This is a genomic window from Yersinia frederiksenii ATCC 33641 (assembly GCF_000754805.1).
Lineage (GTDB): Bacteria > Pseudomonadota > Gammaproteobacteria > Enterobacterales > Enterobacteriaceae > Yersinia > Yersinia frederiksenii.
Map to the genome: position 1 here is coordinate 1 of NZ_KN150732.1, position 41,687 is coordinate 41,687.

Here is a 41,687-nt window from a genome sequence, read left to right on the forward strand (position 1 = left end):
GGTATAGGAGACCGCTGTTGTTATATTGCTCATTTTCATAGTCTCCCCCTCCCGGACGGGCTGGGCGTGTAGTGGAAATAAAAAAGGCCACCATCCGGCAGCTCTACTTGTTCCCTCCCGGTTTTGGATATGGGAGAGGTTTAAACAGCTTCGTGTTGAGCCGTTTTCTTGCCCGCTTATTGAGAAACTTGATATAGCGGAACTGGGTAAATTTATGTGCTGTTGCACGGTGAAAATTAGCTTGAAGATGCAAGCCCCGCGCACCTGCTTTACTGGCCTTGGTTGTTAAAGCAATTTTGTGGTACCACTCGCCGTCTAATTCGTAGAACGTGCTTTGATGGCTACCCACATAATCAAAGTTGCTAGCCTGATACACCACCCCGAAGCGACCGCACCGCTCATCAGCAAATGTCTGCACCCACTCAACACCGGGGTGAAGCAATTTGATAGTTTTGAGTGCGTAACTGATCGCCCGTGATTCCGTATTCGTCAGCATGTCGTCGTGTACCCAGAGTCGGTTTAACTCCATGTATTGCCTGTTACCTGTTCCCTCAACGACTCGCCCTCCGCTGCTGGGGTTCATTGCGTAACCCCATTGCATAACGCCAACTAGATCGCGCCCGGAGAAAATACCGAGGTGCAAATATGAGTTGTTCACTATGCGCTTGCTGTAATGAAAGTGGATAATAACGAGGCGAGCCAACCAGACGGGGATTGTGGCAACGTGCAGGTCTGAACATCCGTACCCCACGGTTACGCCGTCATAAACTACCGGAGCAGGCTTACCCACGGCGCGGGATGCGTTTTTGTAACTTAACTTTTTCATGGTCATATATACAGTATTCCGTTAGGATACCACCGCTGACGTTAGCAGGGTGGGCCTTGGTTATACTCATGACCGGAAACATGGGTGTAATGGCCTCTGCATGGTGCAAACATGCCGGGGTCGCCCATTTCTAACGAGTGATAGATGATAGCCGCTTGACTCAAAAGGTCAGGCGGTTTTTTGTTGAGAGGCAGAAATAGAAAAACCCGCACAGATGGCGGGTTTCTTTTAATTTCGTCGCTTGCGTGTACAGCTCCGCGAGCTTATGTCTAAATCATATATTTTTTGTTCAAATAGTCAAAGTTTTTTTCTCAAATCTTTTTATGTCTTTATCAAAGGCATCACTCATCGGGCGATAAAGCATATATTCGGCAGTGCTAATCCAGGCATCAATACGGCGGCGACACGTTGAAATGGAAAGCTCTGGGTGTGCCTCCTGCATTTCCTCCGCCATCGTGTAACGTTTCTTTTTATAAATGTAATGCTGCTGCAGTATCCCAATTAACCCAGGGGTCGATTGTAGAACCAGGCCAACAACCGAATCCATTAATAGCCCCTCATCATCCGTACAATAGATTAGATTACTATGGGCCTTGGGGTTGTTAAGGTCGCCAAATATCTCGAACAATTCCTCTTTTGATAAGCCTGATTTTCTCAGTTGGCTAATAGCGGCTTTTAATGCGGCTTTAGTTATTTGTTGTTTTGCCAATAATCGAGAAAATACCCCCTGAGCCCCTCCTGATTTCGCTATACGTGACCAGCGCCCCCACATCTTCAACTTACCCTTGAGCCAAATAAGCTCTAACGTATTTAAGTGTAACTCGTTGCCATCAGCCTTACCGCACGTTGTCGGATAAATCATAATTTCCCCTCCTTTCTCAATATATTCTGTGTGCGCATAACGCCCTCTGCGTGATATAGCCGCGCCGTGTCGCCATCAATTAAACGAGTGCGCCGATCACATTCGTCATGACATGCACTACATCCCCATGCGGCCTGTTCATCAGAGGGTTTAATTCCGGTACCGCAGGTTCCTGCCAGTCGGTAATGAGTGAGCACCACGGTTTCAGGGTTGCCATTGCATACACCCGGAATACGGATCTGGCACTCGCGGCCCCTTGCCTCTTTGCGTAAATTAGCCATGATTGCCCCTAAGCCGCATAACTCATTAATTGACTGGCGGCGTTCTCTGCCTCGGATGGATGACTGAATGATTTACTGAGAATGAAAGTCCATAGAACATTCAGCACTGCTTTGTATAAATCGTTGAATTCCAACTCGTCCATTTTCGAGAATGAAATAGAGCGAGGTTCGCGCAGCGTTGAGCCGTCCGGTAGTTCGTATAGGTCATAATGTCCCGACTCAACGGTTACCCAACGACGGAAAGCGTGGAATGATTTTGCAGTGGATAAATTCGCAGTCCGTTTACCGGCCACCAGCGCCAGATAATCATCAGCTATTTCATGAAGTACGCCCTCATTCCCCACATAGGAAATAAGTTGGCTTACATAACCGCGCAGGAATTTAAGTTCGAATGGTGATATCGCCCCGCCCCTTGGCTCCCAATATTCAAAACCAAGGTTGAGCAGCGAGAAGAATTTACGATGAAACGGCGCATTACGCACACGTTTAAATTCGCCAGTGACAATAGTCCCCAGCTTGGTGTTTTTGACAAAATCCTCAGCATCCGGCGTGGCCGGTACCAAGATCCCACCTGTTGATTTGGTAAAACTATACTGTGCCATTTCCGCCCCCGGATATATGGCACAGCAGCACGATATTTAGGTTATCGGGTGTTCAATCCGACACTTATATAATAACAGAATCAATCGAATTATTTTCAATAAGTTTTAACTGACATCAATACCAGTAAGATCTTTAATTTTCTTCTTAGCAAACCCTTCCGCAAGAGATTTAGTCACTGACATTAATGTTGATAATCCCTCATCTTTAAAGCCAGTCTTGATTGTCTGCCAAACTTCTTTCTGTCTTAAGTCAGCAATGAAATCATGGCCCCTAGCTGTTAGCCGAAGAGGAAGTAATACCCAGTCATATCCTTCATCATCAGAATTAGAATAAACGATACCAAAGCCTTGTCCACCATCAATACGGCAGATTAACCCTTGGTCGTCGAGTAATCTCATATGAAAAACGAAATCTTCATCACACTTAAAACCTTTTAACTCTAACTCTTCAATATTAGTTTCAGGCTTTTCCGATGACTCAAAGGCATCAAGTAAATTACGCAAATACTCGTGATTAATTTTCATTAAATTGCTCCTGTGACATGTCATATCACTATATATTTAATTTAGTCTCATGCCAGCCAAGAGTTTGCCAGCATTCACTTTCACCGATAAATGCGCAACCAAGACTATCACCCGGTAGAGCATCACCACACTTACCACACCTGCGCCCCGCTTGCTGTTTGAGCAGCGCCTGCAGCTCGGCGTTATCTTTTCGGATCAGCATAGTGATGTATTCGTCCATGTCGTACGGTTCACGCTGTGGGCGGCGTAGGGCACAGTTCTGCTGTAACATTTCTTTCTCTTGCTGGTCTATCGTCGCTATTAATTTATAGCTGCCACTATCACGCTCTTTCTGACGCTGTAGGCGTTTACGGGCCGCAGCCCGCTCTTTGGTATCAGTCATGCGGATGCTCCCGTTTATCAATGTTAGGGCTGAACCATAGGCATTCTATTTTGGTGACCGTGCCGCCCATACCAGCGCTGGCCTGTGCTGATTTTGTTTCTTTGCACCACCCGGCCAGCATGTCGTTATACAGTTCGCTGTCATAACCGGAAATGATCGACATACCTTTCAATTTTCTGACCGGCTCGAGTAATTCAATATGGTCTTGCTCGGTCATTTCATGGCGATATGAATAACCAGTTGGTTTCCAACGTTGGCGCGTTTCCGGCAAATATGGCGCATCAATGTAATTCAAAGTGCTGTCAGTATCATGATCCAGTAACACCTGAACGGCTGGGCGGTTCTCTATCAATACGCCAAGTAAACGCGAACCAATGGCGGCTAAATTATCAGGATAAGACGCCCATAACTGCTGGGCTGTCGAATATTCTCGTTTGGTATCAGTCCTAAACCCTGATTTATTGGCTGTGGCCGATGCTGAACTAAATCCCATTGTGGCCTTAATTACCGTCCTGCGGGCCTGTTCCAATTCATCATCAATAGGCTCATAGGCAAAGTTAAACTCTTCACGGCTATATGGTGTCAGCACACATAAATCACGTAAACGTATGTTCATTACTGGATCTTGCAGCACTCGGAATAGGTTCACAATTTCGCCATCAAGATCATTATAAACCTCAGCGTGGGAGCGGGCCTTTCTCAGTAGAACTGATGCCGCCCCCCCGAACGGCTCAACATAGCAACGGTGAGCAGGGAAAAAACTGGTTATCCATTTCGCTAATCGGAATTTTCCGCCGTGATATCTGATGACCGGATGTTTTATCTCTGTCATGCCGCCACCCTCCAGATACACAGCTCTGGCATATTCGCCCTTACCAGTGCCTCGGCAAAGGGAGGCGGTACTGCATTACCACACCTTGCCACCTGCTCAGATTTAGGCCAGATTGTGCCGTCAATATCCCGGTCAATAATGTAATCTGGCGGGAACCCGCTGGCGTTGTACAGCTCGCGGGCAATCAACATGCGCATGCATATATCAACGATGATGTATTCGCCCACAGATAGATATTGTGGTCGTGGCGCGGGGAATAAATGCCAGTCGTCCGGTAAATCGCTGAAATGATCCACCAGTCGTGCGCAGTTCCATGCGTTGTAGCGCTGCTTGTCGGTCAGTGGTTCGGCATCAAGATTGCTTTCTACCAAGCCAAAACGTTCTTTGGTTGTCACAGCATGTATCGGCTCTGATAAATCCACCGCGCCGCCAGTGCCGTAATACTTGGTCAGAAATGCGTTTACCAGTCCGACATGATTACCGCCCGCGGTTAAAGTCGGTACCGGTTCGGTGATGGGTTTACCATCGCGACATGTACCACGCAGTTGTACCAGGTGAGATGTACAAAGCGCATGGTGATCAACCGTGGTGATGGTGTGTAATGGCTCGTTAATATCGATGCCTGCACCGGTATAATTGCCGCCATAATGTTTTACCAGATGAGCGGCCACCATTCCCATTGCATGACCATTACCACCGGGGCGAATCGATGTACCGGCCGTGATAGTCGATAATGGCTCATCACATTGTTGGCCTATAGCGCCGGTCCTAAATTTGGTTATATGCGGTGCCAGTATTGCACTGGCTAACTGGCTTTTACCGCCCCCACCCGCCGTAACGGTACCCAGTGGAGTATTGATATCATTTGCCGTGCTGTTGCCGAACTGACGCACAACCACCGGCGCAGCGATAGCAAAACCATGTGTTCTAGTGATTGTTTGTAACGGGTCACGCAATGATTGCCCACGGAAACAATCATATTTGGTTTTAGTGCTGGTGTGGTTGCACTTCACTGCATACGGCTCCAGCAACAAATGCTCAGCCTTGCTGGTGATAGTGGTTAGCGGCTGATCTAGCGGATACTGCAGACGGTCGCCACCGAAACCGGTTTGGCCCAACCTCACAATAAATGGATCAGGGTTATCGATAACAAAGCGTTGCAGCCCTTTGACGATGCGCCGCAAGGTATTATCAGCCAAATCCTTTTTGCGACCGAAAATAGAGCGTGTTGGCTGGCTCCAGTCGATACACTCGGCCGCCGTGCGCCAAGGTTGCAACATGCCAGAAAGCACATCTGCAGAGTTTGGTGCGCCGTGGCTTGGCTCTGGCCATACAACCGACTCGCCGTCACAACGCCCAACCACAAACAACCGCTTTCTGATAGTGGGTGTACCGTAATCACAGGCTTTTAGCTCCCGGTGATCCACGTTATACCCCAACCCCGAAACCAGTTTCACCGCCTCAGGACTATTGATATCTATCTTCAAGAATTCACATACTTCTGCTAGTGCCGGGTGATTGCCATCAATACCGGTACCTAGCATGCCAATAAACGCCTTGAACGTTTCACCTTTACGGGCTGGATCAGGTCGGTGATTACCCTCACTATCCGTTAACAATGGCCCCCAGCCGCGAAACTCTTCGACATTTTCCAGCATCAGAAAACGTGGGCGAACTGCCAGCGCCCAGCGTAATACCACCCAGGCTAAACCACGAATTTCTTTCTTAACTGGCGTGCCACCCTTAGCTTTGGAGAAATGGCGGCAATCAGGACTGAACCAGCCAAGCAATACCGGCAGACCGCCGGTAGATATCAGCGGGTCGACACTGAAAATATCCTCAGGATAATGCAACGTTCGCGGGTGATTAATGGCATGCATCGCCATGGCTACCGGATTATGGTTCATCGCGATGTGTGGTTCATAGCCTAATGCTTGCTTGATTCCCTCGCAGCTCCCACCGCCACCAGCGAACCCAACGACAACCAGACCATCCTGCAAATCAGGTCGTGCAACTGTAATTTCTTTGCGCCGCGCCCATGCATGAGCCGCCTTTTGAATGTTGCGCGGATCTTCCCGCGTCAAAAACATTTCGTTCATCTTGGCCAGTAGCTGCTGTTGCTCTGACTCACTCATTGGGTGAACAGGAATGACTGACGAGGCGCATTGCTGAACTTCAGTAGGCCAGATCATTGCGCCCCCTCACGTAGTCTTGCTGCGAAATCAAGAATATTGGAAATCTCGCCTGTATCTGCCATTACACCAACGTCAAAAGCTTGTACGTGACGGTGCTGCGCAAATTTTTCAACACCCCCCGCCTCCACATCATTAAGAGCCAGAATGGTTGCAGGGACACTAATTACTTCGTATAGCGCCTCAAATGCATCTTCTTCATAGTCGCCACATGAAGAGATGCCATCTACCGTATTCAGATGCCCCCTGTTGTAACCGGCGTTATATACATGGACGCAGGCTTGTTGGAGTGCTGCGTTCTCGGCAACAATCACATTATATTTCCCCTGCCACTCCAAACACTCCCGCTCGTAGTGCTTTGCTGTGCGCCGGTTCTTATTAGCTGATGCCACCAACTCCGCTATACGGTCAGCGATGCCGTTTAACACCTCACTTTCACGTGGTTCCACTCTTTCCGCTGCTGAACGAATTGCAGCAATCATGCCATCGGTTGATATATTCATTTGGTCTCGCCTCTGTGGTCTCTGCGGTCACGCCAGTAATTTAAGCGCTCTTTAAAAAACTCTCGGTAATGCACCGGTACCCGTTCAATCGCTTCAAGTACATGAGCGCGGTTGGTCCTGCGCTCGTACAGGTTTTTGATTAAGCCGCTGGCTCTCAAATCAAGATTTAGCTTTTCTTGGTATTCCTGAGGCCAGAGGCAAATGTTGTACGGGAGTCCGGGCGGGAGATAATCCGATTGCCCGGTCATGGTATTAACTCCCCATGCCTACCGTGCTCATCAGTTGATTTATCCGAGATACTCGCAAGCAGTACGCCAGCTCCTTGTCATCAAATGGCATTCTGGCGGGCTTGGTTCGGGGTTCGCTTTTGTTGCGTTTTACTTGCGTGTCAGAGAATCGGAAAAAATCCTCTGAGATACTGTTGAGGGTGTATTGAGTCTTTCGACCATTGCGGCGGGTAATGTCTGCGTGGGGTGATCGAACCATACCCTGTACTCGGTAGCGCAAAACGCTAATCGGCATTTCAGCATTAGGAAATTTTAAAGTAATAGCCTCGATAATCTGGCTGTAGTTCATGCTTTGGCCCAGCATAACCGCTGCCAATTCACGGGTAGTTAGTTCACGTTTTTTCATGGTCTTGCCTCTTTTTTGGTTACTTAAACGCTGGTCAGGCGCGGTTAAAATTTTGGTGTTGAATAGTGTTTTTCTTTGGCCGGTGGCCTTGATGCCTCTTTTGCCATTCGGCTGGCTTCTTTTGCCACCAGTTGATCCACCGGTAGAAAGTGGCCGTTTTTAAATTCCTGATAAACGGTACCAGGCTCGCCAAATCGGTTTTTGGTTACTATGGCCTCAGCAAATCTTGCTGCCGGACTATCTGCGTTATAAACCGCTTCTCGATACAGCATGATGATGCTGTCGGCGTCCTGCTCGATTGAACCTGAGTCCCTGAGGTCGGAACTGATTGGCCTGCGGCTACCTGGTGGCCGTTCATCCACTTTTCGCGACAACTGGCTTAGTGCAAAAATCGGGGTGTTTATCCGACCGGCCAGCGTTTTTAATCCGCGTGAAATTATTCCGATCGACAGGTCATTACGCTCCGCCTTTGGTTTCGTAATCAGGCCAAGGTAATCAACCATCACCATTCTCAGTTTCGGGTACCGGCGCTTGTGCGTTTCTGCGATAGCCCGTATCTGATCGATGGTTAGCTCACTGGCATCAACGATCCAAATATCACGACCATTCAATGCCTGTAGCGCGGAGTTAATACGCGCCCAGTCCTCATCACATAACGTTTTAGGGTCGCGTAATTTAGACACTGGCAAGTTACCAGCACCGGCAACGGAACGCTCAACCATCTGTAGGGAGGCCATTTCCATACTGAATATCAGCGCACCACCGCCGTTCTGTGTAGCACCCTCAACAATCTTTAATGCAAACTCAGTCTTACCCATCCCCGGACGCCCAGCGATGACAACCAAGTCCTGAGGGTTAAAACCGCCCGTTATTGCATCCAGCTCGACAATGCCGCTTTGCAGGTTCATCGACTCAATCTCACCATTCATGCGCTTATCGAGCATATCCATGTAGTTGGGTAACAAATCGTTCAGATGTACGGGGATGATGCCGCCGCTGTCTGCCGTCATATCGATCAGTTGTGTTACCGCACCCTGTATTACCTGATCGCGCTGTTCCTGATTGTTAGCCCCTCGGATGCCGTCAGCAGCGGTCTGGAATAATGCGGTCATGGTTCGGCTATACCAGGTCTTACGGGCATGTGCGGCATATCCTTTCAGATTCGCTACGTTTCCCGGCATACGGACGATTTCAGACAGAGTGGCCAGACTACTGCCGCCCAATGCCTCACTGACAAACAGGACATCGATCAACCCTTTAGTCAGTGCCTGCTTTTTAATTTCCGCATACGCAGAACGGTATATTCTTATGCTGAATGCTTCCTCTGGCAGTGTGGCAATCACCTCCAGTGCATCGGGGGTAGAACCGCCATAAAGCAGACCAGATAAAATTGCTGCTTCCAATTCTTGAGGCTTCATAGCGCACCATCACGGGTTTTTCTTAAGACTTCCGGTTTCATCAGATAATCAAAGTTTGCCCGCCAGCCTGCCCCATCATCACCACCGAAATAAAACACGGTTGCCTGTCCGCGAAAGGCTTCGAAGTAGCTCTGGAACGCTTCAAGGTCTTTGGTTTTGAGGTATTGGAGTAATTCGCGGATGGCGTGTTTACGGTCCTGATCGATTTCAGCCGGTGGCAAAACATCGCTGAATACAAGGTTATACGCAGTAATGACCTCATCGCAATCAATCCGCCCAGCAGACTCAGACCATGCACGGGCATCAGCCAGATAACCATCGAACCGGTTTACACGGCAGATATTCGCAGGTTTGGCATACTTGCCGTTGCGGGGTTTCCAGGTATTTACTACCCAGAGGGCCACTAATTTCAAATCAGCCAGCGCGTAGGCTTTGCGTGATTTCGTTGCCGTCAGCAAGGTTTCGAATGGGCTAGAATCTTCACACCGGGTATGGGTGAGTTCGTTGTAATACGCCAAAGCCCTTTCAGCGTCAGCGAGAGTATTTTCGGTTTCCCCTTGAGGGGTAAGGGGTGTTTTATTCTTTGTAGTATTCTTTGTAGTATTCTCTTGTAACATTTGGTCATTCTGACTAGATGTGATCTTGTCATTCTGACCTGCTCCCAATTGGTCATTTTGACCAGATGCATTTGTAGAATTAAGCAACTCCAATTGGTCATAATTTATCGAATACCACTTAGTGCGGTTATAGGGATCACTGAGCAACACTTTATGTAACTGACCAACTGAAATTAGTTTCATTTCCAGCAGGTTTGCCAACGTGCGTTTAATCGTACTATCAGACCAAAAGCCTAATTCATCGGCCCATTCAGCCGCCGATTTATAAAACCACTTCCGGCCTTCATGACGGTGATCCGACCGACATAGCCAATAATGAATTTGCTGAACGAGTATGGCTTCATTGAGGCCAATCTCTTTTGCAAGCGAGGGTAGTACTTGCAGCGGAGGTTCATTAATTAACAGCTTGGCGCTATTCATCTTCAAACCCCCAGCGCTTCCGCTATTTGCCGACAGGCAGACTGATAATCGTCAGCTGATAGGTTCATCAGGCGCAGGTCTGCTTTCTTCTGCTCGTACTGTTCCCACACGCTATATGCGGCAACCTGACGCCCTGCAAAAATTGGCTCTATGTCAGCTATGCTTGCCGGTTGCCCGTTCAGCCGGAACCCGTTGCAGTAGGTAATTTTATCGATAGATGTAAGCATTGGTCTTGCCTCTGTTTTATACGGTGGTCAGCCGGTGGTGTTGTGGTCTGATTGCGTGAAGTGCCGCAACAGCGCCCGATATTCTTTGTGACATGTCACAGCCATCTAATAGAACAGCGCTAATTGCTGCGGCAAACTCTCTGCTGGCAATCGAAACCAAATAATTAACGGTCTCGCCATTTACTCTGGCCCGCCGTTCTGCTGGGAGCGCCGCTTTAAGTACCGGTGATAATTCCAAGACCTTTCGCATTGATGCTTTTGAATCCCCGCGCAACCAACGGAATAACTGCTGCCGGTTGTTGTTGATAGACTTCCAATCAGCGTTGCCCTCCTCGTCTTCAATGGGAGTGAGGCGTACTGAATCCGTACTGATATTAAGCAAGAAAAACATTCTGCTGATCTCGATAGCTACATGCTCCTGCCCCCGTTCTGCTGCCCACGCCTGTACTTCAGCTTTAAGGGCGTTAACTTGTTGTTCCACGTTGCGTCTCCTGTCGCAGGAAATTGATTATTGATAATCAGATTTTAAAAGTGGGTTTGGTTAAGCTGCGCTCTGATACATCGATGGGTCATATTTCAATTCGCCATGAGTAATGCGTTCAATCTTCATTGCTTGTTTCTCAGGGATAATTTCCCCCCAGCGACAAACTGCCGGGTGTTTTATTCCTAAGGCCATCGCGGTATTTACTACACCGCCAAAAAACTTGACTACCTCTTTCTTGTTCATAGGGACTCCTCTTTGATCATAAAGCGAAGGTAACAAAAGGTACATAACAATGCAAACACTTTTCACCACACTATCGCGTAACATTGGTTACATGAAAACTGAAATGAATGACCGCATCCGTATTCGCAGACTGCAACTGGATCTCACTCAAGTCCAATTAGCCAAGGCTATTGGAGTGAGTCGAGTATCAGTTACGAAATGGGAGTCAGGGATAACCAAACCAGATGGAGAGAATCTTCACCGACTGGCGCAAGTACTTTCATGTACGCCAGAATGGTTACTCTATGGTACCGGGGATTTACGCCAGGTTGATGATACAAAAATCAAGCCTCTCACCGCCGTGCCTAATGCCATACCTGTTATTTCATCAGTTCAAGCAGGCACTTGGACTGATACATATTCAGCGGCCCGAATTTCTGATGTTCTTAGATGGTGTACTACCACAGTGAAGGTTTCTGAAAACGCTTTTGCCTTAGATGTTCGTGGTGAGTCGATGACAAACCCCAATGGGTCACCTTCTATACCTGAAGGTTCTACAGTCATCGTCGAGCCTAACTATGGTTCTATTGAAGATTTATACGGCAAGATAGTGGTGGCCATTATTGATGGTAGTTCCGAGGCCACAATTAAAAAGCTAGTCGTCGATGGACCTAATAAATATCTCATGCCATTAAACCCTAACTTTAGACCGATCGAAATCAACGGCAATTGCCGTATTCTCGGTAGAGTAGTACAGGTCACCCAAGACCTGTAATCAATAGCCCATCACCTCGGTGGGTTTTCTTACGCCCTTAAATGTAACTTATGGAACATCTATCTATTGACATGGTAGGTAACTATAGGTACATTCACGATATCAACACGGCACAGCAGCCGATAAGCAGTTTAGGTTTAGTACGTTCTGGCAGCCGGGAAGACGGCAAAAGAGGAAGGTTATGAAAGCAACTAAAAAGAAAACGAGTAAATTCCAGATCCAATATCGCTACTGTGGAATGTGGGCTAACGGAAATACTTACTCAACGCGCAAAGAAGCTGATGATTACGCACGTAATACTGGCCGTGATTATCAAGTAGTCAAAGTACGGTAACAACAGAATTTGGGTTGTTGCATTGGAGGAGAACCCCGCGCCAAGGCTCGGCATGATTACCACAGTGCAGCAGCCCAAACCAATAACGTAGCCACGACGGGAAAGTGTGGTGAGGCAAGACCAAAGATCTGACCCGCTGGCCCGGCGTAATGGGCACCAAATTACAGACGTAAAAAAACCCACCTAAGTGGGCTTCTTTACCCCGGGTCACCGACCAAAGTTAACCGGGAAGCTAACGGGGACCAACCCGTTAACAGAGGCAAGACCAACGGCTTACGCCATCAATCTTAAAAACAGTATATCAGGAGTTGCTATGACAGCACTACAGATAACCACCCAGCTATACATCCATGTAAATCCGCATTCAACAATGAAAGCTAACCGCTTTATTGTGAGTACCTGTGACATGTCACAATCAACACCAGCATATGCGTTACTTGAAACCCGCGAAATCACTATCGCTTTCGACGAACCCGATCCATTTGAAATCATCAGTAAGCAGGTTGATTCACTACGCGCTCAAAAAGAGCGGCTGGCGGCTGAATCATATCGGCATCAGTTGCTAATTGATGATCAGATTCAGGCATTGCTATGCATCGAGCACAGTACTCCATCGAACGTATCTGATGATACCGAAATTCCTTTTTAATTAGTCATACATCAAAGACCAAGATCCGTTTAAAAACCAAAGAGGCAAGACCAACATGACTGTATTTATTTGTTTATTCGAGCCGAAAAAAGCGGCTCTCAAAAATGGGGCTATACCACTGGTTATAGCTCTGGAAGCCATAAATAAGAAAATGGCATCCGCACTGGCCATCGGGAAATTATGGGAAGCCTACCCCGCTGCCGGTGATAACTTTGCTGATCCGAAAATCTGTGAGGATACTGTCGGGCAACCGCGCCCTGCTGTGGGTGATTTCGATGAGCAGTTCGCACAGGATAATACCTTTGATGGCAAAGTATGGACGCCAAATACCGTGGCATCGCCAGAGGATGAGGATGATAACGACGGCGACGAACAAGGCGATGATTCTGGCTTGGTGAACTACGCCAAGTTGGGCATTGATGTCAAAGTTGGCAAGATCCTAATGTATGGCTTGCGTGACATTGGTACACACGAACTATCACTAGTGTATGACCTGATTAACGACGACGAGGGTGATGCTGGGCTGCGTTCAATTATAACGGCGTTGGCTGGTATACCGGCTGTAGGCGCAATGTATCAGGAGTCGGTCAAAGAACTGGTCGACGCCATTAATGTGAAGTTTCCTAAGACCCCTCAATTTCCTGAAGTACAGAAGTTTGCCCAAAAATGGGTTGATGAACCCAATAAGCGGGACGAGTTAACTGGAACGAAGAAAGTTACCCGTATAAACACACCCACGCCTGATGCGCCAATTAAACGCGGCTTTGACCACACCTATAAAACGCTTGATCTCGAAGTCGCCCTCGCCTTGGTACCCACTGTTTTGAACTGTTGGGAAATCTACTCAGCAGAAATGAGGCAGGCAAAAGAGCTGATGGATAGCAATGATGATGCCTGGCGCAAGTGGTCTACCGAATTGCGCGTTCGCAGCGATGCGTTGTCTATTCCGCGTGAAACCATCTTTGAGATGATCCGCGCGGGTAAAGAAAAACCTATCTTCCTAACCGATGCCGCAGCCAGGAAAGAATTTATCTCACAATATTTAGCCGTTAAAGGCCCACAGCCCGCAGTTAAAAATCTAGGCGACGGCAAGTTCTCTATTGATGGTCTGGTCGGTGGTGAACAGCCAGCGGCAAACAGTGAAACAAAACTGGCATTGGTTGCCAATTCTGGGCCAGAAACTGAAACAAAACCGCCAATTGTTGCAACAGAACAGGAAAACCCTTCACAGGAACCTATCTCCGATAATGCCGCTCAACAGGCTAAAGAGACATTGGATAAGTTGGGTTACAGCGTTTATGCCTCAACTGATGAGAAGCCAGCAGAGATAATTGAGACGGCACAGCAAAATGACGTTGCTACCGTAGCGGTTACGGCTGATGAGTTCCAACACCGCGCCGGGTTGATTGAGCAAGAGATTGCGCAGAAATCCCCTGCGGAGCAAGAAAACCTGCATATCTGGAAATCAGTACAACGCACAGATCCACGCTTTACCAAACCTGTAGAGGGTGCGGGATATGTAGCTACAAGCATTAACGCTGAATATATGTTTATGCGAGCCACCGAAGTATTCGGCCCAGTTGGTGAGGGTTGGGGCTATACCATTCTTGAAGAAAAGATGCTTTCAGGCGCGCCAATGTCCGAGGCTATTTACGACGATAACAAGAAATATGTTGGTAACCGGCTTATTCGTGATGCCGATGGCACATTGATATGCGAACAAAATCACTCGATCAAAATTCAATTCTGGTACTCAGTCGAGGGTGATGTGCGTGGCGAGATCGAAAGTTACGGAGCCACCCCTTACATGTATAAAACCAATAAAGGAATTAAGGCAGATAGCGAGGTAATCAAAAAGAGCCTCACTGACGCCATTAAGAAAGCATTATCTATGCTGGGCTTTAGCGCCGACGTATGGCTCGGCATGCACGATAACCCCGAGTATAAAGCAGAAAATGACATTGAGTTTGCTATCAAGAACGCCAGTGAAAAAGCTGGTGACTCAGTTCGTCTGCGCAAAGAACTGGATGAGAAGTTAACCAAAGTAGGCAATACCATTACGAGCGCCGTCACCACCAACGAAGTGAACAAGGTTTATAGCACCATTGCGCGTGAAGTTGATGTACATCGCAAAGATGCCGAAGCCAAAGCCGATCACGAACACGCCAATTACCTCAAAACCCGCCTGCTTGCGTTACACCGCTTAACTGAAAAACGGGTTGCTGAACTTACCGCACAGGAGCCGACATTATGAGCAATACAGCAATCGCATTAGCCGCAGACCTTTTCAAACTGCAACAGTTGGTTGAGTCCTCAGAGGAACTCACGCCAGAAATGATCGCCGATACGCTTGAGGGGTTAGAGGGTGCCCTGGGGGATAAGCTGGATGCAACCTACGTCTTTGTTCGCAATCTTGAAGGGCAAGCAAAGACCTGTGATGAAGAAGCGAAGCGCCTAGCTGATCGTAAGCGATCGTTCGAGAACCGGGCAAAGTCGATCAAGCAGTATGTGCTTAGCTGTTTACTGGCTGCTGATATGAACACATTGAAAACGCCGTATAACACATTCACCGCTCGTAAAGGTGTGGCTAATGTGGTCATCGATAACGAGGATTTGTTGCCAAGTGAACTGGTAACGGTACAGACCATCGTAGCGCCGGATAAAAAGGCCATCAAAGAAGCCATAGAAAATGGCGTTGATGTTAAAGGTGCGCATATCGAAATAGGTAGTCGTAGCCTGCAAGTTCGATAATTTATCCAGCCCCGGACCAACGGGGCATTATTGAGGCAAGACCAATGCTAAGAAAGACACAAAAGCGGCACGAACTGGCCTATATAACACTCCCAGACGGAAGAACGGGAACCATCCACACCGATCGCCGCTGTGATGTTCACTATGATTTTCCAACTGATGTGCGCATTAGTAGCACACCACCGCAGCCAACCGCTGAAAAGGAGGCCAGGCAATGATCCGTTCTCAACTGGCCGTGTTCTTTATCACAGCAGGAGCAGCCTTAACTCTAATTTATGGGGCTGAGGTCAGCGCTGTAGCCGCGTTTTCATTTGGTACCGGTTTGGCTGTGGGGTGCTGGAGGCGTAGAAAAGTACCAACCAAAAGTTGATTTTGCTTAATCAGAAATAATCAAGCTGCCGCGCTAGCATGATGGTAAACCAACACCAGGGAAAACCATCATGCAGCAATGGCAACCAGGCAAGCGTCTATTGACCGACTTCGATATTAAGATCGGTAAATTATCAGCCAGCGTACGAAAGCAGCAACTCACCGACCAAGATATACAGCGGGCCTGTTCTGCGACCGACAGAGCAATAACCCAAATGATACAGGGGCAAGACCATGAAAAACGACCACGACATAATCACCAAAGAGGAGATGATTGAGCTGACCGGGTATCATATCCCTTCAAAGCAATGTGAAGCACTTAAAAATGCTGGGATATTTTTTATAATCCGTAGAGATGGCCGTCCGCAAACTACATGGGGCCATTTTCAAGATCCCCTATCTCTTCGTCATACCCCCAAAGCAGCGACTGAAATATCTGTTGAGCCTAACTTCGGAGCATTAGATTAATGGGGAGAAAACGCAGTAACCCACAAGACAACTGGATGCCTCCACGAACATGCAGGGGGCGTTCTGCATTTGAATTTAAGCCTAAGCTCGGGGGAACGATAAGGCTCTGCGGATTCGATGCCAGTCCGGCCCAAGTATGGGCAGCGTATGAGGCGTTAATAAATGATAAACAGAATGAAAATGTCTTTAATTGGCTTGTTAGTCGATTCTTTCTATCTGCCGATTTTATAGAGCTAGCTGTTGAGACACAGAAAGATTATCGGAAATATGCGGTAAAAGTATTATCTGTTTTCGGCGAGGTCCATCCAGATGCAATAAAACCTGAGCATATTCGCAAGTATATGGATAAGCGTGGCGTAAAAAGTCGCACTCAGGCTAATAGGGAAAAAGCCTTTACATCCCGTGTCTTTCGATGGGCCTATGAGAGAGGGATGGTGAAAATGAACCCATGCAAAGGCGTGAAGCAATTTAAAGAAACCAGCCGTACACGTTATATAACCAATAAAGAATACGATGCGCTTTATCAAGTTTCCCCGCCAGTAGTTCAGGTCGCAATGGAACTGGCATATTTATGCTGTGCACGACAAGCCGATATTTTAGGCATGAAGAAGAACCAACTAATTGATGATGGGATCTTAATACAACAAAGTAAAACGGGTATTTCTCAAATCAAAGCATGGGGACCGCGTTTAACCGCAGTTATAAAGCTCGCCAGTCAACTACCGTTAAACAGAGGAATGAGCAGCATCTTTGTTATCCACCAACAATCCGGTGCCAGATATACAAGAGATGGTTTTAATAGCCGATGGCTGAAAGCCAAAGCGGAGGCAAAAGAGAAGTATCCAGAATTAGAGTTTAATTTCACTTTTCACGATTTGAAGGCAAAAGGAATCTCTGATTTAAGCGGATCGCTTTACGAAAAACAGGCGATATCAGGACACAAGAATGCAGCTCAAACAGCACGATATGATCGTAAAATTGCGATAGTGCCAGCGGTAGGAGACCAGTAAAGCAGAAATAATATTATGAAGGGATATTATGAAAGGTGATTTCAGGCACAAAAAAACCGCCTCTCGGCGGTTAACGACATACTCATACTACTTTGTTTTACTTAGATTTGTTTCCATGGTGCCCGGGGCGGGACTTGAACCCGCACAGCCATAAGCCGAGGGATTTTAAATTGCCATTGGTTTTAAGTTAAAACAATGAGTTAGATATGATATTCATAATATATTAACTTTTTTATGATCTTTATAATCAGCGGGTTATGTCAGACGGTAGCCCGCTATTATGAATCCCTATTGATAATCACCACCACTTTACTGTATAAAAACACAGTTACTTAATGAGGTGTGAAATCATGAAAGTTGAACTGGTTTACGATAAGCGAAACGTGAAAGAGATTCCGGGTGCCAACGAGCTGATCCTGGCTGAACTAACCAAGCGTGTGCGCCGTGTCTTCCCTAAAGCTGAGGTCAAGGTTAAGCCCATGCAAGCGAATGGCATCAATACCGACGCCAGCAAAGGTGATAAGGCCATCCTCAGCCGACTGGTTGAGGAAATGTTTGATGAAGCAGATCAGTGGCTAGTTATCGATATTTAATTGAGGGGGATTTATGCTGCGTGTCGAAGTGACGATAGATAAGCTGAATGCGAAGAGCTTTCCGGTTGGCTACACTAATGCTCTGACAGAAGAGTTAACAAATCGCCTCAGTCGGAAATTTAGCGATTTTGACGTGAAAGTAAGATTTGCGGGCGCGGATGGATTAACCGTTCTAGGTGGGATGCCTGATGACAAAGAAGTGATTCAGGAGATTTTGAAGGAGACGTGGGAAAGTGCAGATGATTGGTTTCAGGCGTGAACTGTCAGTTAATAAAGTAGATGAATAGACCGGGCCATTAAGCCCGGTATTGTATTTATTATACTGGCATCCCTGCCATATCAGTTATGGATAGATAGGCGTAGGTAAACTCACTTGAACATAGTCCGGCATCTTTTCATAAAACACTATGTAGCGGGGGTCATCCACCTCAACTTCTCCCAAGAACGAATAATAAATTGGATCTTGCTGGCAGCAGAAATAACTAATAATGACTGCCTCAGTAGCGTCTGCAAATTGAACATACATAGCATTTCCTCTCTTAGAACGTGTACCCGTTTATATCAATAACGAATAGAGACACCGTACCGTTTGAGGCCGCCTTATAATAAACCGCCTGCGGGGTAATGATGGGGATTTCAGGTAGAGATGCGTTTAATGTTGTTATCTGGGCCGACTGAATCAAATGCTCATAAATCCCTGACGCTGATGACGCGACAAAAATCTGATTATTTGCCGGGCCCGTTGTCGTTATCCCTACCCAACCATTAACCGATTTAGCATTAATAGGAACAGTAGCAGCAAGACCGAGGGCCACATAATTTGCAGGCAAACTAGTCGATGTTGTTACTGGCACAACTGGCGTAATTATTTTCCTATCCGCCTGGTACCCAATAACAAACTGACTACTCGCTATTCTCCATACACTAACTAATGCCGAGGCTGTATATCCTGACGGCATAATCCCCGCGCAAACCTCCGGAGCTAACACCGATGTTGTATTAACAGCCAACAATGCAGAGGCTTGAGTGGATGGGTTGTAAATCGCATACAGCGCGACAAATCCCGTAACCGGAACTGCGCCAGTGTCCATACCGCCAGCGCCAGTGGTCGCCAAGTTAATCGTTTTGTTGAAGCCAGTTAGCTTGTACTGAAGCCCACCTAACGCCGTTTGCACGATTAATTCATCTGCCGTGAAAGTGGCTGTTGTCGAAGTTGCCGGAATGTACATTCGCGCATTGCGTGAAGTTCCCACCACGCCAGTTAATTGCGGCAAATGTGCGACGTCGCTTAAACCAAGGTTGGTGAGAGTGGTATTGACCGCCCCCAGGCCAGCCGCTGCAATCTCAGCCAGGTTGCTCGATATTTTTAAGGTGGCATCACTTACTGTTTTAATGGCTTTTGGTGTTGCAGCTAATGCTTCACTGTTGCTGGTTATGGAACTACTTAGCTGTGCAATACCTGCGATAGATGTTGATGCTGCTGGCAGGCTGGCGTTAGCATATGTCTTAATAGCCAGTTCCAGATTTGTTAGCAGCGTTGCTGTATCACCATCATCCAGTACATCATGCGCTGAACGGTTCGCAATGAATTGAGCCAGTACGGACGCCACAAATGCGGATTGACGCCAAATTTTATTTAGCTGCTCAGACTTAGCGACTCCCGATGAGAAACCACCAGAACGCGCCGCCAGCGCCTCATATTGCTCTTGCGTCATTACATTCGATTCAACGCCAAGTCCGAACGGGAGAATTTCATTAGTCATTTGCTGCCCTTAATGGTGAACCCCAGGATGCACTATCGAACCCTCGGGAATATTCGTTATCTAAATCGAAGCCGAATAACGCACCGGCCTCAGTTGAAATGATGTAATTAGTGACGCCTACGCCTGCCGGTTTAACGTCTAAATATCCTTGTGCAATAACCGCCCGCATCACCGATGAGATTTGCTCGCCAGCAATGTAAATAGTCATGGTCATGTCGAAGTTATCGACAGCGAAAATCTTGGTTCGCCCATCAGGGAAAATACTCTGGTAAATATCACCGAGGGTTTCCACTGTGCCATCCCAGTGATTGGCCTGGATCTTTGCCCGAAGTATCGTGCGGTAAGTCTCATCGTCCAATCGAGTGAAGCCTGTTAACGAGTCATATGGCCCTTTCCAACTCCCCAGATCAAATCCAAGCCCCTCGGTATCCAGTGAGAAATACACATCGGTGATTGGCGTTCTGATGTTTCGCCCAATACCTACCCATAGCCCGACCGCATCCTCTTGATTGCCTATTGAGCTATCGAGATCAAAGTCGTTTGTGAGTTGATTTGTCGTCTGCTGGATACCGAGGAACGGTGCGGTGATTAGGGATATATGATCGTAAAACTTAGGCTTCTTTTTATGATATGGCGTGATGAGACGTTGATATTTAGTCTCATTCATTAGGTCACCACTAAGGTTATATTCTCCGGCACACAAGCTGCTGCGTTGTTAAATGCTATCTCAATGTTGTTTTCAGATAACGCCACAGGATAAATGCCGATTTCCAACAAAGTAATATCGTAAGTCAGCCGTTCAATGCTGCCATTTAATTGCGCAGGTAGATCAAGTCGCTTAATACGTACCGGATCGCCAATTTCTATTTCATTAATATATTCCGCTATTGAGTTTTTAATAGCGGTACCGATTGATGAGGTATAGCCCTGTAGCGCCTTAATTTCTAATCTGACATAAATCTGTACGGTACCTTTGCGGAAGAAATTAATCGGGTGAACAATCCCATACTTATCCGTAATCGGGATCGTGGTGGTGCCATATGTCCCCGAGCCTGGGCCTTTTTTCAATGCAATGGATTGGGCGATCTCTGTCGCATCACCGCCATCAACTACGATAGAGATCGAGTGACTGGGTATTCCGTTGCCATCGGTAATGCTAGTGTCGTTCTCATAGCCGCGATACCGCTCAACGCCACTGATGCCCGCAATAGCCCCTAAGATACCATCCAGCACCGTACGTGACGGTAGCGCCACTGATACTGCCTGCCTGACACGCAACTCCGCATCTACTTCTACCGGTTTACCCAGAGTAGCGCCTGTTGGGTTATTGACGGTTAACCAGCCTCGCGTCGGTGTCGCTATCTCTTTTACGGTATTGGCCAGTGCGACAATTGCGCCCGGTACCGAGCAAATCGCCGTAGCAGTTGCCGTGCCATCTAGACCAATAATCACGCTGGCCGGTAAATCCCACCGAACACCATCAGCATCACGCGCTGCGCCGTTGGTAATCTCTAACCCGACATTGCCGGTGATCAGCACATCAACAGTTGAATTGGTCTCCTTGTCCCGCTTAATGCCGTTAATTTTTACATTACTGGAAAGCCCATTTCCGACTGCGGTTGCCGGAGAAAACGAGTTATATACCGCAATGGCGCTATTGTTAGCATCGTGGATTCCCAGCGCATACAGAGTGACCATCTGCCCGTCTTTACTGTCAGCATCCAGATAGCTGTCACCGCCGTAAATCTCTTGGAAATAACTGACAAGGGTGCTGCGGATGGTCTCAAAATCGGGCGCAGTTATCCCCGTAGCGCTGACAATTGCATTCAGCCCTAACGTATCAAGGTTTAACATTTATGCCTCGCTGGTAACGGTGGTGGTGCCGTAAATAGTGTCTATTGTTGCGGTGAAAGTGACACGACGATTTTCGCCGGTATAGCTGGCTTCAAATTCCAGAATTGCGCTAACGCCCTGCGTATCAAGAATACGCTCACGGATAGCCAGGATATAAACATCAGACCGTTGCTTACCGAGTACTGACTGAATATAGGGCGTACCCTCAGTTAAATCTAAAAACCACTGGCCTCGCCATAATTCAAAGCGGGTTTTTACCGCCTGAGCGACCGCCTCCGGTGAGTTAATAAGGAAGGTGTTATCACCCTGACCGAATGTGTAATCGCCGTTCTCGTCCTCTCTGCGATAGCGCATATCAATTTACCTCGCCTGAGTTACCGGTTCCTGGCTGCACGTCTTTGTGGGTGTGAGTATCGTCAATCGTCTTGCCGTTAGAGGTCAGGGTGCCGACAAACTCGATAGCGCCAGTGATTTTCGCAGAAACGCCCGCCGCCGCACTCCCCACCAGCCCGCCAAGGAATGTAAACAAGCCATTAACCAGAACCTCAGCGGAGAATTCCGCTTTAGGTGTCACCACATCGAGGCCACCAGGTGCCACGATTTTAATTTTCTTGGTCGTCGGATTTATTTCAAAGTAGGTTGATCCATCGTCACTACGGAACTGCGCGGCGCTGGTACTGATGCCACTAATTTTCTTTGCCTGTGACTGGGGGCCAATGATGGCGAACGCATCCGATAAATCATGCTGACGCTCATCAACAGTTTCCTGTATGTCGCCTGACTGGTGCCAGAAATCAATACACCGATCACCAAAAACCAATAAGCACTCATCCCCAGCCTTAATGGGGAATGTCATGGTGACACCACCACCGCGCGGGAATACAACCGGAACGCTAGTTAGCACCGAGAGGTTTGTTGATTCCCCGCCTGATTCGCCTTTAATGCCGATCTGAATGTCGCAAGTCACGCTGTCAGCATCAAAGGACTGAACAATCCCCGGCATCGATACGCGCAATTGAGACGATACTGATGATTGTAATGTTCGCAGTGTTTCGGCTAATTCTCCCGAACGGGAGTCTGTTGATACCGTCATGGAAAAACTCCAATAAAAAACCCGCTCAGTGGCGGGTTCGAGAATTAAATTCAGGCAACTTTATTTAATAACTGAACATGTTTTATTTATTGCATCACCGCGAGGACGATTATCTGCATCTAGTAGCTGTACTACTTGTTTGATTGATTTTGAATCTTTCGGGAATATCGTCGTGTAATGATTGTGCATTCCACCGTTAGCCCCCCACACATCAAACGTAATAACAAATGCATCACCTAGATCACCGTATGAATACTCATCAACAGTTACATTCTCGGTGAGTTCATTGTTAATAAGCACGGCATGTTTGGTTTCCGATGCATTCACATGTATTGAAAAAATATTATTTCCGCACTTGAACTGCATGGGTTGATTAGCGAAAGAACTAATCGGGAAAAGAATTAATATGCAAAGCAACAGTTTCTTCATTGACATTACCCTTAATCTGGCAATTTCTTACATGGGAACGAACCGATTATCTTTATAGCATCCATATTATTTTGTAGTAGTTGAACGTTGAGCCATGATTTACCATCACGCTTGATAAACTGGAAGCCGTACATGTTGCCATCACGGGCAGGCATGATAGCCATATCCATTTTCATCTGCGTATCATCGCCTTTAGCACCAAGGTACGTGACTTTTTGTGAGGTAACAGTTTCACCATTAATAACTGTCATGCCATCACCAGTCAGGCGATAACCACCACACTGAATAGCAGCTGAGGCCGGCAAAACGATGAATAACATTAGTGCCCACAAAAACTTCATTACAGTCCCCTTTCTCTCGATGCATTAGTTACCAAATCCTTAGCCCCCCGCGCTTCACACATCATGTCCATATAAAACGGGTTCCCGCGCGTATCGCCAGTATAGCTAATCCCCCTGACGATATACACACCATCGGTCGCAATGCTGGCCGGTGGGTTAACAAGGCCGTTTACGGTCACGTTGCCATTATCGTTTTGATCTTCAAGCCTGCCGCCTGACATTTGAACATCGCGGCTGGAGAGCGTCGCACGATATACTGACTCTTGGTTTAGTTGAATGAGGCCATTTAAGCGAATGTTAGGGTTGATCAGGCAACGAACGTTAACACCAGATCCAATGGTTTGTTGTGGCATGCCAATCAAGCCGGTATTGCTATTCAGTACAATGGCCTCATGCACATACTTATCGTTCGGTACCATATCAACTTTGCCGTTCACAAACTGCCAAGTGGCTTTGCATTGCTTGGCGACGTTATCCAGATAATCCCGCGTCATGCCGTACATAGTTTTACCGCGTGGGAATACCGTGGGTGGCATTTCCGGCATGATCCCCTGAGTTATACCGAACGGGGCAAGGTTACGCATAAGCAGATTGTTAATATCGGCCACGGTATAACCCGCTGCTACAGTCTGGTTTATTGTGGCGTTAATAAATGCGTTATGACCATCAATAGCCTGAATCAAAATAAAAGTATCCGTGGGGTTATCTCTGCCGGTAATGGTATAGCGGATATCACCCGAGAAAATCTCACCGAAGTTAGCATCTTCCTTTTGGCCGTCTGGTGAGGTTGAACCATCGTAACCGGCTATCAATCGTAACTTTGAGAACTCGGTACCGGTGATCCGGTTCACGGTATTTTGTGACAGGTTATAAATCTTGAAGATGGCAGTTCGAGGGAATGAAGTGTTGTACCACTCAATATTAAACGTCACTTTAAAATCAGTGAAATTAATCCCCTTACCTTCATTATCCAATAGCATCAATTCAAAGTGGCGTATCCAATTCTTACTCATGAAAACCTCATAAAAAAACCCGCTCAGTGGCGGGTTAAATTGCGTGGATTGATTTAGCTATTCTGCACAAAATATAAATGGCTACCGGTGCCAAGGTTGGTTTTTGTCGGGTATTCCTCCCGGCTATCATCACTGAGCACAGCAAAAACACCATTGATACCCAGATCAGGATATTGCTCAATCAGGTCAACACCAACCACCAGCGGAACGCCGCAAAGCATGTCAGCACCGCCGCTATCTCTCACGTCCATTATCCAGCCTGCGACATCACGATAGACCAGGCGCAGGTTAAGTGAGATTTCTCCAAGGGTGATATTAAAAAACTGATTATTGGCCGTTAACGGGATTTCTTGAACATTCATTTAAAGTTCTCCGTTACCCAATCAAGACCAGATTTTAACAGTGAATTGTTTGCTGGGGCCGGTGCTTTGGTGCCGGTATTTTGCATAGCCGAAGTGCTTACCCCTTCCTGCATGTTTTCTTTGTCGGCCACTTTGACCGATTCAGTTTGAGACATAATGACTTCACGTAGGGTAAGAACGCACATCAACACGTTTTCACTGGTTTTATCGGTTGTGACCTCAATGCCACGGATCAGCATGTTGCTATACTTTCGCTTACCGGTAATGACATCGAATGGCTGTCTGCTTTCCTGTAAATCGCGGAGTTCTTGATAAACCTCCTCCGGGCTTTTACCCAGACTTAACCCTATGGTTGAGGTATCCACAAAATCCAGCAATGAACCGCCACCGGCAAAACCCACCTCCATTGTCACCTCAGGGGCGCGCTTATAAGCGTGATCGTTAACTGCGGCCCCAACCTCAACGGGGTGTTCTGTTATCTCCAGTGCGTCTTGATGCTTTTCAGAGATAATCACACTGGGTACCAGCAACCCAATTTTTCGCGTTTGCTGCCGAAAGAGGGCAGAAAGAATATCCATTCACCCTCCTATCGGGTTGGTGTACTTAATTGCTGAGTAAGTTTTGCATTAACGCCGGTCTGCCTGCCGGCGACTTCATTACCTGCAGATACCGGATCAGATACACCGGATATATAGATGTTCGTTTCCTGCTGTAACCCACCAGATGGCATATTGCTACGCACCTTCGGAATGTAATTACGGGTTTCTCGGGGCATCAGGTCTAAACCGTGCTTCTGAACATTGCCAATTCCCCAGTTATAGGAGGCTAGTGCTTTATCCAGATCGCCTCCATTCATCTTCAGAAGCATGCTCAGATATTTCGCGGCGGCGGCGGCTGATTTTTCGGGGTCGAAAACATCATTGCCTTTAAGTCCCATATCTTTCGCTGTCGGGTCCATGAACTGAAACAGCCCTTTAGCGCCCGCACCAGAGATAGCGAATTGATTACCACCAGACTCCGTTATCGCCACACTGCGCAACAAACCCGCTGGTAGGTTATTTAATGCTTCTAACTTAGTGAGGGTGGGTTGCAGCCAGCCTAAAAGGGCTGCGCCTGACGCTGACGCGGTTGGCCTTTTTACTGACTGTGCATACTGGTCCGGCTCCGTCCCATTACTTTCACCGCGCAACCACCGGCCAACGCTTCTAGGGTCAAACCCGGTTTTATCTTTAACCCAATCGGCGGCGCTATTCGCGCTATCGGTTACGGCGGGCATTGCATCTGGCTGATCGCTACCCTGACTTAACAACGCTTTTCCTATCCTGGCCACCTCACCCCAATTGCCCTCTTTCAATGCATTAATCAGGTCACCGATCATCGATAACATCTTGCCGAACTCGCCGAATTGCTTCGTCAGGTTCTCGATGTCACCTTTTAGCGTCCAGTTTTTCAGATTAATGTTGAGTAGCCTAGCAACCTCAACGCCAACGCCTTTAATGGATTTAGTTAACTCATCCATTCCTTTTAGCGCAGCGTTTATTTCTTGTTCCCACTGCCCCCAATCAATCAGGCTATTACCGCCCTCTTTCCATGTTTTATAGTCGTCATACAGGGCAAAAATCGCCGCGCCCAGCGAGAGCACAATGCCCACTGGCGATGTCAGGAACGCAGTGTTGAGTAAACGCCATGCCAGCAGCAAGCCGCCAAACAACATAATGAGTTGCTGCGTTATCGGGTCTAGCTTTTTAAACCAGTTGATGACATCACCGACCGCCTGACCGGTGCGCCATAATACGCGCGTAACCGCATCCCCCGCCCATAGAACGCCCTTAATAACTTTCATCAACACTGTTTCAATCTTCGGCCAGTTATCCAGAAGTTGCTTACGCAGAGAATCAATATCCCCCGCCAGCCCATCAGCCAGATTTGAACCTATTTTGTCTCTCGCCTGACCGAGTGTCATCGAGAGATCACGCATGGACGTCATGAAGCGGTTAGATTGTTTGGCAGCAACCTCAGCATTAAAGCCGATCTTTTTAGCGGTTAGCGCATACTCAGAACTGAACTGCCCCAGCCCCTTACGCATTGCCATTAGCGTATTTTCATCAATACCCAGCATCTGCGCGTATTGGTTAGCACGGTAATACGGCATGCTGCTCAGTTTTGCACTGAGTCCGGTAAAAATGGCTGATGTGTCGCGCATACTGCCGTTCGCGCTGCGAGTCTGAATGCCAAGTCGATTAAGGAAACCCTCGGCCCCCGGACTGTTACGGATAAATCGAGCAAGGCTTTCGAGTGAGCCTTGTGCTGATGCGGCATCTACGCCAAGTTGCGAAGCGGCATAACCTAACGCCTTGATACCCGCCACCGATGCGCCCGTACGCTGCGAAGCGAAATAAACCTTATCCAGACCGTCAGCAATCTTGGTGGTAAAACCAACAACGGCCAACGCTGCCCCTTCGACCACTGCGCCCATTTTCAGTACATTGGCCGTGACGCCGGCGACCACAGCGGAGAATTTCTTCTCCCCCGCCTCATCCAGTTCAAAGCCAAGACTGACCAGGAAATCCTTAATGGTTTCAGCGTTGCTCATTTATCGGATCTCCACTTGTCTATTTTCGCCTGGTTCTCAGCCTCCAGATCGAGGTAATCATTCAACAATGCAATATCGAGTAAGTCGATATTCCCGCTTTTGATTTCCCCCATGGTCGTGAGCTGATGCTTTACCGGGCGCAAGATAAAATCCTCCCCGCCCGGCAAGGTATCCAGCATCAAGCCGCTGGCGGTTCCGCTGGTGCGCTCTCTTGGAGTTCGTGCAAAAAATTTCCCATTGAATCACCCACCACCCGACCGACGATTTGCAACATAGCCATCAGATCAATGTCATCAAACATCAGTGCGTTATTGGTGAAAATCGGGGTATAGGCGCTGCCGTGCTTGCGCGACACCCCCTCTAAACAAGGGTGAATAATGGCGTTGCAGTCCTCGTCGCTGATATCGGAAAGTGACTGGGCGATACTGGGTAAAGCCGTTTCAATCGTCACGGTACCGCTTCGCAGGTCTTTGAGGATGCCCGCCAGCAAAGGCAGCAATTTACGGGATACTTTCAATTGTGCGAATACATCGAGTTTCTGAGAGCGGTACTCGATACCTTTAATCGTGAATTCCATTAATTACTCCTTAAAAAGTACCCAGCAGCTGATCGACTTTGATGCAGTCAAATACCCATGGCACCGTTGCGCCATCTTTGGCGTTCTGCCAATCGGGTTGTTTTTGAAACGCACAACCACGCGCCGCAAACGTGTCACCGCTGGCAGTGTTGCGCATCAGAATGATGTTATTGCCCCACGTTGCACTCGATTGAGATTGTGCGTTATACATGACCGATAACTTCCGATTGGTCGGACTGGTTTTCAGCAGATTTACCGTCACCGTGCCGCCTTTACCTGCATGTAAGCTGTGCATCCCCTCACCGTCAGCGCCAATGGTCATGGTGTTTTTATTCTCGATCATTGAGGTGGTGATCCCCTCTTCGGCCACGGCTGCGCCATAACCCAGATCGAATGAGCCGCCCACACCAACAATAGAGGCGGTAAAGTCCATAAAGCTATAAGTAGACATTCATCAGCTCCTTAGCGGTTAACATTGATAATGGCATCGGCATAGTGAACAGCACCGGCCAGCTTGATTGCGGACTGCATCACCGGCGCTTTACGTCCCTCGCGGTCAGCCTGTGCCTGTGATGCCACTGGTGGGGCGTAAACGTAATATCCCTTAGTCAGGGTGTCGCCGGTTTCCAACACGCCGAAACTATCACCACCCCATACACCGGGAGCCACCAGCCCGTTAGTGACCGACTGATCCAGTGATTTCTCTACATTGGCTAGCAAACGGGTTACGCCTGCATCTGTTTGTGGGATTTTGGTGGTGCTGGTAAATAGCAGGTTGTAGAGGTTGTTCTGTACGTAGTTCTGCAACCAGTCGAGGCCGTGGCGCTCATCAAAGAAATCGCCATTACACATCACACCTTCCTGAATAATTGCCGTGTCGTTGTCGTAATTGACGAACACATTGCAATTCTTCGCTTTCAGCGCATTGGCTTGCGACTGGGAAAGTGATTCAGCGGTAATGCCAGGCTGTTGTTTAAACTTCAGCGTGATGGTGGTGTTATTGCCGTTAAAGTTCACGGTAAAGGCACGACCAAAGATAGAGGCAGCGGCATACGGGCTGGAACTGGAATACTGCACCAGGGTACGAGCATAATTTGCCGACTTAAGCTTGCTGGCGATATCCGTATCAATGTCTGCATCCAGCGCAGAGGTTACCTGCGTGGTGTGGCCGTAAATCCGTGATACATCGTCGCTTTGGATAAATGAGGCGATGCTGACCACATCAGCATCACTCAATGACGGGTCAGCAATAATCAGCCCATACCAGCGGGTAGACATATCGGCCAGTTTATAAATACACGCCTGAATGGTTTCCATCGTCAAGCCCTGAACGGGCAGCGCTCCGGCGCTCTCAATCAATCCCATCAGTGCAGAAATATCGGTGCCTGTGGTATTAGCTGAGCCATAACCTACTGCCGAATCTTTGCCTGTGGTTTTGGATGTAATGATAAAGCGGCTACCATTCCAGATAACGGTTGCTGTGGTGAGCTTATCAGCCACACGCGCCGCAACACCGTTCAGGTTGGTTTCCGCTGACCAGTCAACGCCAGTTACTGTCTTGACCGTACCATCTACCGTGATTTTCATCGAACCATCTACCACGGCGGTAAAGTTAGCCATAAGCTGCTGCGTCGGGTTCAAAATCGCCCCGCGCAACAATCCGGCCGCATCTTCTTTCACCCAGCGCCCAACATAGGAATCAATCGGTTGCGGTGACTGCTGATAATACAAATTCGCGGCTTTATACTCTGGTGCATCCAGACCAAAGTCAGATGCAATATCCGTCGCACTGGAATAGCTGCGCAGGCGTTCGTGAGCATCGATAACAGGCGACGGGCCAACCACCAGCAGGGAACCAAAGTTCCGAGCCATGGCAGCACGCACAGCCATATTCACCGTCACATTGACGATGTTAGAAACAGGTAATCCCTGCGACATGAGGTTATTCTCCGAAGAATTTAACGGGTGCGGAGGTCAGCGATTTAATGCCGTACTCGCGTATCACTTTGCGGCGTAACTTGATGGTGATATCGAAACGACGTACCCATTTGTTATTAATGAGTTCAGGAAATGGCGTAATGTGACTGCATCGGGCCAGAGAAAGCCCCATCGTTACCAGTTCGTCGTTATTTTGGGTGATTGTCAGACCGTCACGAAATTGGGCTGCATAACGCTGACCACTAGGGCCGTAGAAACTCGCCATACATTCTATTTCTTCGTGTCGCCATAACTCGGTACTGTTTTCTGTTTGGTTCTCAAAGGCTGGGCCGGAATCGTCGGGTATGTCAATAATCCCAAAACCACACCAATTAACATTAGCCTCCATGATTGGGGGTTGGACTGCGGTCCATCGTGGGCGAACGTAACCATCGGGTAACCCGGAGACTCCCCTCAACCATTGGCTAAGTTGTCGCTCCAGTGCCTCATCATATGAGGGGCCCTCAACGATTGGCGTTAGCCATCCAGCCTCATTACTGCTGTTGTTGCTCAATGGGAATCCCTCCATCGAACGGCAGGAGTTCACAGTGCGCCTGAACGAATCCCGCACCATACGCCGTATAGGGGTCAACAAACGTCACACGATAATCACGATTCTGGTAGGTCACGATATCGGCATCACGCCCCGTTTGTCCTTGGGTCAATCTCTCGACGGTCACAATAAGAATTGCACCACCAATAACATTCCCTGACATCATCCGGCGCGATTCAAGCGAGCGGTCTATGGTAACCACACCCGCGAAACCCTTTTCAATGACGGTATTGGTGGCGAATCCGTCAGCATCAACCGTTTGAATGTTTCGTTTAACGACCAGTGACATGTCACAGAAGTCCGGATCAAACAGCACGTCAGTAACATCAAGATTTGGCATTTTTACTCCTCACAACATACGTCATGGCGCGGCGATACTGCCCCTCATCAATCAGTGGGCGAGCGTTGGTATTACTGATTAACTGACCAGAGTCATTCTTATCCATAATGGCTCCCTCTGCTGCTCGTCGGGCTAATTCCCTTGCTGCGCCCTTTCGTCCACGCCGAGCCCTTGCTGCGATCGTACTATCAGCCAAAGGAACGAGATTGGTGACAGTCATGTAGCGCTTGACGGCATTGCTGGCGATTAACCCCGCCTGATTAAGTGCTTTATCTGCAGCCCCTGAGTTACCATCAAATGTGGCCTGCGCTGCCTGCTTGAGTTTTTCTATCGTCCTATCCTGTACAGATTGAACGCCAGGTTGCAGATGGGGCCGCGCTGGGATGTTTTGAGCGGGAGAGCCGTACTCGTTTATGTAACCTATTTGAGCATTACCTATTGTTACCTTCTCTCCCTCCTCTGGGCTTCGTCCACTAGTTGACTCGGGAATACCCACCAGCACATCCTTATTACCGATGGCCTTAAGTGCCGCCAGCACATCATTTGTTTTATCTACCCGTACCTTTAAGCCGCTTTTCATAGCTGCCGCCCCCCAGCGCCAAACATGAGGATGATCTGGTAGAACTCAGCGCCGTAGCGGGTGAAATTCCAGAATCCGGCGTCAGGGTTCAGCGTGGCGCTATTGTCATAGCTCACCGAAACCTTATCGACACTCTTAGAAGCCGCTACACCACTCGTTGCTCCACTAGCACCGCCCAGCGCCGCCGATTGCATGTCTTTCGCTTGCAATGTCATGTAATGAGCGACAAATAACTCAACCAGATAGGGGAACATATTACCTAGCAGGTTCTCATCAAGAAGGTTGTCAGCAAGCGATAAGCGGAATTGTATTGCGGTGTTCGTGTATCGGGCCTCATTCTCAAACTGAGGGAAATCAGTCCTGAACTGCGCTGGTGTCGGTAGGTTTTTGTTCCTTGCCATTTACTTTCACCTTCGGCTTAGTCAGCTCATCGATTTGCTTCTGCATCTCAAGGATGGTGTGATCACGCGCCGCAAGTTCCAGAACTTGATCATCGATTTGCTTCTGCATCTCAAGGATGGACGCTTGCAGGTCGGTATTACTTTGTTCAATCTCGCCGTCAATAACCTCCGCGTGTGCCAGAGTGAACCAGTGCTCAGCAACGTCTTTGGTGACCGTGTGAGTGCCAACGAGAAAGGCGATATCTTGCTGTCCAGGCAGGGACAATTTAAAAGGGGTGTGTACTGCAATTTTCATCATTTCACCTTACTGGCCTCCTGCGAGGCCATCAGAGTTATTAAATGCCGTCGAAATAAGCCAGCGTTTCGATGTAAGGGGCTTCAACCACACCCAACTTCCCGTAATAGGTCACCAGCTGCCACAGTCCGCGATACTGGATCGGGATGCTGGTCAGCGGCACTAATGGGAATCGCACATATTTACGGTCGTTGGTGTAGGCCACCATCCGATCTTTACCCGCCACACCTGCACCTTTTAGCCACTTCACCGCGCGGATATTCAGAGGAATACCGTTTTGATGGAAAGCGATAGTGTTCGTGGTCAAATAGGTTAGCAATGACTGATTACCGGCATCAGACACGATAACCTGCGCCAGATAAGCGTATTGCTCAGGTGGTAACAGCAGGTCTTTCGGTACTACGGTATAGCCAGATGCAGCCCATGCATCGGAAAGCACCTTGTTAATGGAATCGCGAATTTCCGCAACGGTCGAGGTCAACCACGGTTTCACCGCATTACCAATCGCCACACCGTTGTAGTTGGCCAGACCTTTTACGCCCAGATCGGTATCACCGCGATAAACCTGTTCATCGGCATCCATATGCCATTTCAACACCATGCCGTCATATTTCTGCGTATCAATTGGACGGCCCACTTGTTGAGCGGCAGCTAATTCAATCACTGTCCAACCCAACTCCATCCCCCACAAGGTCAGCGGGAAACCTTTTTTATCGATATCAACATTAACACCTGCGAGTGCCGTTGATTCCTGACTAACCCAGTTCTTACCTTTTGGATTGGCACCGGTACCAGCAACACCAAAGCCGGTTTTAGTGAATGAGCTGATCTCGTCAGCAATATTCACATCTTCACGAAATTGAATGTCACGGGTGTAAGTTGTCCCCACCAACGGCAGGTTAATCTCTGGGTCTAATCGCTCCAGTTCCCCGATGAGGAATGCGCCGCTGGCATCAATGGTGCGCTGGCTGTCGTAAGTGATCATATTGATTGTTCCTTAAATCTTGTAAGAGATTTCAGTGTTACCAGCGGCATCACCGGCACCCGTGAAATAAGCGTTAGGTAGCACTACGGTAGTGTCAGCAATCGCGGTAGCCAGCACAGAACCCAACGGGCTAGCGTCGGTAGCATCAGCGATACGGATGTAGACAGGCGCGCCCTTAGTCACACCCGCAGCTGTAGCCCCAATATTGACCGACATGTAACCGCGCTTTAGCGCATCACCAGCGAAGTTGTTGCTGGTACCGATTTGGCGCACTTTGTCTGGCGTTGATGTGGTAGGGAATGGTCGGACAAAGATGCCGACGATTTTGTCTGCGGTATCGTCCTCTTCCAGCGGTACAAAGAAATTGCCACTGAATTTACCGGCCAGCCCGTACTGGATAAATGGATCGGCCGTATTAATCAGTACCGGCTCAATAGTCAGATCCTGAGGGCGCGAAACGGCCCCGGCAATGCCCGCAGGCATCCGGAATAAATATGCTGTCATGAATTAGTTTCCTTTTTTAGCCCAGAACGCGGCGTTCTGTTTATTGAGGTCGGCGGCGGTAGGTCGGCGATTTGGAGAAGCAGAATCAGTGGTTCGGTGGTTCAACTGAATGTTATTGCGGCCCTTGGCGATCTCGCTGGCGGCAATGAATGCCGCATCAAGGGAGAGTTTCGGCATCTTGGCAAAGTCTGGCTTATCGCCAACAATGCCTTTCAGCAATTTCTCGCCCTCGGTGGTTTTAAACGCCGCATCCAATACAGTTCGTTTAAAGGATGCCAGCTTTCCACCCTCTGGCAATTTAATGCCAGGTACAATCAATTCAGCACGGGAAACAACATCCTGATGATAAGCAGCATCGCTGGTAATACGTCGGCCCTCTTCCTCCTCATCCGGATCGGAGTCGGTGGTTGAACCCAATTTTTCCAGAATCGCAGCTAAGGTCGTCTCCATAGCAGCAACACGGGTTTCGATATCACCACTATCGTTAGTCGCTATAGCATCTAATTCAGGTTCCTGTTTCGGTAACGGCTGTTGCGGGTTAATGGTGATATTGATGGCCTTTGGCAATTCGCCAGTACCTTCATCATTAGTCAGCTCAGTAGGGACGCTTTCCATTGCCTCCTCCATCGCTGCCGCGTCTTTGGTTTTAATTGCTCGGCGTAGCTTAGCTAGCCAGGTGTTATTGGTTGTCATACGTTTACTATCTCCAATTGAACAGCGTTTCCCTGCGCGTCCCGTAGGTACGAGGGCAACATGGTTAGCTATAATGTCGTGCTGACGGGCTTTGCCTACGGCGGTTTGCTGATATTCGGCATCGTAGCCAGCCGAAATCTGATCGACACCATCGTCAAGAATTGCCGATATTGCTTCGGCCTTCTTCACCACGATGTCGGCGATCATTAAATCTGATTGGTCACCGGTTCCGCGCCTGACGTTTTGAACGTGTCCAACGGCATAGCGCCCCCAGTTGTCAGGGGTGACATCTTCGATGGGGTGGGAAACTGTGAACGTCATTCCCTCAAAGCTGGCGAGTGTCTCAGGGCGAAAAACATCCGCCTCAGACCTTTCAACGAGAATTTCTCCGTCACTGTCAGGTTCGATATCGTCCAGCTCTTCACCGCCATAAAGCTGTACCCCGGTTCGGCCTATTGGCACGTCTTTGCACAATAGGCCACCGTCGCTCATGGTGAAGCGTGTCTCCCCTAGGCGGGAGTTATAGAAATATTGCATGGGTTATCTTTCCGGAATGATGACTTCGCAGTAACAACGACAGTTAGGTAATGCACCCGCATGCCCCGTCATGCCGTCAAGAGTTGGCGGGTTATCCCAGCGAACAAACTTACCCTCCATTTTCTGATGTGAATGACGGACATCGCTATCCTCGGCTGTGCGCCAGATGTAACCACTGGAACCGATAGAGAGCGAACGGGCCTGAGTTAGTGCCGTTGATGCCCGCCCTATTTCTGTACGGGCGATCATGTTGGCGCGAGATACTGCCACATCGCCAGATTTAGCTATTTCTTTAGCAAATGGTCCGGACCGCCCTCCGTTGATTACCGCCTCTATCGCCTGATTATGGATATCTTGCACCCGGTCAGCGGCTTGCAATGGCAGTGACTTGATGAGTTTTATCTGTTCTTCAACGATACTGCGCGCTACCTGCCCCACTGATGTGTTTTCTACTATCTGGCGCAAACCAACGGATATTTCCTGCGAATTACTGCGCCACATCGCGACGTCTTTTGCGTTAACAGCATCAAACATCTTGCTGGCGGTGGTTCTGGCCCATCCGTCAATCAGGTCTGAATAACGGTTAAGGCTATCCATAACGTTATAAACAGAATCATTAGAACCATCGTAAGTACCATTTACGATATCCCCGACCATTCGCGCTATCTTTCGTAGCTGCGTTTGATATTGGATTTCTGCGCGCCGTGATTTCAGGCGGGTTGAGATCTGCGTTTTCGCCGAGGTTCGGCGGGTCGATGTCTTTCGCACTCTCTATATCCTCATCGCTGATGCTTGAGCCGATACCGATAATGCCTGCTTTGTCCCTGAGTTCAGTCATGCCGCCCTGTAACGTCAGCAAGCCTGAGTCCATTGCAGCATTGATAGTATTGACGGTTTGCTCTGCCACAGTCGCCCGGTCAGGTTCGGTCATCTGCCAAAGAGGGTTGAAATCAAAGGAGAAGCCGTCAGGCAGTGCCGTACCAAACTCGGAGTGGTGGATCACTTGAAATAATCGGCGCAGTGGACGACGCAAACGACGCTCTTGTTGAGTACCGATATTGTCGTAGTAGTTAGCCAGGTCAGCATCACCGGTTGAGAACCCCGCAGGGGACTGACCAAACAAACGCACCAACGGGATACCAATGGCACCGGCTATCTGTTGGGCAAACTGCGCCATCACATCAGACAGACCACCGAATGCGTAACTGTGGGTTTCAAACGTATCGGTCGCATCCATGAGGGTGAGGCCCTCCGTACTTTGGAATTGCCGGATCATGTCCATGCTTTTCATTAGCCCATCAAATGCCTTGCCCCCCATGGCGACCAGCTCACGAAACTTATTGATTTTGTAGGTGCGTAAGTGCGCCTTAAAAATCAACTGAGCCGCGCCAGTCGAGGTGCTATCGAATGCTAGCAACCTGTCAAACAGCCGCTCTATAACCGACATGCCCCATTCGTTTTCTGTTCGCTTTTGCTGGTATGGGAGACCAACACCATCAAGGCGGATCACCCTGCTGTGGTGTATTTTCATACTTGGGATGCCGCTGCCCGTGGTCACCACCTGATAATATTTAGGCATGCCGAGATCTGGACCCATTTCTGTCACTCTATCGCTGATGGTTGGGTTAACCATCCATCGGTCGAGCACCAGCAAGCCTTTAAACGCATCTTTACCGATGGTCTCTACCCGCATAGGGGTTTCAGGCGCTTGACCGTCAATCATGATGAAACCAATTGCGCCACCGTACAGTCGTGACCATTTGATCGTATCGTTGATAGCATCCCAGAGTGATAGCTCTTCCCAGCGCCCCTCAATCCGCATCTTGGCATCCGGTGCCATCTTAGAGGTGATGTTAATCCCCTTACGGGTCATATCATCAGCGATAGTGTCAACCGCCGCGCCCACCAGCCATGACGACCGGTAAGCGTTTTCTATCAGTTGGCGGTTGCGAGACGTCCAATTCGGTTGGTAGCTATAATCCGCGCTCTGGTTCTCGGTGCGCAGCCCATAGCGAGCGGTGAGGTTTTGATAGCTATCGGTGGTTCTCTGCGGTGATGACGCCTTGCCTGTTCTACGTTTTCTCGACATTACGCCCCCCCGAGCCGTAGCCAGATATCCAGCGCGTTATCCATTGGTGCATATAAAATCATTGCTGAATCCGCCAGGTTAGGTGACTTGGTGCCGTCAGGTTTTTTATCCACCACAATTTTCCCTACGCCATTAACTGAGTAGGTAGGTTGCGATAATTCAGAAGTTAATTTGGTCAGGTTTTTGAGGTCTTTCGGAATAGAGATAATCTCATCGGGATCGAACTCCATATTTTCCTTAACTGCCCGATAAGTTTTCTGGAACCGGGTGCGCAAACTCCACCAGCCTTGCGCTTTGGCGTTAGCAAAGAAGTCTTTGTTAAGCCTCCCTTGCTGTCCGTTATCGCCGGGGACCGCCTCATCATCTGGGTCGGTTACGCCACCGCTACCACGGAACGGCGTGGCGACGATATGCCGTCTGCGTTGTTCTTCTCGTTGTTCATTGATAACCCGAGCATCACCGCGTGCACCAGCTCCCAATCCATCGGTATCAAAGCGGAAAGTTTCGAGGTTTTGCGCATCACAAATATCAAAGGCTTTCTGTACGGTACCGAAAATATCATCGCCTTTACCCGACCACTCTTCGATGCTTTCAAGTAAGAAGCCATGACGACCAGCAAACGAATTAGTGTCCTTACCCTCGTCAGCGATATCGAGAGCACCTAAGCGCTGGCCAGTTGGCACAATACCCAACACCTCATGCGCGTTGATTGCCGCCTGCACCCATGCGGACGGAATCAATACGCCCTCAACCGAGGCGCTGTAGTTGATATCAATTTCTTGCGCCACTGTAACGGGGTCGAGGTTCTCAACCTGCTTTTGATACCAGGCATCATCTTTGCGCGGGTCATCACGCCAGTGAAAGGTGAATACTTTAATCTTGCCGCTGTGCCGCCGTTCAGCGAATGAGTTAGCCATACCATTTGGCGTTGATACATCCTGCCGACAGTTGGTTGTCGCAGACAATGACGCATCGACCAGATAAGGCCGCTCCAGGAACGCTGACTCATCGACTATGTAAAAGCTGGTGCGGTCACCGCGCCCTATCCCATCCCCCGCCTCGCCAGTCATGGCCGATTCAGTTTCTGGGAATAAGATACGCATGTGCGGTGCATGCTGTTTTAGGCTCCAACCACCACGAAACTCAGTGGGCAGCAGAGATATGAAGTTACGGGCCTTATCGAATAGCGATTTAGGTGAACCGATTTTATCGACATACTCTTCTTTGCGAGAGCCGAACCCAGCGAACACGCCACGGTTAAACAGGCAAAGCGAGGAAGCCATGCCAACCGTTAACCAAGACATACCCATGTCACGGGTTTTCTCTGTAATGCCCGGTTCAGCATTACGCCAGCGATCGACAAACCACTCGATCCACTCCTCCTGTTTTGGAAATAAGAGGAACGGGATACGGGCAGGTAATCCGCGCTCAACGTTGCGGGGGTCAACTGTCATACCCCAGTCGATTATGAACTGAGCGGGGTTATCTTTATAAAACGCTCTCATAATCGGTAATATTTCAGGCTGCTGACGAATGCGCTGCAATCGCTCCATTCGCCACTCAAAAACCTGCATGTAATCCGGGTTTTTGAAGTCAAAAGGGAACGGAATAGGCATGTTGGGTTTTACTCGATAAATGTGTGAATTTCGGGACTTTTTAACATAATGACCGTTACCCGCATCGAGCGCACAGCACTCATCGAACAAGCAGCGTGAGAGGCTTATTTGTCAGGGTTAACGTGTCAGAGTGTTAGATAATTGAGTGCATAAACCATGCATAAAACACCCTCCATTTTGCATAGAGGATTTATCAAGCTAACGGGTTATTTCTGGATGTTTACCACAATCAGCCCATAAGCTTGCGATAAGCTTCGGCGGCTTCATCTGGGGTCATATTTACCGTCTCAGTTTTAACCGGGCCACCATCAGGGCCACTAATTTCTGTTTTGTTTTTCAGCATTCCCAAATGTTGGGCAACCATTTTCAAAGCTTCATCCTGATTGCGGGTAATTGCCTCAATACCAAACTTACCCTCTTTCACTCCAGAGAACAGGCGACGAGCTGCACCGCGCAGATCCCGCGTATCATGAAAGTGAGTACGCCCAACCCCCTCACCATTACAACGCGGGCAATCAGGGTTAGGATCAAGCGTGGCATCAAAACCGTAACCGCCAACGTCTAATGGTTCTCGCTTTTTGCTCTCCACCGCTTTCAATCGGGCTTCTTCAAACTCAACAGCATCACGCCACTGATATTGATAACCAAATCCCCAGCAATGTCGGCAACACAAACGGCGTAGCTCAGTAATTTGGCTAGCATCGGCTGTGGCAATATCCCACCACCATTTCAGTACAGCATCTTGGGTAATCTGGGTGCGCCTTTCCCTAGCATCCAATGCGTCGCGAATGGCCCGGCTAACCTTAGCATTCCTGTACATGCGTGAAGCGTTAACGTAAGCCGTATTGCCCTCTCCTTTGCCGCCAGACCTTTTATATGCAGCCGTGCTATTCAAGTCGATCAGGTATTCACTCACGAAACGAGCCTGCATATCATTAAGCCCGTACTCCTCAGGTTTTAATGTGAATTCTGGTTCGTCACTACCATCTACCAGGTATTCTGAATCTATTTCACTTTCAACGTGAACCGTTGGTTTTCTACGTTTGGTTCGCAGGTTCTCATTTTGGTTCGCACTTATTGCCTGCGAACTTACATTGCGAACCTGTTCATGTTTGGGCCACTCCTCAGCCTTTGCCCTCTTCCTTACCGCTGTATCACTTACACCGTATTTCTTGGCAAGCTCTCTGATGGAAAGAGCGCCGGAACGGTAGTCACGCTCTATGCCTCTCCAGTCAGTGTCTTTTGCCATGATGTTCCCTTAGTGTCATTACACAGTAACCTTGTTAGGTTGCTCTGTGATGATATTTAGGCGTAAAAAAACCAGCCGAAGCTGGTTGATTGTATATTCATATACTTGAAGAGATTACTTACCTAAAGCAGCTTGAATGGCGTCAGCAAGTTTGCCGACCTCATCAGAGGCGTGCTGCACCTCAATTTTAACTTTACTGACGCCTTGATAGGCAGTGGATGCGCTTACTGATGTTTGAATTACTTCTAGCGCTGCCTGTACAGCAAGGAGTCTCTTTTTCTGTTCATCGGTGTAATCAATTCCAAAGTAACTTTCTAACATTGCAATCCCCTTTTGATAAATAGAACTATTAAGTTAGCAGGTGGAATCATCAGCGCTAGTTTTATAGTGGGTATTATTGATAACTCTCAACAAATACCCTTAATTAGGCTCTCACGATATCGACATTCGTTATCGTCAGCTTACGGATGCGGCGGGTTGCTTCGCGAGAAATGGCGCTCAGATTCTTGGGAGTGGCTTTCACCTTTGCATATTTGCGCAATAGGTTATCAGTTACCTCGCTAATCTGTTTCTCCGTGGGAGGGATAATGCTTACCTGTAGCTTATGCATCTGCTGTTCCTTATTTGAGGGTTAAGTTTTACTCCCTACTCTCTGCCGCCAGTCGATAACCTCATCAAGCCGGCCTTTGCAGATTCGTAGTTCTCTCTTTAATTCCATCGCATACAATCCGCCATCCCCCCATGTAATACCGGTAAATTCTGGAACTTCACAAGGGGTAAGCGCTGACTCTGGGGGCAATAATAGTGCGGGTTCGGCAACAAGCGGTTTAGCTGGCTTATTCGCGCATGACGTTAATGACATCACCAGGCATAGGCTTGATAGAACAATCATCACTCGCCGCAGCTGCTTTAAACCGTGCAACCTGTAATTCACTGGCATTGCGTAACTTCCTCTCGTTTTCGAGTTGTCGGGTGGTGGCGGCTCTATTTGCAGAATCATTCACCTGGTATGCATCAATGATGTTTCCCAGAACCGTGTTTGTGTTTTGCTCTGCTACCAGCTTCGCTTCCGTTTTTTCGACCTTATTTGAGAGGCGGTAATTGTTAAAAAATAGAGCCGACACAATAACCACCAGCACAGCAATGAGTATCCCAATGGCTTTATTCATCCAGCCCCCAGCATGTCAGCTCGCTTTCTTGCGCTCGGCGTTCTATCTGCCCGTAACAGTTATTTGAGCGAATATTGCAATCCTTGCCGCCGTCATATACCCAGCGTTTGATTTCAGCGCATGCACCTTTACGGTCGCCAGCGTTGAGTTTTTTATAGAACGTGGAGGTGAAACACTTGCCTGGGCCGATGTTATAGGGGCAAAACGAAGCGATACCTGCAATCTGTGGTTCAGTCAGCGGTACCCGGACATTTTTCTTTACCCAGCTTATAGCCTTATCAGCCTCCAACTGATTCACCGCAGCACACTTATCAGCTGACAGCTTCATCCCTTTCACTACCGGTTTGCCATCAACTTGAGTAGCACCACGGCAAATAGTCCAAATCCCCTTTCCATCTGGATAAGCTACCAGCCGGTTGCCCTCTTTCTCATCCAAAAGCTGATCAAGAATTATGGTGGCCGGTGCTGCAACAATAATCAGAGCCAGGACAGCCGCGCTTAATTTGCTTTTTGTCGAGGCCATTACTCACCATCCGGTTTATAGCCGTGGCGGCGATCCCAAATCTTGACGCCAGCATTAAGCAAAAATGTCAGGGCCATAAAAAACAAAGAGCCAAGTACGCCGATAACTGTCCACTCATCAGGGGTGAATCCAGCTATCAGCTCTTTAACCCAAAAAATGAAACTACCACCCGACAC

58 protein-coding genes are annotated in these 41,687 nt (G+C 48.4%); 9 read left to right on the forward strand and 49 right to left on the reverse strand.

Annotated features, from left to right (window positions below; genetic code table 11):
* Window positions 1-103: 103 nt before the first annotated feature.
* The 16 genes from DJ58_RS00260 to DJ58_RS0122085 form a co-directional block, all read right to left on the reverse strand.
* Window positions 104-832: a Mom family adenine methylcarbamoylation protein gene (locus DJ58_RS00260; protein WP_004712575.1), complete on the reverse strand. Its 729-nt coding sequence runs from the start codon at window positions 830-832 to the stop codon at window positions 104-106.
* 283 nt (window positions 833-1,115) lie between these two features.
* On the reverse strand, window positions 1,116-1,688 hold the full coding sequence (locus DJ58_RS00255; RefSeq protein WP_032912166.1) for a DUF1133 family protein: 573 nt from the start codon (window positions 1,686-1,688) through the stop codon (window positions 1,116-1,118).
* On the reverse strand, window positions 1,685-1,969 hold the full coding sequence (locus DJ58_RS00250) for a DUF1364 domain-containing protein (protein WP_032912168.1): 285 nt from the start codon (window positions 1,967-1,969) through the stop codon (window positions 1,685-1,687). Before DJ58_RS00250 ends, DJ58_RS00255 begins: the two co-directional genes overlap by 4 nt.
* Window positions 1,970-1,977: 8 nt before the next feature.
* Window positions 1,978-2,571, reverse strand: a complete 594-nt coding sequence (locus DJ58_RS00245; RefSeq protein ID WP_004712579.1) for a DUF1367 family protein — start codon at window positions 2,569-2,571, stop codon at window positions 1,978-1,980.
* 105 nt (window positions 2,572-2,676) lie between these two features.
* Window positions 2,677-3,096, reverse strand: a complete 420-nt coding sequence (locus DJ58_RS00240) for a DUF2513 domain-containing protein (protein WP_004712580.1) — start codon at window positions 3,094-3,096, stop codon at window positions 2,677-2,679.
* A 28-nt stretch (window positions 3,097-3,124) separates the two neighbouring features.
* On the reverse strand, window positions 3,125-3,478 hold the full coding sequence (locus DJ58_RS00235) for a hypothetical protein (RefSeq protein ID WP_032912170.1): 354 nt from the start codon (window positions 3,476-3,478) through the stop codon (window positions 3,125-3,127).
* Window positions 3,471-4,310, reverse strand: a complete 840-nt coding sequence (locus tag DJ58_RS00230) for a DNA adenine methylase (RefSeq protein ID WP_032912172.1) — start codon at window positions 4,308-4,310, stop codon at window positions 3,471-3,473. The genes DJ58_RS00235 and DJ58_RS00230 overlap by 8 nt, the downstream gene beginning before the upstream one ends.
* Window positions 4,307-6,502, reverse strand: a complete 2,196-nt coding sequence (locus DJ58_RS00225) for a DNA cytosine methyltransferase (RefSeq protein ID WP_032912174.1) — start codon at window positions 6,500-6,502, stop codon at window positions 4,307-4,309. The genes DJ58_RS00230 and DJ58_RS00225 overlap by 4 nt, the downstream gene beginning before the upstream one ends.
* The gene (locus DJ58_RS00220) at window positions 6,499-7,005 is read right to left on the reverse strand and encodes a hypothetical protein (protein WP_004712585.1); all 507 of its coding nucleotides are present in this window, start codon (window positions 7,003-7,005) and stop codon (window positions 6,499-6,501) included. Before DJ58_RS00220 ends, DJ58_RS00225 begins: the two co-directional genes overlap by 4 nt.
* Entirely contained in the window at window positions 7,002-7,253 is a 252-nt protein-coding gene (locus tag DJ58_RS00215) for a DNA polymerase III subunit theta (protein WP_032912176.1), read from the reverse strand. The genes DJ58_RS00220 and DJ58_RS00215 overlap by 4 nt, the downstream gene beginning before the upstream one ends.
* A gap of 4 nt (window positions 7,254-7,257) precedes the next feature.
* On the reverse strand, window positions 7,258-7,638 hold the full coding sequence (locus tag DJ58_RS00210) for a hypothetical protein (protein ID WP_032912178.1): 381 nt from the start codon (window positions 7,636-7,638) through the stop codon (window positions 7,258-7,260).
* A 44-nt stretch (window positions 7,639-7,682) separates the two neighbouring features.
* Window positions 7,683-9,056: a replicative DNA helicase gene (locus DJ58_RS00205; RefSeq protein ID WP_032912180.1), complete on the reverse strand. Its 1,374-nt coding sequence runs from the start codon at window positions 9,054-9,056 to the stop codon at window positions 7,683-7,685.
* The gene (locus DJ58_RS00200; RefSeq protein WP_004712587.1) at window positions 9,053-10,093 is read right to left on the reverse strand and encodes a hypothetical protein; all 1,041 of its coding nucleotides are present in this window, start codon (window positions 10,091-10,093) and stop codon (window positions 9,053-9,055) included. Before DJ58_RS00200 ends, DJ58_RS00205 begins: the two co-directional genes overlap by 4 nt.
* Window positions 10,094-10,095: 2 nt before the next feature.
* Window positions 10,096-10,320 carry a hypothetical protein gene (locus DJ58_RS00195; protein WP_004712588.1) on the reverse strand — a complete coding sequence of 75 codons (225 nt, stop codon included), beginning with the start codon at window positions 10,318-10,320 and terminating at the stop codon, window positions 10,096-10,098.
* A 16-nt stretch (window positions 10,321-10,336) separates the two neighbouring features.
* Window positions 10,337-10,801 carry a toxin YdaT family protein gene (locus DJ58_RS00190; protein ID WP_004712589.1) on the reverse strand — a complete coding sequence of 155 codons (465 nt, stop codon included), beginning with the start codon at window positions 10,799-10,801 and terminating at the stop codon, window positions 10,337-10,339.
* 60 nt (window positions 10,802-10,861) lie between these two features.
* Complete coding sequence (locus DJ58_RS0122085) at window positions 10,862-11,047, reverse strand: Cro/CI family transcriptional regulator (RefSeq protein ID WP_032912182.1); 186 nt, start codon at window positions 11,045-11,047, stop codon at window positions 10,862-10,864.
* 91 nt (window positions 11,048-11,138) lie between these two features.
* Here DJ58_RS0122085 and DJ58_RS00185 point away from each other — a divergent pair, with 91 nt between their 5' ends.
* The 9 genes from DJ58_RS00185 (at window position 11,139) to DJ58_RS00150 (ending at window position 18,234) form a co-directional block, all read left to right on the forward strand.
* Window positions 11,139-11,801 (forward strand): LexA family protein, encoded by a 663-nt coding sequence (locus DJ58_RS00185; RefSeq protein ID WP_172460457.1) that lies wholly within the window; start codon window positions 11,139-11,141, stop codon window positions 11,799-11,801.
* A gap of 181 nt (window positions 11,802-11,982) precedes the next feature.
* A complete protein-coding gene (locus DJ58_RS23570; RefSeq protein ID WP_004712593.1) occupies window positions 11,983-12,135 on the forward strand; it encodes an early set domain-containing protein in 153 nt (50 codons plus the stop codon).
* Between the two features lie 313 nt (window positions 12,136-12,448).
* Window positions 12,449-12,784 carry a hypothetical protein gene (locus DJ58_RS00180; protein WP_032912184.1) on the forward strand — a complete coding sequence of 112 codons (336 nt, stop codon included), beginning with the start codon at window positions 12,449-12,451 and terminating at the stop codon, window positions 12,782-12,784.
* A 55-nt stretch (window positions 12,785-12,839) separates the two neighbouring features.
* Window positions 12,840-15,038 carry a hypothetical protein gene (locus tag DJ58_RS00175; RefSeq protein ID WP_004712595.1) on the forward strand — a complete coding sequence of 733 codons (2,199 nt, stop codon included), beginning with the start codon at window positions 12,840-12,842 and terminating at the stop codon, window positions 15,036-15,038.
* On the forward strand, window positions 15,035-15,535 hold the full coding sequence (locus DJ58_RS00170; protein ID WP_032912186.1) for a siphovirus Gp157 family protein: 501 nt from the start codon (window positions 15,035-15,037) through the stop codon (window positions 15,533-15,535). The genes DJ58_RS00175 and DJ58_RS00170 overlap by 4 nt, the downstream gene beginning before the upstream one ends.
* A 603-nt stretch (window positions 15,536-16,138) precedes the next feature.
* The gene (locus DJ58_RS00165) at window positions 16,139-16,372 is read left to right on the forward strand and encodes a DUF4224 domain-containing protein (protein ID WP_032912188.1); all 234 of its coding nucleotides are present in this window, start codon (window positions 16,139-16,141) and stop codon (window positions 16,370-16,372) included.
* A complete protein-coding gene (locus DJ58_RS00160) occupies window positions 16,372-17,382 on the forward strand; it encodes a tyrosine-type recombinase/integrase (RefSeq protein WP_004712599.1) in 1,011 nt (336 codons plus the stop codon). The genes DJ58_RS00165 and DJ58_RS00160 overlap by 1 nt, the downstream gene beginning before the upstream one ends.
* Window positions 17,383-17,732: 350 nt before the next feature.
* Window positions 17,733-17,975, forward strand: coding sequence for a DinI-like family protein (locus DJ58_RS00155; protein WP_004712479.1), 243 nt, complete (start codon window positions 17,733-17,735; stop codon window positions 17,973-17,975).
* Window positions 17,976-17,988: 13 nt separating this feature from the next.
* Window positions 17,989-18,234 carry a DinI-like family protein gene (locus tag DJ58_RS00150; protein WP_004712480.1) on the forward strand — a complete coding sequence of 82 codons (246 nt, stop codon included), beginning with the start codon at window positions 17,989-17,991 and terminating at the stop codon, window positions 18,232-18,234.
* A gap of 280 nt (window positions 18,235-18,514) precedes the next feature.
* On the opposite strand, the gene DJ58_RS0122090 is transcribed toward DJ58_RS00150, so the two are convergent.
* The 33 genes from DJ58_RS0122090 to DJ58_RS0122105 all read right to left on the reverse strand — a co-directional run bounded on the left by DJ58_RS0122090 (window position 18,515) and on the right by DJ58_RS0122105 (window position 41,687).
* Complete coding sequence (locus DJ58_RS0122090) at window positions 18,515-19,738, reverse strand: phage tail protein (protein ID WP_080544690.1); 1,224 nt, start codon at window positions 19,736-19,738, stop codon at window positions 18,515-18,517.
* Entirely contained in the window at window positions 19,731-20,405 is a 675-nt protein-coding gene (locus tag DJ58_RS00140; RefSeq protein WP_032912088.1) for a DUF2612 domain-containing protein, read from the reverse strand. The genes DJ58_RS0122090 and DJ58_RS00140 overlap by 8 nt, the downstream gene beginning before the upstream one ends.
* Window positions 20,405-21,592 carry a baseplate J/gp47 family protein gene (locus DJ58_RS00135; RefSeq protein WP_004712482.1) on the reverse strand — a complete coding sequence of 396 codons (1,188 nt, stop codon included), beginning with the start codon at window positions 21,590-21,592 and terminating at the stop codon, window positions 20,405-20,407. The genes DJ58_RS00140 and DJ58_RS00135 overlap by 1 nt, the downstream gene beginning before the upstream one ends.
* Window positions 21,593-21,946, reverse strand: coding sequence for a contractile injection system sheath initiator (locus DJ58_RS00130; RefSeq protein ID WP_004712483.1), 354 nt, complete (start codon window positions 21,944-21,946; stop codon window positions 21,593-21,595).
* A gap of 1 nt (window position 21,947) precedes the next feature.
* Window positions 21,948-22,685 (reverse strand): Gp138 family membrane-puncturing spike protein, encoded by a 738-nt coding sequence (locus DJ58_RS00125; RefSeq protein WP_032912090.1) that lies wholly within the window; start codon window positions 22,683-22,685, stop codon window positions 21,948-21,950.
* A 60-nt stretch (window positions 22,686-22,745) separates the two neighbouring features.
* A complete protein-coding gene (locus DJ58_RS00120; protein ID WP_032912091.1) occupies window positions 22,746-23,114 on the reverse strand; it encodes a hypothetical protein in 369 nt (122 codons plus the stop codon).
* Window positions 23,115-23,125: 11 nt separating this feature from the next.
* A complete protein-coding gene (locus DJ58_RS00115) occupies window positions 23,126-23,455 on the reverse strand; it encodes a hypothetical protein (protein ID WP_032912092.1) in 330 nt (109 codons plus the stop codon).
* The gene (locus tag DJ58_RS00110) at window positions 23,455-24,468 is read right to left on the reverse strand and encodes a phage protein (protein WP_004712487.1); all 1,014 of its coding nucleotides are present in this window, start codon (window positions 24,466-24,468) and stop codon (window positions 23,455-23,457) included. Before DJ58_RS00110 ends, DJ58_RS00115 begins: the two co-directional genes overlap by 1 nt.
* Window positions 24,469-24,521: 53 nt before the next feature.
* Window positions 24,522-24,830, reverse strand: coding sequence for a phage baseplate plug family protein (locus DJ58_RS00105; RefSeq protein WP_032912093.1), 309 nt, complete (start codon window positions 24,828-24,830; stop codon window positions 24,522-24,524).
* Window positions 24,827-25,408 (reverse strand): phage baseplate protein, encoded by a 582-nt coding sequence (locus tag DJ58_RS00100; protein WP_004712489.1) that lies wholly within the window; start codon window positions 25,406-25,408, stop codon window positions 24,827-24,829. The genes DJ58_RS00105 and DJ58_RS00100 overlap by 4 nt, the downstream gene beginning before the upstream one ends.
* A gap of 8 nt (window positions 25,409-25,416) precedes the next feature.
* Window positions 25,417-27,423: a lytic transglycosylase domain-containing protein gene (locus DJ58_RS00095; RefSeq protein ID WP_032912095.1), complete on the reverse strand. Its 2,007-nt coding sequence runs from the start codon at window positions 27,421-27,423 to the stop codon at window positions 25,417-25,419.
* Window positions 27,420-27,602 carry a DUF6889 family protein gene (locus tag DJ58_RS00090; RefSeq protein WP_032912096.1) on the reverse strand — a complete coding sequence of 61 codons (183 nt, stop codon included), beginning with the start codon at window positions 27,600-27,602 and terminating at the stop codon, window positions 27,420-27,422. The genes DJ58_RS00095 and DJ58_RS00090 overlap by 4 nt, the downstream gene beginning before the upstream one ends.
* Window positions 27,602-28,000, reverse strand: coding sequence for a phage tail assembly chaperone (locus DJ58_RS00085; RefSeq protein ID WP_004712491.1), 399 nt, complete (start codon window positions 27,998-28,000; stop codon window positions 27,602-27,604). Before DJ58_RS00085 ends, DJ58_RS00090 begins: the two co-directional genes overlap by 1 nt.
* A 10-nt stretch (window positions 28,001-28,010) precedes the next feature.
* Window positions 28,011-28,451, reverse strand: a complete 441-nt coding sequence (locus DJ58_RS00080) for a DUF3277 family protein (protein ID WP_004712492.1) — start codon at window positions 28,449-28,451, stop codon at window positions 28,011-28,013.
* A gap of 11 nt (window positions 28,452-28,462) precedes the next feature.
* Window positions 28,463-29,938 (reverse strand): DUF3383 domain-containing protein, encoded by a 1,476-nt coding sequence (locus tag DJ58_RS00075; RefSeq protein WP_004712493.1) that lies wholly within the window; start codon window positions 29,936-29,938, stop codon window positions 28,463-28,465.
* Window positions 29,939-29,942: 4 nt separating this feature from the next.
* A complete protein-coding gene (locus tag DJ58_RS00070; protein WP_425273838.1) occupies window positions 29,943-30,491 on the reverse strand; it encodes a phage neck terminator protein in 549 nt (182 codons plus the stop codon).
* Entirely contained in the window at window positions 30,472-30,870 is a 399-nt protein-coding gene (locus DJ58_RS00065; RefSeq protein WP_032912101.1) for a hypothetical protein, read from the reverse strand. The genes DJ58_RS00070 and DJ58_RS00065 overlap by 20 nt, the downstream gene beginning before the upstream one ends.
* On the reverse strand, window positions 30,857-31,450 hold the full coding sequence (locus tag DJ58_RS00060) for a hypothetical protein (protein WP_032912103.1): 594 nt from the start codon (window positions 31,448-31,450) through the stop codon (window positions 30,857-30,859). Before DJ58_RS00060 ends, DJ58_RS00065 begins: the two co-directional genes overlap by 14 nt.
* A complete protein-coding gene (locus DJ58_RS00055; protein WP_032912104.1) occupies window positions 31,447-31,851 on the reverse strand; it encodes a DUF4054 domain-containing protein in 405 nt (134 codons plus the stop codon). Before DJ58_RS00055 ends, DJ58_RS00060 begins: the two co-directional genes overlap by 4 nt.
* Complete coding sequence (locus DJ58_RS22275) at window positions 31,805-32,149, reverse strand: STY1053 family phage-associated protein (protein ID WP_004712498.1); 345 nt, start codon at window positions 32,147-32,149, stop codon at window positions 31,805-31,807. The genes DJ58_RS00055 and DJ58_RS22275 overlap by 47 nt, the downstream gene beginning before the upstream one ends.
* Window positions 32,150-32,186: 37 nt before the next feature.
* Window positions 32,187-33,131 carry a DUF2184 domain-containing protein gene (locus DJ58_RS00050; protein WP_004712499.1) on the reverse strand — a complete coding sequence of 315 codons (945 nt, stop codon included), beginning with the start codon at window positions 33,129-33,131 and terminating at the stop codon, window positions 32,187-32,189.
* A 12-nt stretch (window positions 33,132-33,143) separates the two neighbouring features.
* Window positions 33,144-33,635: a structural cement protein Gp24 gene (locus DJ58_RS00045; RefSeq protein ID WP_032912106.1), complete on the reverse strand. Its 492-nt coding sequence runs from the start codon at window positions 33,633-33,635 to the stop codon at window positions 33,144-33,146.
* Between the two features lie 3 nt (window positions 33,636-33,638).
* Entirely contained in the window at window positions 33,639-34,865 is a 1,227-nt protein-coding gene (locus tag DJ58_RS00040) for a DUF2213 domain-containing protein (protein ID WP_004712501.1), read from the reverse strand.
* A gap of 3 nt (window positions 34,866-34,868) precedes the next feature.
* A complete protein-coding gene (locus tag DJ58_RS00035) occupies window positions 34,869-35,522 on the reverse strand; it encodes a phage head morphogenesis protein (protein ID WP_032912108.1) in 654 nt (217 codons plus the stop codon).
* On the reverse strand, window positions 35,482-36,954 hold the full coding sequence (locus tag DJ58_RS00030; RefSeq protein WP_032912109.1) for a DUF1073 domain-containing protein: 1,473 nt from the start codon (window positions 36,952-36,954) through the stop codon (window positions 35,482-35,484). Before DJ58_RS00030 ends, DJ58_RS00035 begins: the two co-directional genes overlap by 41 nt.
* Window positions 36,954-38,570, reverse strand: a complete 1,617-nt coding sequence (locus DJ58_RS00025) for a hypothetical protein (protein WP_004712504.1) — start codon at window positions 38,568-38,570, stop codon at window positions 36,954-36,956. Before DJ58_RS00025 ends, DJ58_RS00030 begins: the two co-directional genes overlap by 1 nt.
* A gap of 229 nt (window positions 38,571-38,799) precedes the next feature.
* On the reverse strand, window positions 38,800-39,819 hold the full coding sequence (locus DJ58_RS00020) for a terminase small subunit (RefSeq protein ID WP_032912110.1): 1,020 nt from the start codon (window positions 39,817-39,819) through the stop codon (window positions 38,800-38,802).
* 114 nt (window positions 39,820-39,933) lie between these two features.
* Window positions 39,934-40,140 carry a hypothetical protein gene (locus DJ58_RS0122100; RefSeq protein WP_004712507.1) on the reverse strand — a complete coding sequence of 69 codons (207 nt, stop codon included), beginning with the start codon at window positions 40,138-40,140 and terminating at the stop codon, window positions 39,934-39,936.
* A gap of 103 nt (window positions 40,141-40,243) precedes the next feature.
* Window positions 40,244-40,429 (reverse strand): hypothetical protein, encoded by a 186-nt coding sequence (locus DJ58_RS00015; RefSeq protein ID WP_032912112.1) that lies wholly within the window; start codon window positions 40,427-40,429, stop codon window positions 40,244-40,246.
* Between the two features lie 21 nt (window positions 40,430-40,450).
* Window positions 40,451-40,759, reverse strand: a complete 309-nt coding sequence (gene lysC / locus DJ58_RS24175; RefSeq protein WP_425273839.1) for an Rz1-like lysis system protein LysC — start codon at window positions 40,757-40,759, stop codon at window positions 40,451-40,453.
* A complete protein-coding gene (locus DJ58_RS00010) occupies window positions 40,656-40,988 on the reverse strand; it encodes a DUF2570 domain-containing protein (protein WP_032912113.1) in 333 nt (110 codons plus the stop codon). The genes lysC and DJ58_RS00010 overlap by 104 nt, the downstream gene beginning before the upstream one ends.
* A complete protein-coding gene (locus DJ58_RS00005) occupies window positions 40,981-41,511 on the reverse strand; it encodes a lysozyme (protein ID WP_004712509.1) in 531 nt (176 codons plus the stop codon). Before DJ58_RS00005 ends, DJ58_RS00010 begins: the two co-directional genes overlap by 8 nt.
* On the reverse strand, window positions 41,511-41,687 hold the full coding sequence (locus tag DJ58_RS0122105) for a phage holin (protein ID WP_050504539.1): 177 nt from the start codon (window positions 41,685-41,687) through the stop codon (window positions 41,511-41,513). Before DJ58_RS0122105 ends, DJ58_RS00005 begins: the two co-directional genes overlap by 1 nt.

Coding starts and splice junctions, on each gene's coding strand:
- DJ58_RS00235 (WP_032912170.1), bottom strand. CDS start 3,478: ATGACTGATACCAAAGAGCGGGCTGCGGCCCGTAAACGCCTACAGCGT.
- DJ58_RS00205 (WP_032912180.1), bottom strand. CDS start 9,056: ATGAAGCCTCAAGAATTGGAAGCAGCAATTTTATCTGGTCTGCTTTAT.
- DJ58_RS00090 (WP_032912096.1), bottom strand. CDS start 27,602: ATGCTGGATACCTTGCCGGGCGGGGAGGATTTTATCTTGCGCCCGGTA.
- DJ58_RS00215 (WP_032912176.1), bottom strand. CDS start 7,253: ATGACCGGGCAATCGGATTATCTCCCGCCCGGACTCCCGTACAACATT.
- DJ58_RS00200 (WP_004712587.1), bottom strand. CDS start 10,093: ATGAATAGCGCCAAGCTGTTAATTAATGAACCTCCGCTGCAAGTACTA.
- DJ58_RS00080 (WP_004712492.1), bottom strand. CDS start 28,451: ATGTCTACTTATAGCTTTATGGACTTTACCGCCTCTATTGTTGGTGTG.
- DJ58_RS00155 (WP_004712479.1), top strand. CDS start 17,733: ATGAAAGTTGAACTGGTTTACGATAAGCGAAACGTGAAAGAGATTCCG.
- DJ58_RS0122090 (WP_080544690.1), bottom strand. CDS start 19,738: ATGACTAATGAAATTCTCCCGTTCGGACTTGGCGTTGAATCGAATGTA.
- DJ58_RS00225 (WP_032912174.1), bottom strand. CDS start 6,502: ATGATCTGGCCTACTGAAGTTCAGCAATGCGCCTCGTCAGTCATTCCT.
- DJ58_RS00175 (WP_004712595.1), top strand. CDS start 12,840: ATGACTGTATTTATTTGTTTATTCGAGCCGAAAAAAGCGGCTCTCAAA.
- DJ58_RS00085 (WP_004712491.1), bottom strand. CDS start 28,000: ATGGAATTCACGATTAAAGGTATCGAGTACCGCTCTCAGAAACTCGAT.
- DJ58_RS00220 (WP_004712585.1), bottom strand. CDS start 7,005: ATGAATATATCAACCGATGGCATGATTGCTGCAATTCGTTCAGCAGCG.
- DJ58_RS00025 (WP_004712504.1), bottom strand. CDS start 38,570: ATGCCTATTCCGTTCCCTTTTGACTTCAAAAACCCGGATTACATGCAG.
- DJ58_RS00120 (WP_032912091.1), bottom strand. CDS start 23,114: ATGAAGAAACTGTTGCTTTGCATATTAATTCTTTTCCCGATTAGTTCT.
- DJ58_RS00165 (WP_032912188.1), top strand. CDS start 16,139: ATGAAAAACGACCACGACATAATCACCAAAGAGGAGATGATTGAGCTG.
- DJ58_RS00160 (WP_004712599.1), top strand. CDS start 16,372: ATGGGGAGAAAACGCAGTAACCCACAAGACAACTGGATGCCTCCACGA.
- DJ58_RS00125 (WP_032912090.1), bottom strand. CDS start 22,685: ATGACGGTATCAACAGACTCCCGTTCGGGAGAATTAGCCGAAACACTG.
- DJ58_RS00110 (WP_004712487.1), bottom strand. CDS start 24,468: ATGAGTAAGAATTGGATACGCCACTTTGAATTGATGCTATTGGATAAT.
- DJ58_RS00150 (WP_004712480.1), top strand. CDS start 17,989: ATGCTGCGTGTCGAAGTGACGATAGATAAGCTGAATGCGAAGAGCTTT.
- DJ58_RS00250 (WP_032912168.1), bottom strand. CDS start 1,969: ATGGCTAATTTACGCAAAGAGGCAAGGGGCCGCGAGTGCCAGATCCGT.
- DJ58_RS00105 (WP_032912093.1), bottom strand. CDS start 24,830: ATGAATGTTCAAGAAATCCCGTTAACGGCCAATAATCAGTTTTTTAAT.
- DJ58_RS00185 (WP_172460457.1), top strand. CDS start 11,139: ATGAAAACTGAAATGAATGACCGCATCCGTATTCGCAGACTGCAACTG.
- DJ58_RS00040 (WP_004712501.1), bottom strand. CDS start 34,865: ATGCAATATTTCTATAACTCCCGCCTAGGGGAGACACGCTTCACCATG.
- DJ58_RS23570 (WP_004712593.1), top strand. CDS start 11,983: ATGAAAGCAACTAAAAAGAAAACGAGTAAATTCCAGATCCAATATCGC.
- DJ58_RS00065 (WP_032912101.1), bottom strand. CDS start 30,870: ATGCCAAATCTTGATGTTACTGACGTGCTGTTTGATCCGGACTTCTGT.
- DJ58_RS0122085 (WP_032912182.1), bottom strand. CDS start 11,047: ATGAACAAGAAAGAGGTAGTCAAGTTTTTTGGCGGTGTAGTAAATACC.
- DJ58_RS00170 (WP_032912186.1), top strand. CDS start 15,035: ATGAGCAATACAGCAATCGCATTAGCCGCAGACCTTTTCAAACTGCAA.
- DJ58_RS00050 (WP_004712499.1), bottom strand. CDS start 33,131: ATGATCACTTACGACAGCCAGCGCACCATTGATGCCAGCGGCGCATTC.
- DJ58_RS00260 (WP_004712575.1), bottom strand. CDS start 832: ATGACCATGAAAAAGTTAAGTTACAAAAACGCATCCCGCGCCGTGGGT.
- DJ58_RS00115 (WP_032912092.1), bottom strand. CDS start 23,455: ATGAAGTTTTTGTGGGCACTAATGTTATTCATCGTTTTGCCGGCCTCA.
- DJ58_RS00030 (WP_032912109.1), bottom strand. CDS start 36,954: ATGTCGAGAAAACGTAGAACAGGCAAGGCGTCATCACCGCAGAGAACC.
- DJ58_RS22275 (WP_004712498.1), bottom strand. CDS start 32,149: ATGATGAAAATTGCAGTACACACCCCTTTTAAATTGTCCCTGCCTGGA.
- DJ58_RS00135 (WP_004712482.1), bottom strand. CDS start 21,592: ATGTTAAACCTTGATACGTTAGGGCTGAATGCAATTGTCAGCGCTACG.
- DJ58_RS00240 (WP_004712580.1), bottom strand. CDS start 3,096: ATGAAAATTAATCACGAGTATTTGCGTAATTTACTTGATGCCTTTGAG.
- DJ58_RS00075 (WP_004712493.1), bottom strand. CDS start 29,938: ATGTCGCAGGGATTACCTGTTTCTAACATCGTCAATGTGACGGTGAAT.
- DJ58_RS00020 (WP_032912110.1), bottom strand. CDS start 39,819: ATGGCAAAAGACACTGACTGGAGAGGCATAGAGCGTGACTACCGTTCC.
- DJ58_RS00255 (WP_032912166.1), bottom strand. CDS start 1,688: ATGATTTATCCGACAACGTGCGGTAAGGCTGATGGCAACGAGTTACAC.
- DJ58_RS00055 (WP_032912104.1), bottom strand. CDS start 31,851: ATGGCAAGGAACAAAAACCTACCGACACCAGCGCAGTTCAGGACTGAT.
- DJ58_RS00140 (WP_032912088.1), bottom strand. CDS start 20,405: ATGAATGAGACTAAATATCAACGTCTCATCACGCCATATCATAAAAAG.
- DJ58_RS00230 (WP_032912172.1), bottom strand. CDS start 4,310: ATGACAGAGATAAAACATCCGGTCATCAGATATCACGGCGGAAAATTC.
- DJ58_RS00005 (WP_004712509.1), bottom strand. CDS start 41,511: ATGGCCTCGACAAAAAGCAAATTAAGCGCGGCTGTCCTGGCTCTGATT.
- DJ58_RS00035 (WP_032912108.1), bottom strand. CDS start 35,522: ATGGTCGGGGATATCGTAAATGGTACTTACGATGGTTCTAATGATTCT.
- DJ58_RS00015 (WP_032912112.1), bottom strand. CDS start 40,429: ATGCATAAGCTACAGGTAAGCATTATCCCTCCCACGGAGAAACAGATT.
- DJ58_RS00010 (WP_032912113.1), bottom strand. CDS start 40,988: ATGAATAAAGCCATTGGGATACTCATTGCTGTGCTGGTGGTTATTGTG.
- DJ58_RS00180 (WP_032912184.1), top strand. CDS start 12,449: ATGACAGCACTACAGATAACCACCCAGCTATACATCCATGTAAATCCG.
- DJ58_RS00245 (WP_004712579.1), bottom strand. CDS start 2,571: ATGGCACAGTATAGTTTTACCAAATCAACAGGTGGGATCTTGGTACCG.
- lysC (WP_425273839.1), bottom strand. CDS start 40,759: ATGCCAGTGAATTACAGGTTGCACGGTTTAAAGCAGCTGCGGCGAGTG.
- DJ58_RS00060 (WP_032912103.1), bottom strand. CDS start 31,450: ATGAAAAGCGGCTTAAAGGTACGGGTAGATAAAACAAATGATGTGCTG.
- DJ58_RS00130 (WP_004712483.1), bottom strand. CDS start 21,946: ATGCGCTATCGCAGAGAGGACGAGAACGGCGATTACACATTCGGTCAG.
- DJ58_RS00045 (WP_032912106.1), bottom strand. CDS start 33,635: ATGACAGCATATTTATTCCGGATGCCTGCGGGCATTGCCGGGGCCGTT.
- DJ58_RS00095 (WP_032912095.1), bottom strand. CDS start 27,423: ATGAGCAACGCTGAAACCATTAAGGATTTCCTGGTCAGTCTTGGCTTT.
- DJ58_RS00195 (WP_004712588.1), bottom strand. CDS start 10,320: ATGCTTACATCTATCGATAAAATTACCTACTGCAACGGGTTCCGGCTG.
- DJ58_RS00210 (WP_032912178.1), bottom strand. CDS start 7,638: ATGAAAAAACGTGAACTAACTACCCGTGAATTGGCAGCGGTTATGCTG.
- DJ58_RS00100 (WP_004712489.1), bottom strand. CDS start 25,408: ATGGATATTCTTTCTGCCCTCTTTCGGCAGCAAACGCGAAAAATTGGG.
- DJ58_RS0122100 (WP_004712507.1), bottom strand. CDS start 40,140: ATGTTAGAAAGTTACTTTGGAATTGATTACACCGATGAACAGAAAAAG.